General features: G+C 35.3%; 57 protein-coding genes (1 of these 57 running past the window's edge). 28 read left to right on the top strand and 29 right to left on the bottom strand.

The window, feature by feature from the left end:
• The 6 genes from Q0162_RS05990 to Q0162_RS05965 all read left to right on the top strand — a co-directional run.
• Window positions 1-1,030 carry the 3' portion of an SLC13 family permease gene (locus Q0162_RS05990; RefSeq protein ID WP_297890377.1) on the top strand. Its footprint begins 446 nt before the window's first position, so only the last 1,030 of its 1,476 coding nucleotides appear in the window; the start codon falls outside the window, past its left edge; the stop codon is at window positions 1,028-1,030.
• Between the two features lie 3 nt (window positions 1,031-1,033).
• Window positions 1,034-1,714 carry an SDR family oxidoreductase gene (locus tag Q0162_RS05985; protein ID WP_297890375.1) on the top strand — a complete coding sequence of 227 codons (681 nt, stop codon included), beginning with the start codon at window positions 1,034-1,036 and terminating at the stop codon, window positions 1,712-1,714.
• A gap of 40 nt (window positions 1,715-1,754) precedes the next feature.
• On the top strand, window positions 1,755-2,042 hold the full coding sequence (locus tag Q0162_RS05980) for a YciI family protein (protein WP_297890373.1): 288 nt from the start codon (window positions 1,755-1,757) through the stop codon (window positions 2,040-2,042).
• 14 nt (window positions 2,043-2,056) lie between these two features.
• Window positions 2,057-2,638, top strand: a complete 582-nt coding sequence (locus Q0162_RS05975; RefSeq protein WP_297890372.1) for a hypothetical protein — start codon at window positions 2,057-2,059, stop codon at window positions 2,636-2,638.
• A 567-nt stretch (window positions 2,639-3,205) separates the two neighbouring features.
• Window positions 3,206-4,294, top strand: a complete 1,089-nt coding sequence (corA, locus tag Q0162_RS05970; protein ID WP_297890370.1) for a magnesium/cobalt transporter CorA — start codon at window positions 3,206-3,208, stop codon at window positions 4,292-4,294.
• Window positions 4,295-4,325: 31 nt separating this feature from the next.
• Window positions 4,326-5,483: a class I SAM-dependent methyltransferase gene (locus Q0162_RS05965; RefSeq protein WP_297890368.1), complete on the top strand. Its 1,158-nt coding sequence runs from the start codon at window positions 4,326-4,328 to the stop codon at window positions 5,481-5,483.
• Here Q0162_RS05965 and Q0162_RS05960 read toward each other — a convergent pair.
• A complete protein-coding gene (locus Q0162_RS05960) occupies window positions 5,431-6,264 on the bottom strand; it encodes a DUF4421 family protein (protein ID WP_297890367.1) in 834 nt (277 codons plus the stop codon). The genes Q0162_RS05965 and Q0162_RS05960 overlap by 53 nt on opposite strands.
• Before the next feature lie 177 nt (window positions 6,265-6,441).
• Between Q0162_RS05960 and rsmG the strand changes: the two genes are divergently transcribed.
• Complete coding sequence (rsmG, locus tag Q0162_RS05955; RefSeq protein WP_096088967.1) at window positions 6,442-7,059, top strand: 16S rRNA (guanine(527)-N(7))-methyltransferase RsmG; 618 nt, start codon at window positions 6,442-6,444, stop codon at window positions 7,057-7,059.
• Here the strand turns inward: rsmG and Q0162_RS05950 are convergent.
• The 9 genes from Q0162_RS05950 to Q0162_RS05910 all read right to left on the bottom strand — a co-directional run bounded on the left by Q0162_RS05950 (window position 7,056) and on the right by Q0162_RS05910 (window position 15,696).
• The gene (locus Q0162_RS05950; RefSeq protein ID WP_297890364.1) at window positions 7,056-7,763 is read right to left on the bottom strand and encodes an SAM-dependent methyltransferase; all 708 of its coding nucleotides are present in this window, start codon (window positions 7,761-7,763) and stop codon (window positions 7,056-7,058) included. The two genes, rsmG and Q0162_RS05950, sit on opposite strands and share 4 nt — an antisense overlap.
• Window positions 7,764-8,618: a glycosyltransferase family 2 protein gene (locus tag Q0162_RS05945; protein ID WP_297890362.1), complete on the bottom strand. Its 855-nt coding sequence runs from the start codon at window positions 8,616-8,618 to the stop codon at window positions 7,764-7,766.
• A 1-nt stretch (window position 8,619) separates the two neighbouring features.
• Window positions 8,620-9,300 (bottom strand): ABC transporter ATP-binding protein, encoded by a 681-nt coding sequence (locus Q0162_RS05940; RefSeq protein WP_297890360.1) that lies wholly within the window; start codon window positions 9,298-9,300, stop codon window positions 8,620-8,622.
• A gap of 7 nt (window positions 9,301-9,307) precedes the next feature.
• Complete coding sequence (locus tag Q0162_RS05935) at window positions 9,308-9,889, bottom strand: non-canonical purine NTP diphosphatase (RefSeq protein WP_297890358.1); 582 nt, start codon at window positions 9,887-9,889, stop codon at window positions 9,308-9,310.
• Between the two features lie 8 nt (window positions 9,890-9,897).
• The gene (locus tag Q0162_RS05930) at window positions 9,898-11,721 is read right to left on the bottom strand and encodes a DUF349 domain-containing protein (RefSeq protein ID WP_297890356.1); all 1,824 of its coding nucleotides are present in this window, start codon (window positions 11,719-11,721) and stop codon (window positions 9,898-9,900) included.
• Window positions 11,722-11,847: 126 nt separating this feature from the next.
• Complete coding sequence (locus Q0162_RS05925; protein WP_297890349.1) at window positions 11,848-13,002, bottom strand: cysteine desulfurase family protein; 1,155 nt, start codon at window positions 13,000-13,002, stop codon at window positions 11,848-11,850.
• 20 nt (window positions 13,003-13,022) lie between these two features.
• Window positions 13,023-13,289 carry a DUF6722 family protein gene (locus Q0162_RS05920; protein ID WP_297890347.1) on the bottom strand — a complete coding sequence of 89 codons (267 nt, stop codon included), beginning with the start codon at window positions 13,287-13,289 and terminating at the stop codon, window positions 13,023-13,025.
• Window positions 13,290-13,330: 41 nt separating this feature from the next.
• The gene (locus tag Q0162_RS05915) at window positions 13,331-15,187 is read right to left on the bottom strand and encodes an SLC13 family permease (protein ID WP_297890345.1); all 1,857 of its coding nucleotides are present in this window, start codon (window positions 15,185-15,187) and stop codon (window positions 13,331-13,333) included.
• 14 nt (window positions 15,188-15,201) lie between these two features.
• Window positions 15,202-15,696: a phosphoribosyltransferase family protein gene (locus Q0162_RS05910; protein ID WP_297890343.1), complete on the bottom strand. Its 495-nt coding sequence runs from the start codon at window positions 15,694-15,696 to the stop codon at window positions 15,202-15,204.
• A 124-nt stretch (window positions 15,697-15,820) separates the two neighbouring features.
• On the opposite strand from Q0162_RS05910, the gene Q0162_RS05905 reads away from it, so the two are divergent.
• Window positions 15,821-16,507 carry a DNA alkylation repair protein gene (locus Q0162_RS05905; RefSeq protein WP_297890341.1) on the top strand — a complete coding sequence of 229 codons (687 nt, stop codon included), beginning with the start codon at window positions 15,821-15,823 and terminating at the stop codon, window positions 16,505-16,507.
• A gap of 3 nt (window positions 16,508-16,510) precedes the next feature.
• Here Q0162_RS05905 and Q0162_RS05900 read toward each other — a convergent pair whose 3' ends face one another.
• Window positions 16,511-17,044: an RsmD family RNA methyltransferase gene (locus Q0162_RS05900; protein WP_297890339.1), complete on the bottom strand. Its 534-nt coding sequence runs from the start codon at window positions 17,042-17,044 to the stop codon at window positions 16,511-16,513.
• 110 nt (window positions 17,045-17,154) lie between these two features.
• Here Q0162_RS05900 and lgt point away from each other — a divergent pair, with 110 nt between their 5' ends.
• Genes lgt through idi form a run of 3 tightly spaced genes read left to right on the top strand, consistent with a single transcriptional unit; the run spans window position 17,155 to window position 19,161 of the window.
• The gene (gene lgt / locus Q0162_RS05895; protein WP_297890337.1) at window positions 17,155-18,105 is read left to right on the top strand and encodes a prolipoprotein diacylglyceryl transferase; all 951 of its coding nucleotides are present in this window, start codon (window positions 17,155-17,157) and stop codon (window positions 18,103-18,105) included.
• An 18-nt stretch (window positions 18,106-18,123) separates the two neighbouring features.
• Window positions 18,124-18,636 carry a DUF192 domain-containing protein gene (locus tag Q0162_RS05890; protein ID WP_088594283.1) on the top strand — a complete coding sequence of 171 codons (513 nt, stop codon included), beginning with the start codon at window positions 18,124-18,126 and terminating at the stop codon, window positions 18,634-18,636.
• 9 nt (window positions 18,637-18,645) lie between these two features.
• Entirely contained in the window at window positions 18,646-19,161 is a 516-nt protein-coding gene (gene idi / locus Q0162_RS05885; RefSeq protein WP_297890332.1) for an isopentenyl-diphosphate Delta-isomerase, read from the top strand.
• Window positions 19,162-19,177: 16 nt separating this feature from the next.
• Here idi and recN read toward each other — a convergent pair whose 3' ends face one another.
• The 6 genes from recN to Q0162_RS05855 all read right to left on the bottom strand — a co-directional run bounded on the left by recN (window position 19,178) and on the right by Q0162_RS05855 (window position 25,687).
• A complete protein-coding gene (recN, locus tag Q0162_RS05880; protein WP_297890330.1) occupies window positions 19,178-20,836 on the bottom strand; it encodes a DNA repair protein RecN in 1,659 nt (552 codons plus the stop codon).
• Between the two features lie 5 nt (window positions 20,837-20,841).
• The gene (locus Q0162_RS05875) at window positions 20,842-21,723 is read right to left on the bottom strand and encodes a DUF4835 family protein (RefSeq protein ID WP_297890328.1); all 882 of its coding nucleotides are present in this window, start codon (window positions 21,721-21,723) and stop codon (window positions 20,842-20,844) included.
• Between the two features lie 10 nt (window positions 21,724-21,733).
• Complete coding sequence (gene ribB, locus Q0162_RS05870) at window positions 21,734-22,858, bottom strand: 3,4-dihydroxy-2-butanone-4-phosphate synthase (RefSeq protein WP_297890326.1); 1,125 nt, start codon at window positions 22,856-22,858, stop codon at window positions 21,734-21,736.
• Window positions 22,859-22,880: 22 nt separating this feature from the next.
• The gene (locus Q0162_RS05865; RefSeq protein ID WP_297890324.1) at window positions 22,881-23,426 is read right to left on the bottom strand and encodes a hypothetical protein; all 546 of its coding nucleotides are present in this window, start codon (window positions 23,424-23,426) and stop codon (window positions 22,881-22,883) included.
• Window positions 23,426-24,976 carry a helicase HerA-like domain-containing protein gene (locus Q0162_RS05860; protein WP_297890322.1) on the bottom strand — a complete coding sequence of 517 codons (1,551 nt, stop codon included), beginning with the start codon at window positions 24,974-24,976 and terminating at the stop codon, window positions 23,426-23,428. Before Q0162_RS05860 ends, Q0162_RS05865 begins: the two co-directional genes overlap by 1 nt.
• A 69-nt stretch (window positions 24,977-25,045) precedes the next feature.
• Complete coding sequence (locus Q0162_RS05855; RefSeq protein WP_297890320.1) at window positions 25,046-25,687, bottom strand: O-methyltransferase; 642 nt, start codon at window positions 25,685-25,687, stop codon at window positions 25,046-25,048.
• Window positions 25,688-25,764: 77 nt separating this feature from the next.
• Between Q0162_RS05855 and pncA the strand changes: the two genes are divergently transcribed.
• From pncA to speB, 9 genes are all read left to right on the top strand, one after another.
• The gene (gene pncA / locus Q0162_RS05850; RefSeq protein WP_297890318.1) at window positions 25,765-26,301 is read left to right on the top strand and encodes a bifunctional nicotinamidase/pyrazinamidase; all 537 of its coding nucleotides are present in this window, start codon (window positions 25,765-25,767) and stop codon (window positions 26,299-26,301) included.
• Between the two features lie 3 nt (window positions 26,302-26,304).
• Window positions 26,305-26,679, top strand: a complete 375-nt coding sequence (locus Q0162_RS05845) for a hypothetical protein (protein ID WP_297890316.1) — start codon at window positions 26,305-26,307, stop codon at window positions 26,677-26,679.
• Between the two features lie 17 nt (window positions 26,680-26,696).
• Complete coding sequence (locus Q0162_RS05840) at window positions 26,697-28,049, top strand: peptidase M14 (RefSeq protein ID WP_297890314.1); 1,353 nt, start codon at window positions 26,697-26,699, stop codon at window positions 28,047-28,049.
• A gap of 8 nt (window positions 28,050-28,057) precedes the next feature.
• The gene (locus Q0162_RS05835; RefSeq protein ID WP_297890312.1) at window positions 28,058-28,321 is read left to right on the top strand and encodes a hypothetical protein; all 264 of its coding nucleotides are present in this window, start codon (window positions 28,058-28,060) and stop codon (window positions 28,319-28,321) included.
• Between the two features lie 31 nt (window positions 28,322-28,352).
• Entirely contained in the window at window positions 28,353-29,177 is an 825-nt protein-coding gene (locus Q0162_RS05830) for an endonuclease/exonuclease/phosphatase family protein (RefSeq protein ID WP_297890310.1), read from the top strand.
• Window positions 29,178-29,191: 14 nt separating this feature from the next.
• On the top strand, window positions 29,192-30,382 hold the full coding sequence (locus tag Q0162_RS05825; RefSeq protein ID WP_297890308.1) for a pyridoxal phosphate-dependent aminotransferase: 1,191 nt from the start codon (window positions 29,192-29,194) through the stop codon (window positions 30,380-30,382).
• An 85-nt stretch (window positions 30,383-30,467) separates the two neighbouring features.
• Window positions 30,468-31,373, top strand: a complete 906-nt coding sequence (locus Q0162_RS05820) for a YitT family protein (RefSeq protein WP_297890306.1) — start codon at window positions 30,468-30,470, stop codon at window positions 31,371-31,373.
• 55 nt (window positions 31,374-31,428) lie between these two features.
• The gene (locus tag Q0162_RS05815; RefSeq protein WP_040361118.1) at window positions 31,429-31,797 is read left to right on the top strand and encodes a DUF4293 domain-containing protein; all 369 of its coding nucleotides are present in this window, start codon (window positions 31,429-31,431) and stop codon (window positions 31,795-31,797) included.
• A 100-nt stretch (window positions 31,798-31,897) separates the two neighbouring features.
• Window positions 31,898-32,770 (top strand): agmatinase, encoded by an 873-nt coding sequence (gene speB, locus Q0162_RS05810; protein ID WP_297890302.1) that lies wholly within the window; start codon window positions 31,898-31,900, stop codon window positions 32,768-32,770.
• A gap of 12 nt (window positions 32,771-32,782) precedes the next feature.
• Here the strand turns inward: speB and Q0162_RS05805 are convergent, their stop codons facing one another.
• The gene (locus tag Q0162_RS05805) at window positions 32,783-35,134 is read right to left on the bottom strand and encodes an ATP-dependent helicase (RefSeq protein ID WP_297890301.1); all 2,352 of its coding nucleotides are present in this window, start codon (window positions 35,132-35,134) and stop codon (window positions 32,783-32,785) included.
• A gap of 125 nt (window positions 35,135-35,259) precedes the next feature.
• Here Q0162_RS05805 and pepE point away from each other — a divergent pair, with 125 nt between their 5' ends.
• From pepE to mnmE, 3 genes are all read left to right on the top strand, one after another.
• Entirely contained in the window at window positions 35,260-35,958 is a 699-nt protein-coding gene (gene pepE / locus Q0162_RS05800; RefSeq protein ID WP_297890289.1) for a dipeptidase PepE, read from the top strand.
• Window positions 35,955-38,078 carry a Tex family protein gene (locus tag Q0162_RS05795; protein WP_297890287.1) on the top strand — a complete coding sequence of 708 codons (2,124 nt, stop codon included), beginning with the start codon at window positions 35,955-35,957 and terminating at the stop codon, window positions 38,076-38,078. Before pepE ends, Q0162_RS05795 begins: the two co-directional genes overlap by 4 nt.
• A gap of 195 nt (window positions 38,079-38,273) precedes the next feature.
• Complete coding sequence (gene mnmE, locus Q0162_RS05790; protein ID WP_297890285.1) at window positions 38,274-39,689, top strand: tRNA uridine-5-carboxymethylaminomethyl(34) synthesis GTPase MnmE; 1,416 nt, start codon at window positions 38,274-38,276, stop codon at window positions 39,687-39,689.
• 62 nt (window positions 39,690-39,751) lie between these two features.
• Here the strand turns inward: mnmE and Q0162_RS05785 are convergent, their stop codons facing one another.
• Window positions 39,752-40,702, bottom strand: coding sequence for an electron transfer flavoprotein subunit alpha/FixB family protein (locus Q0162_RS05785; protein ID WP_297890283.1), 951 nt, complete (start codon window positions 40,700-40,702; stop codon window positions 39,752-39,754).
• Window positions 40,703-40,708: 6 nt separating this feature from the next.
• On the bottom strand, window positions 40,709-41,455 hold the full coding sequence (locus Q0162_RS05780; RefSeq protein WP_297890281.1) for an electron transfer flavoprotein subunit beta/FixA family protein: 747 nt from the start codon (window positions 41,453-41,455) through the stop codon (window positions 40,709-40,711).
• A 144-nt stretch (window positions 41,456-41,599) separates the two neighbouring features.
• Here Q0162_RS05780 and Q0162_RS05775 point away from each other — a divergent pair, with 144 nt between their 5' ends.
• The 3 genes from Q0162_RS05775 to Q0162_RS05765 all read left to right on the top strand — a co-directional run bounded on the left by Q0162_RS05775 (window position 41,600) and on the right by Q0162_RS05765 (window position 46,187).
• Window positions 41,600-42,262 (top strand): class I SAM-dependent methyltransferase, encoded by a 663-nt coding sequence (locus Q0162_RS05775; RefSeq protein WP_297890279.1) that lies wholly within the window; start codon window positions 41,600-41,602, stop codon window positions 42,260-42,262.
• A gap of 158 nt (window positions 42,263-42,420) precedes the next feature.
• Window positions 42,421-44,652, top strand: a complete 2,232-nt coding sequence (locus Q0162_RS05770; protein ID WP_297890277.1) for a patatin-like phospholipase family protein — start codon at window positions 42,421-42,423, stop codon at window positions 44,650-44,652.
• A gap of 80 nt (window positions 44,653-44,732) precedes the next feature.
• On the top strand, window positions 44,733-46,187 hold the full coding sequence (locus tag Q0162_RS05765; RefSeq protein ID WP_297890275.1) for an aminoacyl-histidine dipeptidase: 1,455 nt from the start codon (window positions 44,733-44,735) through the stop codon (window positions 46,185-46,187).
• 98 nt (window positions 46,188-46,285) lie between these two features.
• Here the strand turns inward: Q0162_RS05765 and Q0162_RS05760 are convergent, their stop codons facing one another.
• Together Q0162_RS05760 and sucD are read right to left on the bottom strand one after the other, a co-directional pair.
• The gene (locus Q0162_RS05760; protein WP_297890273.1) at window positions 46,286-47,437 is read right to left on the bottom strand and encodes a serine hydrolase; all 1,152 of its coding nucleotides are present in this window, start codon (window positions 47,435-47,437) and stop codon (window positions 46,286-46,288) included.
• A 133-nt stretch (window positions 47,438-47,570) separates the two neighbouring features.
• The gene (gene sucD, locus Q0162_RS05755; RefSeq protein WP_297890271.1) at window positions 47,571-48,446 is read right to left on the bottom strand and encodes a succinate--CoA ligase subunit alpha; all 876 of its coding nucleotides are present in this window, start codon (window positions 48,444-48,446) and stop codon (window positions 47,571-47,573) included.
• 226 nt (window positions 48,447-48,672) lie between these two features.
• On the opposite strand from sucD, the gene panD reads away from it, so the two are divergent.
• Both panD and Q0162_RS05745 read left to right on the top strand, forming a co-directional pair.
• A complete protein-coding gene (gene panD, locus Q0162_RS05750) occupies window positions 48,673-49,023 on the top strand; it encodes an aspartate 1-decarboxylase (protein WP_297890269.1) in 351 nt (116 codons plus the stop codon).
• Window positions 49,020-49,976, top strand: coding sequence for a lysylphosphatidylglycerol synthase transmembrane domain-containing protein (locus tag Q0162_RS05745; RefSeq protein ID WP_297890267.1), 957 nt, complete (start codon window positions 49,020-49,022; stop codon window positions 49,974-49,976). Before panD ends, Q0162_RS05745 begins: the two co-directional genes overlap by 4 nt.
• Here the strand turns inward: Q0162_RS05745 and Q0162_RS05740 are convergent.
• From Q0162_RS05740 to gldF, 7 genes are all read right to left on the bottom strand, one after another.
• A complete protein-coding gene (locus Q0162_RS05740) occupies window positions 49,906-50,343 on the bottom strand; it encodes a hypothetical protein (RefSeq protein ID WP_278637956.1) in 438 nt (145 codons plus the stop codon). The genes Q0162_RS05745 and Q0162_RS05740 overlap by 71 nt on opposite strands.
• A gap of 3 nt (window positions 50,344-50,346) precedes the next feature.
• Window positions 50,347-50,907 (bottom strand): hypothetical protein, encoded by a 561-nt coding sequence (locus Q0162_RS05735; protein WP_297890264.1) that lies wholly within the window; start codon window positions 50,905-50,907, stop codon window positions 50,347-50,349.
• 32 nt (window positions 50,908-50,939) lie between these two features.
• Window positions 50,940-52,481, bottom strand: coding sequence for a YifB family Mg chelatase-like AAA ATPase (locus Q0162_RS05730; RefSeq protein ID WP_297890262.1), 1,542 nt, complete (start codon window positions 52,479-52,481; stop codon window positions 50,940-50,942).
• 71 nt (window positions 52,482-52,552) lie between these two features.
• On the bottom strand, window positions 52,553-53,845 hold the full coding sequence (locus Q0162_RS05725) for a glycosyltransferase (RefSeq protein ID WP_297890260.1): 1,293 nt from the start codon (window positions 53,843-53,845) through the stop codon (window positions 52,553-52,555).
• 68 nt (window positions 53,846-53,913) lie between these two features.
• Window positions 53,914-55,107, bottom strand: a complete 1,194-nt coding sequence (gene mnmA / locus Q0162_RS05720) for a tRNA 2-thiouridine(34) synthase MnmA (RefSeq protein WP_297890258.1) — start codon at window positions 55,105-55,107, stop codon at window positions 53,914-53,916.
• Between the two features lies 1 nt (window position 55,108).
• The gene (gene gldG / locus Q0162_RS05715) at window positions 55,109-56,797 is read right to left on the bottom strand and encodes a gliding motility-associated ABC transporter substrate-binding protein GldG (protein ID WP_297890256.1); all 1,689 of its coding nucleotides are present in this window, start codon (window positions 56,795-56,797) and stop codon (window positions 55,109-55,111) included.
• Complete coding sequence (gldF, locus tag Q0162_RS05710) at window positions 56,794-57,513, bottom strand: gliding motility-associated ABC transporter permease subunit GldF (RefSeq protein WP_297890254.1); 720 nt, start codon at window positions 57,511-57,513, stop codon at window positions 56,794-56,796. The genes gldG and gldF overlap by 4 nt, the downstream gene beginning before the upstream one ends.
• Window positions 57,514-57,671 lie beyond the last annotated feature (158 nt).

Here is a 57,671-nt window from a genome sequence, read left to right as displayed (position 1 = left end):
AAACAAAAGCGAGAATGTACTATTGGGGTTCCTACTCATTACTGGTATTTTCTCAATGTTTGTGAGTAATACTGCTACAGCAGCTATGATGCTCACTTTCCTTACTCCTGTTTTTGCAGCGCTACCTGCGAGTGGCAAAGGACGTACCGCACTAACGATGAGTATCCCAATTGCTGCTAACCTAGGAGGTATGGCGACCCCTATTGGTACGCCCCCAAATGCTATTGCTCTACAAGCTCTCAACAACCCAAAAGGACTAAATATGGGTATTGATTTTGGAGAATGGATGGCGTTTATGTTTCCTCTGGTGCTTTTGTTACTTTTCATTTCTTGGCGACTTATATTAAAATTCTTTCCTTTTACTCAAAGAACAATTAACCTACACATTCTTGGAAAAGTACATCACGGTTGGCGTATGTGGGTAGTAAGTGGCACTTTTATCCTTACCATTCTTTTATGGTTGATACCTAGTAATGTAAGTGGCATTGACGCTAATACTGTTGCTTTAGTGCCTATGGGTGTTTTTGCTGCAACAGGAGTGATTACAGCCAAAGATCTACAGTCAATTAACTGGAGCGTTATCTGGATGGTAGCAGGAGGTTTTGCCTTAGGTTTAGGTATTCAGGATTCAGGATTAGCTAAGTTGGCGATTGATACTATACCTTTTGGGTCTTGGTCGCCTATTATAGTATTGATTGCCTCTGGACTTATTTGTTATCTTCTTAGTAACTTTATTTCTAATACTGCTGCTGCAGCCTTACTAATTCCTATTTTGGTAACTATTTGCCAAGGGATGGGGGATAGCTTAGGAGAAATAGGAGGTACTTCAACAGTACTTATAGGGATAGCGTTAGCAGCCTCATCAGCGATGTGTTTGCCTATATCAACTCCACCTAATGCTATAGCTTATTCTACAGGATTGGTAAAACAAAACGATATGTTGAAACTGGGACTTATTGTAGGGATAATAAGTATGGTAGTAGGTTATCTTGTTTTGTTCTTAGTAGGTAAAACACACTTCTTAGAATAATAAATGAAAAACATTATCATTACAGGTACTAGCAGAGGCATAGGCTATGAGCTGGTACAACAGTTGGCTGCGGAAGGGCATAATATTTTAGCTCTTTCGCGGCATACTGCTACTATAGAGTCACTTAATCTACCTAATGTACATTGTATTCCTTTTGATATTACGTTAGCTTCTGATAGGAAAGCAGTAGGTGATTTTGTGAAAGGACAATGGCAAAAGGTAGATATTCTTATTCACAATGCAGGGAGACTCATCAATAAACCTTTTGAAGAGCTTACTGAAGAAGACTTTTTGGAAGTGTATAAGGTGAATGTATTTGGGGCAGCACACCTCACACAACAACTACTGCCTTTTATGGAGAAAGGTGCACACGTGGTGAGTATTAGTAGTATGGGAGGTATACAAGGGAGCTTGAAGTTCGGTGGTTTAGCAGCATATAGCTCCTCCAAAGGTGCTCTTATTACCCTATCGGAGCTTTTAGCCGAAGAGTACAAAGAGCGTGGTATCGTTTTCAATACCTTAGCCTTAGGAGCCGTACAGACTGAGATGCTCACCGAAGCCTTCCCTGATTATAAAGCTAATATCACCCCACAGCAAATGGCGCGCTACATCGCCGATTTTGCTTTGAATGGAGGAGAGGTATTTAATGGAAAGGTATTACAAGTAGCCAATACAACACCTTAAAACACTAACGAGTAAAGAATAAAAACTAATATCTAATAATATGTATATCATTATTTTAACGTATCAAAAAGACCTTTCAGAGGTTGAAAAACACTTAGAAGCCCATCGCGCTTACTTAGATAAGCATTATACTTCAGGGCATTTTGTTGCTTCAGGAGCACAGGTGCCTCGCAAGGGTGGGGTAATTTTGTGTAAGGGGGGCAGTAAGGAAGAAATACTGGACATCATTGCTCAAGATCCTTTTCACGAGCATCGAATAGCTGCCTATCAAATTATTGAATTTACCCCTACCAAATTCTCTGAGGCGTTTGGGAAGGTACTCTCTTAAAACTATAATAACAAATGGATTTACAACAGCTAATTAAAAATTTCCCGTGGCGAAGATTTGGTACCCCCTATGAAACCAATGCCAATATAGTAAAGCAAAGTATAGTAAAAATACTTGATGGAGCAGCCACTGAAAAAGACTATCAAAACCTTATCTATAGTTTTGAATCACAAGCGTGGCTGATAAAGCTCTCTCCTTGGGGAATGAGATTTTATCTCGCTTTGTTAGAAGAGAATAAAGCGGACAAAGCTATACTATTACGTGATATGCTCACACTTTTTGAGGCAGCAAACTATAGCTCTCAGTCTCCACAAACTAAAGATTTTAAAGCTACTAAAGGGAAAGTTGACAAATATGAAGCCTACAAAGAAAAACTATTCAATGATACTTATGATGGCACTATGGATGAAGAGTTTTTAAAACTTGTCAAATCCTTAGACCGACACTATTACCACGTGGCTATTATGGAATTTTTAGAAGCAAATATCCCTTTGCTTCAGCGTTTCACTACTTCCGAAGATAAGACAATAGCCCAGAGAGCCACCTCACTGATAGAAGCAATTAAGCATCCTAAAATATATCCTATTAATCAGTAACCTCTTCTAAATCTAAACTTTGGCAAAGTCTATTAATTATACATTAAAAAATTAAAAATGAAACCATTTTTTATAAGTATTCTTCTGTTTTTACTACTTGGTAGCTGTGAAAATAGGGTAGAGGAGAAGCAATATTTTGCAAGTGAAGAACCACATAGAGCATTTATTATATTCAAAAGACACTAATTTTTAAAACGAAATTAAGATTAGTAATTACCTCGCTAAGATAAAAGAATAGAAAATTTTAATCATTTTTTTTCTTAGCACATTATCAAAAAAGAATACAAATTTTAGTATTTTAAAAGTAAAAAAAATACTGATTATAAGTAATTTATAATAAAAATATAAATCTTTTATTTAATATATTGTTCTATAGAATATCAATTTACTGTGTACACAAATGTATAAATACACTTATAATCAGTATGTTAAAAAAGGATTTTAACAAATATAACAAGATTTCGTTACAATTATTAGCAGTTTCGAATTGATTGAGAAGTATATATTTAAACTTCAAAATATTTCAATAAAACATTCATAACCAATATATTAACAAAAAATGTATATATGAGCAAAAATATCCCCCCTATTACTAAGAAGAAACGCAAGGCTAATCGCTCTAAAAAGGTAGGTTTACCTGCAGGTAGTTTGGTGTATTTTGGTAACAAAGAAAAGCCTCTTAATATAGAAGTCATTAGTTATAATGATTCCTCTTATTCAATGAAGAAAGTAGTATCAGCAGAAGAGGCTTTGAACTTTATAACAGACAGCTGCATAACTTGGCTCAATGTAAATGGATTGAATAATATTGAGGAAGTAAAGAAATTAGGAAATTATGTACAGTTAAACAACTTACTTTTAGAAGATATCTTAGATACCGAACATCGCCCCAAAGTGGAAATACTTGATGAGCATATTTTGGTAATCATCAAAATGCTTTATTATGGTAAAGACGAACAACTCATTTCAGAGCACTTAGCCTTGGTATTAGGTAAAAACTATCTTATCACTTTTCAAGAAAGTGAAGGAGAAGACGTATTTGAACCCGTACGTAAACGACTCCAAAATACTGATAGTAGTCTGCGTAAACGCCCAGCTGATTATTTGTTATTTGGACTCTTAGATGCTATTGTAGACAATTATTTTGTGATTCTGGATAAAGTGAGTGATAAGATTGAAACTATTGAGGATGAAATCATCACACACCCGCGTGAAGATATGATTTCCGAAATTCAGTTACTGAAAAAGAGCGCTATCTTTTTACAAAAATCGATAATGCCTTCACGTGAGGTAGTAAACAAGATTGAAAAAAACCCTCATCATCTTATTGACACCGATACTAAACACTACTTCCGTGACCTTCACGACCACACAATACAAATTGTAGAGACTCTAAGTACTTATCGCGATATCCTCTGGGGACTTACAGATACCTATATGGGGGCAATGAGTAACAAGATGAACAATATTATGCGCTTACTCACTCTTATTTCTACTATTTTTATTCCACTCACTTTTATTGTAGGGGTATATGGTATGAATTTCAAATATATGCCAGAATTAGAGTTATGGTGGGCATATCCATTAGTATGGTTGGTGATGATAGGTATTTCAGTAGCAATGATTTTCTACTTCAAACGAAAAAAATGGCTTTGATTTTCATAAAAATACACTATCTTTGCACGCTATGAATTTGTTAGAAAAGAACGTACAACACTTTATCAAGGAATATAAAGGGGCAACTACCGATTTGCTCCTGAAAAAACCTATGTTTGATGGTTTAACTAACAAAGAGTTAGCTCAACAAATTGAAGGCAGACGTACAGCAACTAAAAAGTTACCTTTCTTGCTTGTTAAAGAGAACGTTTTGTTTCCGCCAACACTCAATTTAGAACAAACCTCCTCTGAGGCAACCGCTCAGTATAAGGCACAAAACTTACAAGGAGAACGTTTTTTAGATCTTACTTGTGGGTTCGGTATTGATGCTTTCTTTCTTTCTGAAAAGTTTAAAGAAGTTACTTTAGTAGAGCAAAATGAGGAGCTTCTCAGCAAAGTAGAACATAATTGGCAGGTATTAGAGCATAAGGCAACCTTTATAAATGGAACCGCAGAAGATTTTTTAAAAGCTACAACAGTACATTATAACCTTATTTATCTTGATCCTGCCCGTAGAGATACTCTCAAACAAAAGAAATTTCTTTTAGAAGACCTTTCTCCTAATATCTTAGAGTTACAGTCTGTACTATTGCAAAAGGCAGATAAAGTGCTTACCAAATTATCACCTATGATAGATATTAGTTATTTATTGCATACACTTCCAAAAATAACACATATTCATTTGATTGCCTTGCGCAATGAAGTAAAGGAGGTGTTAGTAGTACAAGAAGCTAAAACAGAAATAGAAACACAAGTACAAATACATTGTGTAAATTTGGAGACTGAAGATCCTACTTTACAATTTACAGAAGCAGCATTACATACTCCTCAAGTGGTGTATAGCAAACCTAAAAAGTACTTATATATTCCTAATAATGTTTTGCTGAAATCAGGAGCTTTTAATTATATAACGCAGCATTTTGAGGTAGAGAAGTTGGACGTAAATACTCATCTATACACCTCAGAGCAGCTAAAAAAGCCCTTTGCTGGACGTATTTTACAGGTAACTCCTATCAATCCTAAAGACTTGAAGAAAGGTAGTAAATATTGTATTCTCTCTAAAAACTATCCGTTATCAGTAGCAGAAATTAAAAAGAAATACCATATCGTGGAAGGTGGTAATGAATATCTTATCTTTACCCGTTCCGTTGAGGGGTTGGTCGTACTTTTAGGGAAGGTAATCGAGTGAGGAAGTTTTTTCTTTTGAGGTAAAAATGCTTAGTAAACGATAGTTGTACACTGGGAGTAATCAAGCGAATAGGTTTATTATCTGTAGGATAAACAGACTTGTTATTAAAGATTCCCGATAGCGATACTGTCCAATCATCTTTCAGATATACAAACGAAAAGCGCGTTACAGAAGTAGGATAAACCTTAATATTCAGCTGTTGCAGTATGTCCATTTGGTTACCAAAATTCAGTCCACCAATAAACGCCCCTGTAAGTAACCAATGTTTGCCAGCTACCCACGAATAGCCATAACCCACGTGAAAACCTATTTGAAAATTCTCAAAAGCCTCGCTACTCACATTCTCTGTTTTAGCATCAGGTTCTATGCGATGCCAATAGAAACCACTGCCAAAAAGTAAACTACCCGCTGATTTCACTTGGCGCTCGCTTTGCTCAAAGGCAGCTCGTGCTGAAAACTTGTCAGCTCGCCATACATAAGTACTTTCTACGCCTATTTGCTGAGTAGAAAGAGTAGGGAAGAGGGTGTAATTTCCTTTGCCTCTATCGATATAAAATCCTGTATAATCCTGATAATAAGCATCTATAAGTATACGTTTACCATATTTATGTGCTTGTATATCTATACTGCGAGTTTTTAGGTTAGTTTTATTTTTTAGTCGGAATAAGTTCTGTGCATAAAGTATGTTAAGCCCTAATATCTTGCGCAAACCTATTCCAATTCCTAAACTAAATGGGTAGTTAGGCGAATAAGCCTTTTTTCCTTGTGTAAGTATGAGCATTTTGGTAGGTGTATATGCTCTAAGCCATATTTCTTGCGAATAAGGTTGAATATAAGTGTATCTCGCTCTTGAGCATAACTCAAAAGGCAACTACCCCATAAAAAAATCAATAATAAAGCTCGTAAATTCATTGTTAAATATAAAAACGGGTACAAAAGTAATATATTTTTAGCAACTATGGAAATCATACTCAAATACTTTCCCTCACTTAGTGAGCAACAACAACAACAATTCACACAGCTCAAACCATTGTATGAAAAGTGGAATGCTCAAATAAACGTCATCTCACGCAAAGATATAGACGATTTCTACGAGCGACACGTGTTGCATAGTTTGGCTATTGCTAAGCGCATTCAGTTCGTTGATGGCACAGTACTATTAGATGTCGGTACTGGTGGAGGCTTTCCTGGTATACCTTTAGCTATAATGTTTCCTAACTGCCAGTTTACATTAGTCGATTCTATTGGAAAAAAAATAAAAGTAGTACAAGAAGTAGTAAAAGCTTTAAAGCTCACCAATGTAACGGCTATGCAAATAAGAGCCGAAGAACTAAAAGATACTTACGACTTTGTAGTAAGTCGTGCTGTTACTCAAATGAAGGACTTTGTGCCTTGGGTAAAAGGAAAGTTCAAGAAGACTTCTAAAAACGTTCTCCCTAATGGTATTCTTTATTTAAAAGGTGGCGAACTTACTGAGGAGTTAGCACCTTTTCCTAAGGCAGTACTGACTGATATCAGTAGTTATTACGATGAACCTTTCTTCGAGACTAAGAAAATAGTGTATTTACCTTTCTAAGCCCCTATTATAAAGATTGTAGGTCGTTTTTGTATATCAATTTTTACCTTTCTCCAAAGATGTATTGGGAGTGTTTTTATTTCTTCAGTAGAAAGTGTAATATCACAAGCTATACATAAAAGAGTATCAGCTTGTAAGTTATCCATAAGGTCACTAAACATTTGTTGGTTACGATAAGGAGTTTCTATAAATAGTTGAGACTGTCCTTCACTTGCTTTGCGTTCTAGGGCTTTCAGTATTTTCTTACGTTCTTGTTTATCAATAGGTAAATAACCATTGAAAGCAAAATTTTGCCCATTGAGCCCGCTTGCCATCATTGCTAATAAAAGTGAAGAAGGACCTACTAAGGGGATAACTTTTAATCCTTTTTGATGAGCTATACGCACTATATCAGCACCAGGATCAGCAATACCAGGACAACCAGCTTCCGAGATAATACCTATAGAATTTCCTTCCATACAAGGATCGAGAAAGTTACTAAAATCACTATTACGCTGGTGTTTATCAATTACAGCTATTTGTAAATCAGCTTGTTTTTTATCTGGTATCATCAATTTGATAAACTTTCTTGCTGATTTTTCATTTTCTACTATAAAATAAGTAAGTGAACGCAGTATATTGCTCACTTGTGCTGGTAATACATCAAGAGCGCTATCTCCCAACAAATTGGGGATTAAGTATATATTTCCTTTTGTTTGTTCCATTTATCTGTTATAAAATTTGCTAAAAATTCCTTTCCAACGATATTGCCTTACCCATTTACCTTCTTCTGCAGAGAGTAAGTAAGGTTGTTTTTCTTGTTTTGCTTTGTAAAAACCTTTGCAATAATCTAAGAAGAGTTTGCCACTACGTTTCTTTACAGCTAATTTTATTGCAGCAAGTAATGTAAGAAGTACACCATATCGCATACGATAAAATACGCTTCCTTGTAAATAACGGGCATTGCTTTTATAACCTGCTCCTGTAGGACGAAGATGTTTTACGTGAAGAGTTTCATCAGTTTGTACTATCCATCCGTGATAGCGTGCTAATAACTCATCAGCTGTATCCCACCCCATTGCCATTTTTAATCCTCCTATGGCTTCAAAACACGCTTTCCGATATGATTTTACAGCACCTCTCAAATGGTCTTTATTTGTGAGATTTTCAAGTACCCACAAGCCATTTTTCTCAATATAACAAAAGCCCCCAAACATTCCTAATTGAGGATTTTTGCTATATTGTAGATTTAGTATTTCAAGATAATTATCAGGAAAAATAAGGTCTGCATCAAATTTACAAATCACTTCTATATCTTCTTTTAGATAAGAAAGTCCATAGTTGAAAGTTTGTACAACTTTAGCTCCAGGTAAGTGTTCTCCTTTTTCACCACGTTGTATCAATTGTACTATAGGATACTTAGAAGCAATGTGATTTACTACCTCAACAGTGCTATCAGTAGAACCATCATCTACTACTATAATTTGAGAAGGAAGATAAGTTTGATTGAGCAGAGAATGTAGAGTAGTACCAATGCTTTCTGCCTCATTATAAGCAGGGATAACAATTCCGATATTCATTTTACTTAGCACTATCGGTTTCTATAAGTCCGTCTTTTAATCGGATAATACGCTTGGCATACTGTGCTATATCTTCCTCGTGAGTAACCAAGATAACGGTATTTCCTTTTTGGTAAATTTCGTCAAAAAGGTTCATTATTTCATAAGAAGTTTTAGAGTCGAGATTTCCTGTAGGTTCATCTGCTAAAATAATAGAAGGGTGATTTACCAAAGCACGTGCGACAGCCACTCTTTGGCGTTGTCCTCCTGATAACTCATTAGGTTTGTGAAGCATACGATTATCTAAGCCTACTAATTTCAATACCTCTTTAGCACGCTCGTGTCGTTTTTCTTTCTTAACACCAGCGTATACCATTGGGAGAGCCACATTATCTAAAGCTGTAGTACGTGGCATCAAATTAAAAGTTTGAAATACGAAACCTATTTCTTTATTACGTATATCAGCTAACTCTGAATCACTCATCTTGCTCACATCTTTTCCGTTTAAGATATATTCACCAGAAGTGGGAGTATCTAAGCAGCCTAAGATATTCATTAAGGTAGATTTGCCTGATCCTGATGGTCCCATTAGAGCAACATACTCTCCTTTTTCTATGGAAAGATTGATACCTTTTAGTACGTGTAGTATTTCAGAACCTAATCTAAAATCGCGTTTGATATTTTTAACTTCTAGTAAACTCATCTTTTCCTTACTGAATTTTTTGATTTAAGAAATCTAACAACTTTTCAAAAGCTTTTCCACGGTGACTGATACGATTTTTTTCGTCTTGAGTGAGTTCAGCAAAAGTTTTATCAGAGTTTTCAGGAATAAATATAGGGTCATACCCAAAACCATTAGTTCCTATGGGAGTTGTACCTATATTTCCTTTTGCAATACCTTCAAAAGTATATACAACACCTTCTAAGCACAAGGCTATAACAGTTTTAAATTGAGCTTCTCGGTGAGAGATTCCCTCCATATTTCTCAAAAGCAATTGCATATTATCTGCATCGCTTTTGTGTTCACCTGCATAACGTGCTGAATATACCCCTGGAGCATTATTTAATGCTTGAACTTCTAAACCTGTATCATCAGCAAAAACATTACAATGATAGTGTTTTTGGATGTATTGTACTTTTAGTAAGGCATTGCCCTCAATGGTAGTAGCTGTTTCGGGAATATCTTCATCACAGCCAATATCATCCAAACTCAACAATTGAATGTTTGGAGGTAAAAGAGCTTGTATTTCTTTTAATTTATGCTGATTATGGGTAGCAAATACTAATTTCACATTTAAAACTATTCCTTTTCTTCTTCTGTATTTTCCTCAGCTGTTTCAACTAATTGTGCTTTTTGCAAATGTTTTAGCTCTCGAAGTTTATTTTCCCAAGTTTTAAGGGCCTCTTTTTGATTATTGATGTTTTTAATCACATCACGCACTAATGGATTCTTCTCATCAACATTACCAAAGAAAGTTAAGTTATTTTCTAATCGCAATACTTCCGACTTGAGTTCCTCAATACGACGTTTTACAAAAATTACCTCATTATTGAGAGAATTCTCATTATCATCATTGATAAGTTGTTCTAATTTATTGTTGTATTTAATAATCTCAATTTCTTGTTTATCAAAATTGAGTTTTTTGTACAATGCATCAATTATTTTGTGGAATTTGATGTCAATAGTTCTCTTAGAATGATGAGTAGCTCCTAAAGCATTCCATTCATTCACAAAATTCTGTAAGGTTTCTATTTCCTTATCTCTATCAGTGCTTAATTGGTATTCTTTTAGTTTGTCTAAGAAGGTTTTCTTTTGTTCAAGAGCATTATTTTCCTTATTCTTAGAATGTTGGATTGCTTCTGCAAAATGAGCAAAATAAGTATCACAAGCCTTTTTGAACTCTTTCCAAATTTTTTCGGTGTTTCTAAGAGGTACACTTCCTATTTCTTTCCACTCTTTCTGAATATTTTTCATCAATTCAGTAGTAGTTTCCCAGTCGGTGCTATTTTGGTTTGCTTTAGCTATTTCTACTAAGGCTAGTTTTTTGGTCAAATTTTCTTGTTGTTCTTTTTTAAGAATTTTGTAGAACTGGTTTTTCTTTTTGTTGAAGCTTCGCAAAGCTACATTGAAGTTTTTCCACACTTCATCAGCTTGTTGCAAAGGAACTTTTCCTACGTTTAAGAAGTTTTGTCTCAATTCTTCTACTTGTTTAGAAAGCTGCTTCCAAGCATTATGTGTAGTAGGTTCTTTTTCTCCTATTTTTTTAATACGATCGATAATGCTTTGTTTTTTCACAGCATTTTCCTCATATATTTTATCTAAATTTTTGAGGTAATATTGACGTTTGTCGTGTATTTTTTTTGTCAGTTCGCTAAAACGTTGCCATATACTCTCACGGTATTCTTTATCTACAGGACCTATTTCTTCCTTCCAAATACGATGTAACACTTGCAATTCACGTGAGGCAAGTAGCGCATCTACATCATCTTGAGCGAGAGCTTCGGCTCGTTGAATGATTTTTAATTTTTCTTCCAAATTGCGTTTGAAGTCAATATCACGTAAATCTTTACTTAGGTGGATATAGTCATAGAAATTTTCTACGTGGTGGTGGTAGGTATTCCACAAGTCTTCATAATCGGCATTAGAAACAGCACCTGCTTTGCGCCAGCGTTCTTGCAATTGCTGGAATTGTTTAAAAGTTGTGCCTATGTGTTCCTCTGTATTGATAAGGTTCTTTAGCTCTTCTATAATTTCTCGACGCTTAGCAAGATTTTCCTTATGAGTTTTTTCCATTTCCTTGTAGTACTGATTACGCTTTTCACGATAGTTATTGAAAGCTGTGTAGAACTCCTTATAGATAGGAATTTCATAAGAAAAGTTATGAGGTTCACCTCCATCGGCAATGAACTCTTCTCTTTTCTCTTCTACCAGCGCATCGTACTTTTTATCAAATTCATAGCGGATAGCATCCACTTGTTTTTTGATAGCTTGAGTTTTCTCGGTAAGGAGCAGTTCTTTCAACTCTTTAGTCAATTCACTAAGAGACATTGCTTCATAATTTACAAATGAAGCTTCTTCTAAACGATTGTCCTCTATGGCTAATGTGTTTTTTTCCTCTGACATATCTAAGATTTAAATACAAATATTGTTTAAAAACGCTACTAAATTACAACAATATTTTGAAATACCTACTTTTTTTTGAAAATATTTTCAGCTTTATTCTCTATAATAAACATAAGTAGTTTATTATCAGTATTTATTAAGGGAGATTTCTTTAAGACTTTCTATGAGAAAATCTACTTCTTCTATTGTATTAAAAGCTGAAAATGAGAAGCGCAACGAAGGATATTGTAGTGCTTCTTTTGGCATAAAAGCCGATAATACATGTGAAACTTGTACGCTACCGCTTTGGCAAGCACTTCCTTTTGAGCAGGCAATACCTTTTAGATCTAACTGAAAAAGCAAAGTGTTATCTTGCTGTTGTAATGCAGGAAAGCCTACGTTCACTATAGCATAACTACCTTCCTCTAAACTCTCTGATGTTCCATTGAATACTATCTCAGGAAAATGATGTTTGAGTTGATGTATAAAATATTGTTTCAAGTTTTTGAGTTTTTCAGTATTCTTGTTTAAATTTTTATAGCACAAGTTAAAAGCTACTTCCATACCCGCTATGTTATGTACAGCTTCTGTACCTGCACGCAAACCTTTTTCTTGTTCTCCTCCAGTAATGATGCTATGTAAAACTATACCTTTTCTAATAAAAGCAAATCCTACTCCTTTAGGTCCGTGAAACTTATGAGCTGAAGCTGTGATAAAATCTACAGGAATCTCTTGTAAGTTAATAGAATAATGTCCTACAGATTGTACTGTGTCAGAGTGAAAATACGCTCCTTTTTCTTTGCAAAGTGTAGCTACTTCCTTCAAAGGCAAAATGTTTCCTATCTCATTATTTAGATGCATCAAACTTACTAATACCTTTTTTTCAGTATATTGCTCAAGTAAGTTCTTTAAATGTTGAAGATCTATATCTCCTCTTTCCGTGAGATTCACATAAACTATTTGTATAGGATATTCCTTAGCTAATACTTCCAATGTATGTAGTACAGCGTGATGTTCTATAAGTGAAGAAATAACTACTTGTACGCCTAAATCACGTACGCAACTGTGGAGAATAAAATTATCAGCTTCAGTACCCCCTGAAGTAAAAATAATTTCAGAGGGTAAAGCATTTAGTTCTTTTGCTATTTGCTTGCGACTGTATTCAATAAGTGATTTTGCACCACGCCCCAAGGCGTGAGTAGATGATGGATTACCATAAGTATGATTCAATACTTCTGTTATTTTTTCTACAACCTCAGGATAAAGGGGAGTAGTAGCCGCATTATCAAAATAGACTTTCATAGTTTTTGAAGGAGAAATTGTTATGCTTTGTTGGCAGCAGTGTTATTATTCCTATTGTTATTATTTTTGCGATAATTTTTATTGCGGTTATTGTTATTTTTATTTCCTAATACTTTTTTCTGTTTAGAGAGGGAAAGTCCTACTATAAGAGCTAATATAGCTACTATAAAAGCACACCAGCAAGCTTCATTACACATAAAAGAAGAGTTAAATAATGGAGCTATTAACAAGCCTGCAAATACGTATTTAGAAACGTCTAACAAAAAATCTGAAATTCTTTTTTTCATTCTTTATTTTTAATAATTTTCGGCAAAGATACAACTTTTTATCAAAATGGAAATAATAACGGTAAAACAAACACCATTACAATCCCCATAATAATTTGTAATGGTAAGCCTACTTTTACATAATCGGAAAATGTATAACGTCCTGCTGACATTACTAAAGCATTGGGAGGAGTAGAAAATGGTGAAGCAAAACACATACTCGCTCCTACAGCTACTGCGAACATAAATGCTTGAGGTTGTAAACCTAACGATAAAGCTGTTTTCATAGCAATAGGTGCTAAAAGTACCGCTGTAGCTGTATTACTAATAAACATTGTCATTAATGAAGTGGTGAAATATACCCCTGCTAATAGTATATATGGACTTTTATCGCCTAAACTTCCTACTAATGCATTAGAAACTAAAGCAGATACTCCTGTTTTTTCTAAGGCTAATGCCATTGGCAACATACCTGCAATAAGCACAATACTCTCCCAATTAATCGTTTTGTAAGCTGCTTCTATATTGCGTAAAGCACCTGAAATAACCATTAGAAGAGAGGCTATGAGTACAGCTGTTACAGGAGCTATAGGAATAAAATCGAACATCATCGCTACTACCATTGCTACCATTATCAAGGCTGCTATAGGAGCTTTATGAGTGAGGGTTACTTTCGATGCTTCGGCAAGAGGTTGACCTAATACTACTAACTGACTTCTTTCGGCATCTAACTTGGCTATATGATCCCAAGTTCCTTGTACTAATAATATATCACCTGCGTGCATCTTTTCGTCTTTCAAGTTCTGTAAAATATAGGTATCCTTACGTTGAATACCTAAGATATTAAGCCCATAGTGCTCACGCAGTTTGCTATCACTAATACGAGTATTTACTAATTTAGAAGCGGGCATTATCAACACTTCAGCTATTCCTATATCGTGAAAGTGTAATTCATTAGGCAAACGTTGTTCAGGATGGTGTGTATCAAGGAAGTTCAAGTGATTTTCAACATTCATTTGTTTAATTGACTCAAAATCACCTCGTAAATAAAGAATATCTCCTTCATAAATTACAGTGTCTGCATTTACAATCTCCTGATTACCTGTTTTAAAAAAAGGATTATTAGAAGCAGGTTTGCGCCTAATTTCTAATACTGAAATATGATAATGTTGTGAAAGATTAATTTCTTTAAGTGTCTTACCTTTGAATAAAGTATTTTCGTTTACCAATACGCGATATAAGTTCTTAGATAATTGATATTCCCCTACTAAATCACTCAGCGATTTTCCTCCTTTGCCTTTGTCACTTCCTCCTTCTCCTTTTTTAGTTAAAAAGATTTTAGTAATAGGTATCAATACTAACATCCCTACTAATAAACATACTAATCCTACAGGGGTGAATGAGAAAAAGGTGAGTTTGTCATAGCCATTTTTCACTAACTCTCCATCGATTACTAAGTTAGGAGGTGTACCGATGAGTGTCATCATACCGCCCATACTACTTGCAAAAGCCATAGGCATCAGCAACCTACTACTATTGATATTACCACTCATTGCCATACTCACAATAATAGGCATCATCAAGGCTACTGTACCTGTATTGCTTACAAAAGCTCCAATAAAAGCTGTAACAAGCATCACCAGAACAAGGAGCTTCACCTCACTATCACCTGCTAAACGCAAGATTTTACTACTCATCATCTTTGCTAATCCCGTTTGGAAGATAGCACCTCCTACTACAAAAAGTCCTATCATCATCACCACTACCTTATCCGAAAAACCTGACAAGGCTTGTTCGGGTGTAAGAATACCGAAAAGTACTAAAAGCACTAAGGCGCACATAGCTACCAAATCGGAACGGACTTTACCGCTCATAAAAAACAAGGCTGATATAAAGAGAATGATGAGTGTTGTGTACATAACAAATTAAATAATTAATTCGACAAATCTACACTATAATTACTTGGTTCAAAAGTTACTGAAATGTGTTCTTGTAAGGAAGTAGATAATGAAATGCCTTTAAAATCAGCTTTTATAGGATAATCTTTATGATTGCGATTCACTAACACTGCTGTTGTAAGTCGTTTTAGAGGTACTTCTAAGAAGTGTTTCACTCCATAGATAAGTGTACGCCCTGAATTGAGCACATCATCTACCACTATCACTGCTTTATCAGTATATTGTTCAGCAGAAATAGAAATCGTAGTACCTATCAATGGATTTTTTTTATCCATTATAATTTGGCATAAAACTACTTTTAAAGGTGAAATACCTGCCAATGCTACTGCAAGTTTCTCTGCAAATACATATCCATTGCCATTGATACCTGCTAACACGATTTCCTCTTCATTAAGATGTGTTTCATAAATTTGATAAGCAATGCGTCTTATTTTGTGTTCAATATCGGCGTGATTTAATATTTGTGTCATATACATATAATTTATTAAACGCGACAAAGTTACAAACTATTTCCATAAAAAGCAAGATTTTTTATCTGAACTTCTATCATTTATCATTTATTTTGTACATTTGCCTCACCAATTATTTATCATTATGTTTATAACAGAACGTCTTCTAGCTTTAGCTGATATTCCTTACCGCGATTTTACTGCTAAACTTATCCCTACCATTGATAAAGAATGTATCATTGGAGTACGAACCCCAGCAATGCGCTCTTTAGCTAAAGAATTACTGAAACAACAACCTAAGGAGGCTATGGCTTTCTTGGAAAAATTGCCTCATTATTACTACGAAGAAAATAATCTGCACGCCTTTATCATAGCTCAATTGAAAGATTTTGAAAAGGTAATACAATACACTACACAATTTTTACCATATATCGACAATTGGGCTACTTGCGATACTTTTGCCCCTAAAATTTTCTTGAAATACCCTGAAGAAGTGTTGAGTTATGTTCAAAAATGGCTCAAAAGTAGCGAAACTTATACAGTGCGTTATGCTATTGGGGTATTACTCTCTAATTACTTAGATGAGCATTTTAAAACAACTCATTTAGATTGGGTAGCTGCCATACGTTCAGAAGAATATTACATCAATATGATGATAGCGTGGTATTTCGCTACAGCTTTAGCTAAACAATACAAGGCTACAATCCCTTATATAGAAGCTAAAACACTTACGCCTTTTGTACAAAACAAAACCATACAAAAGGCGAGAGAAAGTTTGCGTATTTCAGCTGAAACAAAAGAATACTTACTTCAATTTAAATTGACAAATTAAAAATTATTCAAACATACTAAACACACAACCTCCATATTTTTTAGAGGTTACAAAGTGAGGTAAATTTGAGAGGTCAGTACGAGAAGAATGTTCTATAATGAGAGTGCCATTTTCATTGAGAAAATCTCTTTCAAAAACGAGCTCAGCAATCTCAGTAAATTTTTCTATAGGAAGTTCATAAGGAGGGTCAGCAAAAATTACATCAAAACGCTGTACAGTACGTTTGAGGTATTCATACACATCAGCTTTGAGCACTGTGATAGGATAGTCAAGCTCACGTGCTGTTTTGCTAATAAACTGCACGCAACCACTATGACTATCCACTGCAATAAGTGAAGGACACCCCCTGCTAGCAAATTCATAACTGATATTTCCTGTACCTGCAAAAAGATCAAGTACCGAAAGTTCATCAAAATAGTAATAGTTGTTAAGAATATTGAACAAAGCCTCCTTAGCAAAATCGGTTGTAGGTCGAACAGGGAGTTTGGCTGGTGCTATTAATTGTTTACCTTTATTTTTTCCTGAAATGATGCGCATTTTTCATTAATTATATCTGGCGACAAAAGTACTAAAAAATACGAATACATACAAATTGCTTGTGCATTCAATAAAAAGTTGTACTTTTACGCCCTCAAAACTATCACTATATGATTGCTTTAAATTTTATATGGAATTCTAATGAGATTCTCACTACTATAAACTTACCTATTGTAGGCTCATTTTCTCTTCGTTATTACAGCTTAATGTTTATCGTCGCTTTTAGTTTGGGGTGGTATCTCACTAAAAAAATATATCTCAATGAAGGTAAAACTGTACAACAGCTTGATACTTTATTTGTCTATACAGCAGTTGCTACCTTAGTAGGTGCACGTTTAGGTGATTGTTTCTTCTACAATTGGGATTATTTCAAAGACCATTTGCTAGAGATCTTTTTACCTATCAAAGAAAAGGCAGGAGGAGGCTGGGAACTTACTGGATTTTCAGGTTTAGCAAGTCACGGGGCTGCCGTAGGGATTATTATTGCTATGATACTATATGTACGTAAATATAAAGATATCAGTCTATCATGGATATTAGACCGTGTAGTAATTCCTATTACTATTGGAGGAATGTTTGTACGCTTTGGGAATTTTTTCAATTCTGAAATCAATGGTAAAGAAGTAAGTGACACTTTTCCTTTAGGGGTGAAATTTGTACAAGGAGGAGCTATCTTTCCACGCCAAGCAATGGAAATCACTCAACAATCTGACCCACAATCGGCTTACCAACTCATTGCTCACGACCCACGTTTCTCCGAAATATTAGCCTCCATTCCTTACCAACACCCTGCACAATTATACGAAGCCTTTGGTTATTTCTGTCTGTTTTGGGTATTGTGGTACGTGTATTGGAAAACTGACAAGAAGAATAAACCTTACTTTATTTTCGGTCTTTTCTTAATAGCTTTGTGGAGCATTCGTTTTGCGGTAGAATTTGTAAAAGAAAGTCAAGGAGGATTTGAAAGTTCTTTAGGTTTATTTTCTACAGGTCAATGGCTGAGCATTCCATTTATCATAGTAGGATTTTATTTATTATTTAGAAAAACACAAAAAGTATAATTATATTCAAAAACAAAAATGCAATTTTTTAGAAAACACTTTGTAACAGTAGCTTTGGCATTAGTAGCCTTAGCTGCAATCGCTCTCATTTTACCTCGTTTTTTTGGCAGTAATAAAACTGAACAAATCGTAGAGATTACCCCTGATGACATTCAGTTTACTAAAGACGGAGAGCTTTCTATTTTTAAAAACGATTCCCTTATCCAAACCATTGATGTAGAGTTTGCAAAAAATGAAATGGAACGTTCCTTAGGATTGATGTATCGTTCTTCAATGGATGAACATCAAGGAATGTGGTTTATATTCTCTGAAGAAGCACCACGCTCCTTTTATATGAGAAATACTGAAATTTCTTTGGATATCATCTATTTAGACAAAGATAAGAAGGTAGTAAGTATTGCTAAAAACGCTCGCCCATACGATGAAACCTCTTTACCTTCAGAAAAACCTGCGATGTATGTACTTGAAATTAATGGAGGTTTAGCTGATAAATGGGGAATTGATAAAGGTGATAGGGTAGAAGTAAAATAAACCTTTGCGATGGAAGAAAAAGTAATATTAGTAGACGAACAAGACAACCCTATAGGCTTGATGGAAAAGCTTGAAGTACATCAAAAAGCGCTATTACATAGGGCTTTCTCTGTATTTATACTTAACGATAAAGGGGAGATTATGCTGCAACAAAGAGCTGCTAATAAGTACCATTCACCTAATTTGTGGACAAACACTTGTTGCAGTCATCCACGTGAAGGAGAGACTACTATTGAAGCTGGTAAACGCCGATTACAAGAAGAAATGGGATTTGTTACAGAGCTTAGTGAAGTGTTAAGTTTTATTTATAAAGTCCCTTTTGACAATGGGCTTACTGAACACGAACTCGACCATATCCTTATAGGTTATTACAATGATTCACCTATTATTAACCCTGATGAAGTATCTAGTTGGCGTTGGGAATCTCCCAAAAACATCAAAGCTGATATTACAAAACATCCTCATCAATATACTGAATGGTTTAAAATTATTTTTGATAAATTCTACAATCAGATTAGTCAATAAAAAAGGGATGATTAAATCATCCCTTTTTTAATAGTTCTATTGCGTGGTTTCGTGCTGAAACTCCACTATTTTTACCTTCTAACATTTCTGATAGTTCAGTAATACGTTCTTCTTCAGTGAGTAATTTCAAATGTGTGGTAGTCTTACCATTCTTATCTTCTTTAAATACTTTAAAATGATAATTCCCTTTAGCAGCTATTTGCGGTAAGTGAGTAATTGCAAATACTTGTCGGTTTTTACTCATTGTTTTCATTATATCACCCATTTTCTGAGAAATTTCTCCAGACACTCCTGTATCTATTTCGTCAAACATTATAGTAGGCAAGGCAGTATGCTCTGCCATTATAGCTTTTACTGCTAACATTATACGTGAGAGTTCTCCTCCTGAAGCTACTTTTTTCAAAGTACCAAAATCTCCACCTTTATTAGCTGAAAAAAGGAATGATAACTCATCATTGCCATTAGTAAAGAAACTATCAGTAGTTTTGAGCTCTATAGCAAATTTACCATTTGGCATACCTAATTCGTGCATAAAGTGTGTGAGTTTCTTATCTAAAGCAGGAATTACCTTTTCACGTGCTTTGTGAATCTCGGTAGCTTTTTCTAGAGTAGCAACCCTTTGGGCTTCTACTGCTTTTTGTTGCTGATTGAGATCTATATCTACACTTTCAGTTTTAGATACTGCTTCTTCTAATTCCTTCTGAATTTTAATGAGTTCAGCAATTGTTGTTACTTTGTGTTTCTTTTGGAGTGCGTATATTTTGTTGAGTTGAGCCGATATTTCTTCTAAACTCTCAGGATCAGTTTCTATATTTTCGTCTATATAGGCTATTTCACTGTTCAAATCTTCGAGTTCTAAAAATGCAGATTCTATACGTTCATAGAGCTCTCTGTATTGCTGCTTGTATTCTGTAAGATTAGAAAATGCACGCTTGAGTTCACGTAAGTTATTGAGTATCCCTACTTCCTCATCATTGAGCAACTGTATACTTTCTGTTACACTTTCTTTTATATCTTCTATATTTGAAGCTTCTTGATAACTCTCTTCTAATTCCTCTAGAATGCCTTCTTCTAATGTGACTGATTTAAATTCTTTTAGTTGGTGCAAATTATAATCATATTCCTTAGTTGCATTTTTTTGAAATTCGATAAGTTCTTGTAATTTTTTCTGTTCCTTCTTTAATAATTGATGAAGCTGTGAATATGCTATAAGAAGTGATTGATCATCAGCCATAGCATCAATAATTTCAAACTGAAAAGAAGTATCACTCAAGGCTAAAGTTTGATGTTGAGAGTGAATATCTACTAAAAGTTGTCCTAAACGAGAAAGTACTTCTAAAGTAGCAGGGACATCATTTATGAAAGCTCTTGATTTACCTGAAGGGAGTATCTCTCTACGGATAATTGTCTGTGAATCGTAATCAAGATCTAATTCGTTAAACAACGATTGAAAACTATATTTTTGTAGTGAAAATTCTGCTTCTATTACACATTTTTCTTCTTTATTACGAAGGGAAGCCATATCGGCACGTTTTCCTAAAATAAGAGAGAGAGCATCAAGCATAATTGATTTTCCCGAACCTGTTTCACCAGTAATTATAATAAAACCTTCAGGAAAATCTACTTTCAAGTCATCTATAAGAGCATAGTTTTTTATAGAAAGTGATGTGAGCATAGTCGTTATTTAATTTCTCCCCATTTAGTGTTTTGAGTTGGGGCTAATTTTTGTAAGGTTTCTTTTAGTTTTTTAGTATCTACCATTGCCCCTCCTGCAAAAATAGCTGTAATCTCATCAGTTTTTGCATTGAAAAAGAGCGTCATTGCATAAGAATTAAGGCGAAGACTTGGTATTCTATCTAATAACAAGATAGCATTCTGGATTGTTTCTTTAGCTTGTTTTTCATTAGAACTCATTTGGTCTAAACCTAAGCGGTGATATTGATATAGAGTTTTGTGGTAATCATCATAATTCTCAGAAATGAGTTCGTTTATAAGTGAAAAACGATTATTTCTACCATTATCTATCCATCCTTCGTAGCCACTATTTTGTCCTAAATTAGCAATCTGTTTGGCTTTGATAAAATAAGGATACCCTCCTTTTTCTGAAAAAGTATCAGCATCAAAGCCTAATAACAAATAAGCATAGTAAGCAACTACTGAAGTAAGATTAGACTCAAAAGTACTTTCATTAAATGAAAGTGGTGCAAATTCTTGATATTCAAAAGATACTTCTTTATCTTGCAAGTTAAAAATAGGTGATTGATAAGCACTATTATACACAGGTCGTGACGATTGTACCAAAAGAGTAGCCTCATAACGTGTATTTTCAAACTTAGTAATCACCAATGTAAAACTACAACGCAATCGCTCGTTTTCACGCACCTTTATATCTGTCCATCGCGTTTGATTGATAAACTCTTGCAATGACTTTTCTAAAGTTTTGAATACTGAACGATTGCTCAAATTCACTTGCTGTGTATTTACTGTTACTATAGCATTAAGCTCTTGTGAATGAGCAAAAACACAACTGAATAATCCAAAAAAGAATAGTATTTTTTTCATCAATTTGTTTTTAATAAGGAATTTCTTCCGTGATTTCAAGTCCGTAGCCTGACATACCTACATAATTTGAAGCATTTTTAGAATTGCTAAGCAATCGCAATTTGCGAATACCTAAATCATTGAGTATTTGAGCTCCCATACCTATATCTTTAGTGTCTTTATCTATTTGAGGTAGAGGATTTCCTTTTTGATTTTCTTTCATTTGAGCAATATGTTGTAATAGGTTCTGAGAATACCCTTCTTTATTGATTACAATTACAGCACCTTTGCCTTCCTCGTTTATTTTTTTAAAGATACGTTCTAATGGATTATCTTTATCACCAGCTAAGACTTCTAAAATGTCATTGCTAATAAACGAAGCGTGTACACGAGTGAGAACAGCTTCATCGTTTTTCCAAGTACCTTTTGTAAATGCCAAATGGATTTGTTTGTTAGTAGTTTGCTCATAAGCACGTAAGCGAAATTCTCCATAAGGAGTTTGTAATAAGAAGTCTTCTTTTTTTACCACTAAAGTATCCTTACGCATACGATAGGCAATGAGGTCTTCTATAGATATGATTTTAAGGTCAAAATTTTTAGCTACTTCTACCAATTGAGGCAAGCGAGCCATCGTACCATCTTCATTTAGTATTTCTACTAAAATACCTGCAGGATAAAGTCCTGCTATACGTGTGAGGTCTATAGCAGCTTCAGTGTGTCCTGAACGGCGTAACACACCTCCTTGTTTAGCACGGAGTGGAAATATATGTCCAGGGCGTCCTAAATCAAATGGTTTAGTTTCAGGATTTACTAGTGCTTGGATAGTTTTAGCCCTATCGAAAGCCGAAATACCTGTAGTACAGCCATTTCCTTTTAAATCTACTGATACAGTGAACTGAGTTTCGTGTAGTACAGTATTGTTCTGCACCATCATCGGTAGGTCTAATTCTGCACATCTTTTTTCAGTAAGTGGTGCACATACTAATCCGCGACCGTGAGTAATCATAAAGTTAATCATTTCTGGAGTTACTTTCTCAGCGGCTGCTATAAAGTCTCCTTCATTTTCACGGTTTTCATCATCTACTACAATGATTACTTTTCCTTTTTTTATATCCTCTACAGCTTCTTCTATGCTGTTTAGTTTAAAATTATTCATTTTTTTTATATAATATATAACTTTAAAAGTTGATAGTGATATGTTTAATTTTAGCGCCCTCTTCTATATCATCCTTAGAGATATTATCAGTAAGACTGAAAGCAGTTTTGATTGCAGTTTTATCGAATGTAAAATAGAAATTTTGACCTTTAGGAGTAACAAGCACACTACTGATAGAGGGTTGTATTTCTAAATCAGAATATTTATCCTTCACATCTTTAAAAGTACTCTCTAACGATATACCTTTTTCGGTAATATACAAAGGAGAGAGTACTAATACACTCTCTATCACTTCTACGCCTTTTTCATTGGTAGTAGGAGTGATTTCAAGAAGTTCTTTTCCTTCTTTACTAAAGATTGTAATGCGCTCAGAACTCGCATAACGCAACTCTCCTTCCACATTAGAATTTACAATTGAATCTTTAGCAAAAATAGAATCTAATTTTTGTATAGGTGTATTTTTTTGAAGTACCCCTATGCTGTTATTGGTAATCAGAAAATTATTTTTGTTGTTGTTACAAGCGATAAGCCCGACCAAGGCTATAGTGGTGATGATAAACTTTTTCATTATTTCTTAATAATTTTATTCAATATTCCTAATACACCTCGTATAAAAGTAGCACTAGTTACCATTTTTATTAATGGATTTTGTCCTGAGCGTTTTGCTGGAGCTTTAGCATTGTTGTTAGATGATGTTTTTTCTACTTTTTCTGCCCTATCAGCCTCTTCTTTCGCTGCTTTTTGCTTTTGTTCTTCCTCATTAACTTCTTCAATTTTTTTATTGAGTAACTCATAAGCACTTTCACGATCGATAACTTCGTTGTATTTACGTACTAATTCAGAGTTATTTACAAGGTTTTCTATTTCGGTATCGGTAAGTATATCCATTCTACTCATAGGAGCACGCATCATTGTGGCTACCAAAGGTGTAGGGATTCCTTTTTCGTTTAATGCCGTCACTAAAGCCTCTCCCGTACCAAGTGTTGTAAGAGTTTCTGTAGTGTCGTAAAATTCTGATGAAGGATAATTTTCAGCGATTAGCTTAATAGCTTTACGATCTTTAGCTGTGAATGCACGAAGTGAGTGTTGCACTTTCATACCTAACTGTGAGAGCACTGCATCAGGTATATCTGTTGGATTTTGAGTACAAAATATCAATCCTACGCCCTTAGAACGTATGAGTTTTACAATATTTTCTAATTGGTTTAGGAGAGTTTTTGAGGCTTCGTTGAAGATAAGATGTGCTTCATCTATAAAGATAACCAATTTTGGTTTCTCCATATCACCTACTTCTGGGAAAGTAGTGTATATTTCAGCCAACAGACTCAACATAAAGGTAGAGAACATCTTAGGACGATCTTGTATATCAGTAAGTCTAATGATATTCACATAGCCTTCACCTTGGCTATTTGTACGCAACAAATCTTGGGGCTCAAAACTACGTTCTCCAAAGAAGAGCTCTGCACCTTGATGTTCTAACTCTACTAATTTACGTAGGATTGCACTAGTAGAGGTTTTAGAGATAGAACCATATTCTTTTTCAAAACTCGTTTTACCCTCTTCAGTAGCATATTGAAGAATTTTTTTAAGATCTTTAAGATCTAGAAGAGGTAATGCGTGATCATCACAATATTTAAAAACAACCGCAAGAACGCCCTCTTGTATATCACTTAGATCCAAAATGCGCGAGAGCAATACAGCTCCAAATTCTGAAATGGTAGCACGCATACGCACTCCTTTCTGGTTTGAAATGGTGAGTAATTCAGTAGGAAATGCTTGTGGTTGAAAGTCTAATCCTATTTTACCTAATCGTTCTAAAATAAAAGGTTTTACTTCACCCGATGCTGCAATTCCACTGAGATCACCTTTCAGGTCCATTAAAAGTACTGGAACGCCTTTTTTAGAAAGATTTTCAGCAATTACTTGTAATGTTTTAGTTTTTCCTGTACCTGTAGCTCCTGCAATAAGCCCGTGGCGGTTTAAAGTTTTTAAAGGTAGTTTTACTAAAGCATTTTCAATAGGTTGCCCTTCATATACTGCTCCACCTAAAGTGATAGCATCGCCTTTAAAAGTATAGCTGTTGGTAATGGTTTCTTTGAAAGATTCTATATTAGTCATTTCGTTTAGTTATCTAAAGTGTTTCAAGCGACAAAGATACATACTTTTATCGAAATATACAAATTTCTCTTATTTTACTCTTGATACTGTAATGCCGTCACGAATAGGCAATAACACTGTCTCTACCCGTGAATCATCTTTTAACTTCTGATTATATATCATTAGTGCTTGAGTATGCTTATCGTTGTGTTTTACTTCTTCTACGACCTTACCACTCCACAACACATTATCCGAAAGAATGATGCCTCCTCGGTTCATTTTTTCGATAACCAAATCAAAATAAAGACTGTAGTTTTGCTTATCAGCATCAATAAAAACAAGGTCGAAAGTAGTGTTGAGAGTAGGAATAATATCGGCAGCTTTACCGAGATGTTGTACTATTTGACTTCCATAGCCACTACGATCAAAAAATTCACGTTGCAAGTCGATAAGTTCTTCTTTGATATCAATAGTATGTAATACCCCATTAGCTGGTAATCCTTCTGCCAAGCAAAGAGTGGCATAGCCTGTATAAGTACCTATTTCCAAAATAACATTAGGCTGTACTAACTTAGATAACAAACTGAGAAAACGCCCTTGTAAATGCCCACTAATCATTCGCGGTTGAAGTACAGTAAGGTGTGTACGTTTACTGAGCTCTTGCAATAAAATAGGCTCATTATCAGTATGTTCATTGGCATAATTTTCTAAATCTTCTGATAAAAAGTGCATTAGCGAAATATTTTTTAGGGCAAAGATAGTAATAATATTAGAAAATATTGTAATTTTGGGCGCAAATTCACAACAATATGAAAGCACTTATTATCATTGATGTACAAAATGACTTTATGCCTACAGGATCTTTACCTGTGAAAGAAGGAGATCAAATTATACCTTTTATCAATGCAGAAATGCAGAAAGGTTATGACCTTGTGGTTGCTACTCAGGATTGGCACCCTACTACCCATAAAAGTTTTGCAAGTCAGCATAAGGGTAAAAAGCCTTTTGATGTAATTCAGTTAAATGGTATAGAACAAATATTGTGGCCAGATCATTGTGTGCAAGGGACTTTTGGTGCTCAACTACATAAAGACCTCGACATAAGACCTATTTCAGCCATTTTTAGAAAAGGAATGAACCCCGAAATAGATAGTTACAGTGCTTTTTTCGACAATAACAAACTTAATAATACAGGGTTGCACGGCTTTTTGCAGGACAAAGGTATTACAGAACTCGTATTTTGTGGTTTAGCAGGTGATTTTTGTGTGGCTTATAGTGCCAATGATGCTAAAGCCTTGGGCTACAAAGTAAGTTTGTTTGACAAAGGAATAAGATCTATTAATTAAGAAATGGCTCAAATAATTTCATATCAGAGAGAAGGTGCAACTGTATATGTACAAAAAGGTGCTGAATGTGACCCTTCTTTGCTAGATAAACCAAGAATATGGATAGACTTTAATACCCCTTGGGAGGATTTATATTTTTTATCACAAGCTGATATAAAAACAGATTCTAATGGCAATGAAATAAGTTTGAAAGAAGGAATGCAAGTTTCTGTTTTTGATTTTGACTCTGATAAAAATAATAATCCAGATAATCTATTAGCTGATGGTATTGTAGTTTTGAATGAAACAGGAACATATACCAATACAAAATGGCTTATAAAAATACTTCCTAATGAAAAATATGGGAAATACTATTGGGTATCAGATACTGAAAAGTAAAAAATGAATTGTATAAAATGAAATATATCACCTACATACTATCAGCCTTACTCCTCGCAAGTTGCGAAACTCCTTTTTTTTCATCACCTGAGAAATATGAAACTCCTTTTGAAAATAAAGATGGTTTAAAAAGCTCTTCGTATGAGGAAGTGATTGATTATTACAAACAACTTTCGCAAGACTTTGCTTCTATATCTTTCAAAACAATGGGACAAACTGACAATGGTGTACCCTTACATTTGGTGATATACAGCCCTGATGCTGAATTTAACTTCAATAAATACCGCAAAGAACGAACTATTATCTTCATCAACAATGCAGTTCACGGCAATGAACCTGACGGTGTGGACGCTACGATGTTGCTTTTCCGTAATTTAGCCCAGAATGAAATCAAACTTTCTGGGAATGTGATGGTAGTAACCATTCCTGCCTATAATATAGTAGGAATGCAAGAAAATAGGAAAGAGAGTGCTGCCCATTATAATTTAGACAACGATTTTGTAAAAGCTGATGTAGAAAATACTTTATCTTTCGCTAAAATCTTTCAAGAAGTACAACCCGATATTTTTATAGACAACCAAGTAAGCCGAAAAGAAGAATATCAATATACACTTAGCTACTCGTTTTCTGATAAACAAAAATTAGGATCTTTCCTAAGTGGTTATATTGACAATGTGTTAGAACCACACCTTGCAGATCCCCTCTTGAACCGAAGTGATATTTTCAAAAAAGATACGTTCCACAAACCTTTTCGACGTTTAATTGTTGATGAAACTATCGGTAGAGCAAACAATTCTATTGGCTATGCTTCACTTTGGAATTGTATAGGTGTTCGCTTGAATACTCACATATTTCAATCATATAAACAACGCGTAGAAGCTAACTATGAAACTATGAAAACTATTATAGAAGTTGCCGACGCTGATAATCAGTACATTAAACAACTAAAAATAAAACAAGCTCAGACTGATGCTAAAGAAGTATCGCCTGAATACTACATAATCCCCAAAGCGTGGCAACAAGTAATTGCACGACTCAACGCTCACAATATAGAAATGAAAGAGCTCACAAAAGATACTTTGATGAATGTAAATTATTATCAAATAGAAGACTTTAAGACTATAACACATCCATTTGAAGGGCATTATTTACATTTTGACACCCAAGTGAGTAATCATAAAGAAAAAATGCAGTTTTACAAAGGTGATTATGTGATACCTACTTCACAATTTGCCAAACGATATTTGTTAGAAACCTTGGAACCTACTGCTGCTGATTCTTTCTTCAACTGGAACTTTTTTGATAGTATTTTTGGAGAAGGAGTACAAGAAGAAAATAAAATTATTTATCCAATTTACCGAAAAGAGTAATGTGTATTATGAAGAACATAATTAATTATTTTATCTTCTTATGTTGTATCTTACTGATTTCTTCTTGCAAACAAAAATCTAAAGAAGAAACCTCAGAAAAGGAACTGTCTACCTCTATTTCTGATACCATTTCTCAAAAAGAACAACTTTCCTGTGAAGAATGGCTTACAAAAGTGATGCGCTCTTCAAATTTTATTCCTTTAGCTGAAGTATCTATTGCCGATTGCTATCTCTATATAGATGAAGCGGAGTTAGATAATGCTCCAGATTAATAAAATACAACCTTTAAAATATCTGACTTATATGAAACAATTATTATTTATTTTATGTATTTTACCCGCTCTTACTGTAGCACAAAACTTAAGCGTAATGACTTATAACATTCGCTATGACAACAACTACGATGGTATAAACTCTTGGACAGAAGGCAATAGAAAAGAAAAGGTATTTACCATTATCAATGATGCAAATCCTGATATCTTTGGGGTACAAGAAGCCTTAGCTCATCAGCTTAAATTCTTGGAAGAGCGTTTTCCTACCTATCAGCGTGAAGGTGTGGGACGTGATGATGGTAAAGAAGCTGGTGAACATTCAGCTATCTTCTTCAAAAAAAATCGTTTTGTCTTACTTGATAAAGGTAACTTTTGGCTCTCTCAAACACCTGATGTCCCTTCCTTAGGTTGGGATGCTACTTGCTGTAATCGCATCTGTTCTTGGGTGAAACTCAAAGACAAGAAAACAACCTTTTGGGTATTCAATCTTCATTTTGACCACGAAGGCAAAGTAGCTCAAATACAAAGTGCTGACTTGGTTTTACAAAAAATCAAAGAAATTGCCAAAAATGGAAAAGTTATTTTAATGGGTGACTTCAATCTCCCTACAGAACATCCTGCTGTACAAAAGATAGCAACACAGCTGTATGATACTCAGTTATCTCCCACTAACAAAACTCCTAATATGGGTACTTTCAATGCCTTTAAAACCGATGAGCCACTGAAAGGACATATAGATTTCATTTTTACAGAAAAATCTATTAAAGTCAAACAATACAAAATTATAGAAACCCGCATTGATGCTCTCTATCCCTCTGACCACTTACCTGTATGGGTACAATTACAACTAAAATAAAATAACAAAACGATATGAAACAGTATTTATCCGACCGTATCAACGCTATGGAAGTTTCAGCTACCTTAGGAATGGCAGCTAAAACACGAGAACTCAAAGCTGAAGGCAAGGATATCATCGGTCTTAGCTTAGGTGAACCTGATTTTGATATTCCTGATTTTATAAAAGAGGCTGCTATTGAGGCTATACAGCAAAATTACAGCAAATACACACCTATTGACGGGTATTTAGAGCTGAGAGAGGCAATTTGTGAGAAGTTCAAACGAGACAACAACCTCAGTTACAAACCTTCACAAATTGTAGTTTCTACGGGAGCTAAACAATGCTTGGCAAATGTAGCCTTGGCGATGCTCAACCCTGGAGATGAGGTGATATTTCCTGCACCTTATTGGGTGAGTTATAAAGAAATAGCTAAAATGGCAGGAGGTGTTCCAATAAAGGTTCACACAACCATTGAGAATAACTTCAAAATAACTCCTGCTCAGTTAGAAGCTGCTATTACTCCTAAAACTAAAATGGTATGGTTCAATACCCCTTGTAACCCCAGTGGTTCTATCTACAGCAAAGACGAATTAGAAGCCCTTGCTGTAGTACTTAGGAAACATCCTCATATTTTCATCCTTTCTGACGAAATTTATGAATACATCAACTTCACCAATGAGAGAATAACTAGTGTTGCTGAAATTAATGGTCTTTATGAACGTACTATTACGGTAAATGGAATGTCTAAAGCGTTTGCAATGACAGGCTGGCGTATAGGTTATATGGGAGCCCCCGAATGGATTGCCAAAGCTTGTGCTAAAGTACAAGGACAAGTAACGAGTGGTACTAATGCCATAGCGCAACGAGCTTCTATTGCGGCTTTAAAAGCTCCTAAGAGTAAAATACAATATATGGTAGATGAGTTCAAACGTCGGAGAGACTTAGTATTAGAACTTTTAAATGAGATTGAAGGCTTTAAACTCAACATACCTGAAGGAGCTTTCTATGTTTTCCCAGATATATCATCTTTCTTTGGTAAAACCTTAAGAGGACGCATTATAAACAATGCTTCTGATTTTTCTTTATATCTATTAGAAGAGGCAATGGTAGCTACTGTTACAGGAGAAGCTTTTGGAGATGCTAATTGCATTCGTTTCTCGTATGCAGCTTCTGAGAAAGATTTGCGAGAAGCTATCCGTCGTATCAAAGAAAGTTTGCAATAATTTTGTTTGGCAATTCAATGAAAAGTATTACTTTTGCGCCGTTTCTTAAAAATAAGAACATTTATTCTTTTAAATTCTTACATCAATGGCTATATCAGAGAGTAGAACTATTAAATACTTAAAATCTTTTTATCTAAGAGATTACCTTACTATATTTGTAGGGTTAGTATCTTACGCTGTGGGTATTACAGGCTTTATAATGCCTAATGGGATAGTAACAGGAGGTTTAGCAGGTATCTGCCTTATCTTAAATTACAAATTAGGATTAGATTTTGCTATTACCTATTGGACAATTAACATCTCCCTATTATTAATAGGTTTTAAGGCAGTGAGCAAACAGTTCACTTACCGAACTTTCATCTCCATATCTATTTTATCAGGATTGATTTGGGCAGGGAAAGAGTATTTAATGCCTTACTTTTTGGAACACCCCCCTTTGAGTGGTGATTTTCTTTCTGTAATTATGGGTGGTTTACTCTGTGGTACAGGTTTAGGTTTAGTATATTCGGCTAACGGAAGTACTGGCGGTACTGATATTATAGGATTTATACTCACTAAATATTGGAATATGAGTATTGCACGCATTCTCTTGGTAGTGGATGTGTGTATTGTATTATCCTCTTTCTTCATTTTAGAGCGCCACGACAATTCAATTGAAAAAACTGTTTATGGACTTATCCTTCTTCCATTGATGTGGCAAATGGTTGAAATTGTTATCAATGGGGCAAGACAATCAGTGCAGTTATTTATATTTTCAAAACACTACGATGAAATTGCAAACCATATCAATAGTGAACTCAAGCGTGGTTGTACTATTATTGATGGTATTGGTTGGTACTCTAAATCTTCACAGAAAATAGTGATTGTAATTGCTCGTAGAACAGAAGCTACTTCTATTTTCCGCTTAGTACGTACTATAGACCCTTCAGCGTTTGTAACCAAAACAAATGTTATGGGAGTTTATGGTAATGGCTTTGATAAATTGAAATAATTTTTCCTATTTTCAAGAAAAGTAGTATATTTGCCCACTGAAAAAACAATAACAAATGATTCAGAGAATACAAACAGTTTATATGCTGATAGTTGCAATAGTAGCAGGTCTTCCCGTTCTTTTTGGGTTAGATTGGATCAGAACGATAGTCTTTGCTCTTTCAGCTGTATTAGCTATCTATAGCATATTTAAATATAAGAAAAGAAGTGTTCAGCAGTGGCTCAACTGGCTGAATATACTTATAAATTTTACTTTACTAGGAATATTTGTATATCGAATGCTAAACTCACCTGGAGAAAGCTTTATTTCTGAGAAAGGTGTTGGGGTTTTCGCACCCGTGCTTTCTATCGTTTTTTTGTTTATGGCCAACAAGGCTATCAGACGGGACGAGAAGCTCGTAAAATCTGCAGACCGATTGCGATAGACCTATAATCTTAGTAGTGTTGTGCGTTAAAAAAATCCTAAGTATATAAACTTAGGATTTTTTTATTACCTTTGCACTTTATTCGCTAAATATATAAACAATGAAAAGAACGTATGCTGGAATTCCAGAGGAAAATGCTACACTGGAAAATGCCAAAGTAATGTTAGTAACAGTACCTTATGATGGTACATCTACTTGGGGCAAAGGAGCTGACAAAGGTCCTGAATTATTTTTAGATGCCTCAGAAAATATGGAGTTATACGATATTGAAACTGATACTGAACCTTACCTCAATGGAGTGTACTTAGCAGGTGAAGTAACTGAAAATAGTTCGCCTGAAGCAATGACACAAGCCGTTTATGAAAAGACCCAAGAACTATTGAAGCACGAAGATAAGCTCTTTACTCTTTTTGGTGGGGAACACTCTGTGTCTATTGGTTCAATACGAGCTGTAGGTGAGAAATATGAAAAGCTCACAGTTTTGCAACTTGATGCCCATACTGATTTGCGTCCTGAATATCATGGTTCTACTTCTAATCACGCTTGTGCTGTGTTTGAAGCGAACCAAAAGCACAAATTGGTACAAGTAGGTATCCGCTCAATGGATGCAGAAGAAAAACAATATTTGCCTAAAGGTCGTGTGTTCTTTGCTCACGAAATTGCTAAAAATAACAATTGGATAGATGATGTATTAGACAAAGTATCTGGTAATCTATATATCACTATTGACTTAGATGCTTTTGATCCAGCAATAGCACCTTCAACAGGAACTCCTGAACCAGGTGGTTTACAATGGTATCCTACGCTCAAACTCTTGCGTAAAGTGTTTAAAAAATGTAATGTAGTAGCATTTGATATTGTAGAACTAATGGATAGTCCGCAAGCAAAACCAACAGCTTTTTTAGCTGCAAAACTCTATTACAAAATGTTAGCTTATTATTTTAAATATAACAAGAAAAAAGGTGTCTCATAACGACACCTTTTTTTATTCATTTATTATAGTGAGTTTCGCAAAACGCAATAGTATATTTTTCAGTCCTCCTGACTCAAAATTAACTTGTGCTTTTTTATCATTGCCTACTCCTTCAAGAGCTTTGATGATTCCCTTTCCGAAACGTTCGTGATAAACAGTTGTTCCTACTTCTAATTCGTTGTAGATACTTCTATTAGGTGAAGCATTTTGTATACTATTCACTGGTTTAAGCTTGCGTAATCGCTGTTGTTCATCACCCGTAGGGGCATTTTTAGAAGGAGGAGTACCACTGATAGGCTTTTGTAAACGCAATTTACTCTTATCTACTTCACCAAAAATATCTCTATCTATCAAAGGTTTATAACGATAGTTAGGATTAGACAAAGTATGTGTAAGGTAATGTAAGTAACGTTCATCTATTTCCTCTATAAACCTACTTGGTTCAGTATCTGATAAATTTCCAAAACGATAGCGTCTTTCAGCATAGGTGAGATAAGCTTGTTTTTCAGCACGTGTTAGCGCCACATAAAACAAGCGACGTTCTTCTTCTAATTCATCACGTGATTGTATACTTTTTGCCAAAGGAAAAAGATCTTCTTCCATCCCCACTATATATACATACGGAAACTCCAAGCCTTTAGCTAAGTGAATCGTCATTAAGGCTACTCGATCGTCATCTCCTATCTCTTTATCGCTATCCGTAGCTAAAGATACATCTTCTAAATATTCAGCTAAACTACCTGTACTATCGGCTACATCTTCTTGTCCAATCACAAAGTCTTTCATACCATTAAGCATCTCCTCTATGTTTTCCATTTTAGCGATACCCTCAGGAGTTCCATCTTTTTTAAATTCTTGCAATAAACCTGTTTTTTTAGCTACTTGTTCTGCTACCTCAAATACATTCGCTCGCTGATTGAGTGCTTGCAAGTTGAGTATCATTACCACAAAATCTGTGAGTTTTTGCTTGGTTGTACTATTAATATGTAATTCAGGTAACTTATTCACATTGTACATTATCTCAAAGATAGACTTCTTATAGTGATTAGCTGCCAATGTAAGTTTCTCCATTGTAGTTTCTCCAATACCACGAGCTGGAAAATTGATAATGCGTACCAATGCTTCTTCATCATTAGGATTGATAATCAAACGCAAATAAGCAAGCATATCTTTAATTTCTTTGCGTTGGTAGAATGAAAGTCCTCCATAAATGCGATAAGGTATATCACGTTTTCTAAGAGCATCTTCTATAGCACGCGATTGTGAATTGGTTCGATAAAGTACAGCAAATTTCCCATTAGCTAACTGGTGTTGCATCTTATTTTCAAAGATAGAACTCGCTACAAAACGTCCTTCATCGGCATCAGTAGGACTGCGATGTACTTTGATAAGCTCTCCCATCTCATTTTCAGTGAATACTACCTTATCTAACCGTACTTTGTTGTGTTCAATTACACTGTTAGCTGCTTCCACTATATTTTTAGTAGAGCGGTAGTTCTGTTCCAATTTATATTCTTTAGCTTCAGGATAATCACTTTTAAAATTCAGTATATTATTGATATTTGCCCCACGGAAAGCATAAATACTTTGAGCATCATCACCTACCACACAAATATTGTGAAAACGGTCAGCGAGAGCTTTTACAATAAGATACTGAGAGTGGTTTGTATCTTGATACTCATCTACAAGTATGTACTGAAAGCGATTTTGGTATTTAGCTAATACTTCAGGGTATACATTCAGCAATTCATTTGTCTTCAGCAGTAAATCATCAAAGTCCATTGCTCCTGCTTTAAAACATCTTTCTACATACTCCTGATAGATTTCTCCAAAACGCGGTTGCTTCCTAATAGCATCGTTTTCTACAAGTTCAGGATTATTGAAATAAGCTCGTACTGTAATAAGATTATTTTTTAAAGAAGAAATGCGTTGTTGTATTTGTTTGTATTTGTATACATCTTTATCCAACTCTTTTTCTTTAATAATTCCATTAATAAGTCGTTGAGAGTCTTGTGTATCATAGATAGTAAAGTTCTGAGGATAGCCTAATTTATCAGCTTCAAAACGCAATATTTTAGCAAATACAGAGTGAAAAGTACCCATCCATAGATTCTTAGCCTCGCTATTGCCCACAATATCCTCAATACGTTTTTTCATTTCGTTAGCCGCTTTATTAGTAAAGGTAAGTGCAAGTATATGAAAAGCATCTACTCCTTGTCGCATTAGGTTAGCAATACGATAAGTAAGTACACGAGTTTTGCCTGAACCTGCTCCTGCAATTACAATAATAGGACCTTCTTTCTGAAGTACTGCTGCACGTTGTGGTGCATTAAGCCTATTGAGTTCCTTTTCAAATGTATCCATAAATAGTGTGTTTTTAAGGGCGCAAAGGTAGCGATAATTTAGCAATTAGACAATTTCGGAACTGATAGTAATTTTGCTTCTCTCATAATTATTTAGTACTTTTGCAGCCTAACATTCAACAATCGATGAAAAAACTTTTATTAGCTAGTACCTCAACTGTATATGGTGGTACTTATCTCTCTTATTTGCGTGATGAACTCAGCAATTTTTTCCAAGAAACTAATGAAATTCTTTTTGTACCTTATGCACGCCCCAGTGGAATTTCTCACGATGAGTATACTCAAATAGCCGCTAATTTTTTTCAACAATTAGACAAAAGGGTAGTAGGTTTACACACTTTTGTCAATCCTAAACAAGCTATAGAACAGGCAGAAGCTATTTTTACAGGAGGTGGTAATACCTTTGTATTAGTAAATGCTCTATATCAATTAGATATTATAAACTCTTTACGCAAAGTAGTATTAGGAGGTACACCCTATATGGGCACGAGTGCAGGAAGTAATATAGCAGGACAAACAATGCAAACTACTAATGATATGCCTATTGTCTATCCTCCTTCTTTCCGTACTTTAGAGCTTATTCCTTTCAATATCAACCCTCATTATCTTGATCCCGACCCTCATAGCAAACACAAAGGCGAAACTCGCGAAACACGTATTAAAGAATTTCACGTGTTCAACAATATACCAGTAATAGGGTTGCGTGAAGGCTCTTGGCTGCGTGTAATGGGAGATGAAATAAATTTAAAAGGAGAATTTACTGCCCGTTGGTTTAAAAAAGATAAAGAACCAATAGAAATTAGCAATTTTGATAAATCACTATGACAAATATTCAATATATAAAAGCCCAAACACAACTACCTGAAAAAGTTATTGAAAACACACTTTCACTATTAACCGAAGGCTGTACTATTCCCTTCATTGCACGCTATCGAAAAGATAGTACCCAGAATTTAGATGAAGTAGCCATTGAGCATATAGCCAAATCCCAAGCTGATTACGACAATATCTGTAAGCGCAAAGAAACGATTCTCTCTTCTATTGAAGAACAAGGAAAACTTACAGACGATTTGCGTAAACGTATTGAGAACTCTTTTGAGCTCAATGAATTAGAAGACCTATACCTACCTTACAAAAAACGACGTAAAACTAAAGCTGATGTAGCCAAAGAAAACGGCTTAGAACCTCTTGCAAAACAGATAATGAGTCAGCGTGTAACCGACTTGGAACTATTAGCAGGGCGTTATCTTTCCGATAAAGTACCTACTGAAGAAGAAGCTTTACAAGGGGCTTCGGATATTATAGCTGAATGGATTAACGAGAATACGTTTATACGTCGCACTCTTCGCCGAATATTTCAGCGCAAAGCAATTATCAGTAGCGAAGTAGCCAAAGGTAAAAACGAAGAGGAAGAAGCTCAGAAATACGCTCAGTATTTCGATTGGGAAGAAGCCCTTAACAAAGTACCCTCTCACCGTGTATTAGCAATGTTGCGTGCCGAAAAAGAAGGATTTGTAAAACTAAAAGTACAAGTAGATAGTGAAGAAACCTTACCTTTTATGGAAGAAAACATCATAAAGAGTAGGGGAGAAGTAGCCGATTTCTTGAAGAAAACGGTAAAAGACAGCTACAAACGCTTATTAGAGCCTTCTATTTCCAACGAAACACTACAAGAGGCAAAAGATAAAGCCGATGCGAAAGCTATCAGTGTGTTTGCCGAGAACCTCTCACAGTTATTATTAGCATCTCCTTTGGGTGAAAAGCGCATTTTGGCTATTGACCCAGGATATCGTACAGGTTGTAAGGTAGTGTGCTTAGATGAAAAAGGTGACCTTTTGCATCACGATGTTATCTACCCTCACGCTCCCCAGAATGAAATGACTATGGCTATCAAAAAGCTCAACTCAATGGTTTCTCAATACAACATCCAAGCCATTAGTATAGGCAATGGTACTGCTTCTCGTGAAACGGAGTCGTTTGTAAGAAGTATTAATTTCCCTAAAAAGGTAGAAGTATTTGTGGTGAGTGAAGCAGGAGCATCGGTCTATTCAGCTTCTAAAATAGCTCGCGATGAGTTCCCTAATTACGATGTAACTGTACGTGGGGCAGTATCCATAGGAAGGCGTCTTGCCGACCCATTAGCTGAATTAGTGAAGATAGATCCTAAGAGCATAGGAGTAGGTCAATACCAACACGATGTAAACCAGTCGTTATTGAAAGAAGAGCTCGATACAACCGTAGTGCGTTGCGTGAACAAAGTAGGGGTAAACCTCAACACAGCAAGCAAATCACTACTCAGTTATGTATCAGGAATAGGGGAGAAGATGGCTGAAAACATAGTAGCTTACCGCTCGGCTAATGGTGCTTTTAGTAAGCGAGAAGACTTAAAAAAGGTACCTCGTTTGGGTGATAAAGTATACCAGCAGGCAGTAGCTTTCTTACGTGTACACAACAGTGAGAACCCGCTCGACAATTCAGCAGTACACCCCGAAGCCTATCCTATCATCAAACAAATGGCGAAGGACACGGGTATCTCAGTTGCACAACTTATAGGTAACAAGCAAGCTATTGCCACTATTGATATTCAAAAGTACAAAACAGATAAGGTGGGTGAACTTTATTTGAAGGACGTATTAAAGGAATTAGAAAAACCAGGGCTCGACCCTCGTACTACTGCTAAAGCCTTTGCCTTCGACCCTAATGTAAAAACCTTTGATGATGTACGTATAGGAATGATATTACCTGGTATAGTAAACAATATTACTGCCTTTGGTTGCTTTGTAGATATAGGTGTGAAAGAAAGTGGATTAGTACACATCTCTCAACTGAAAGAAGGTTATGTCTCTGATGTAAATGAAGTAGTTAAACTCCACCAACAAGTGCAAGTAAAAGTTATAGAGAAAGACGAAGTGCGCAAACGCATTTCTCTAAGTATGGTATTGTAAAAAATTACTCTTACTGCTTTATCAAAAAGAATATACTTTTTTACTTTCTCTAAATAGATTCCATAGTTAAGAGAGTAAAAAAATCCTAATATTGTTAGGTTTTAATTTTCTTTTCCTATCATTAGAAAATTAAATTAAAGATTCATAACCAATAATACCGATCGTTATTCATCGAAAAAACAAATATCACTTACTATGAATAAGAAAAATACAATATATACCAGCGATACTATTGTTGCTTTAGCAACTGCTTCAGGAATGGGTGCCATTGCTGTTATCCGATTATCAGGCACAAATGCTATAGAAATTGCAGACCAAATATTCAAGAGCTACAGCAAAAAGTCTTTAGTTGACGCTCCCTCTCACATAGTACATTTGGGAACTTTAGAAGCTAAAAATCAAGTAATTGATGAATGTTTAGCTACTATTTTCAAAGGTACAAAATCATATACCGGAGAACCCGTAGTAGAGTTTTCTTGTCACGGAAGTAATTACATTGTAGAAGAAGTTATTAAATTGTGTTTAGCCAATGGCGCTCGTTTAGCTGAAGCTGGAGAATTTACCAAACGCGCTTTCTTAAATGGGAAGTTAGCCCTCAACCAAGCAGAAGCGGTAGCCGACCTAATTGCCTCTGACAGTAAAGCCTCTCATCAAGTAGCTTTGCAACAAATGCGTGGAGGCTTTACTTCTGAAATAGAAGCATTACGACAAGAATTACTCAATTTTGCCTCACTAATAGAGCTTGAGTTAGATTTTTCGGAAGAAGATGTAGAATTTGCTGATAGAAGTCAGTTTAAAAACCTTTTAAAAACTATTAAAACTACGTTATCATCACTTATCCAATCGTTTTCAGTAGGAAATGTTTTGAAAAATGGTATTCCTGTGGCGATTGTAGGAAAACCCAATGCTGGCAAATCAACCTTGCTCAATGCTTTACTAAATGAAGAGCGTGCTATTGTATCGGATATTGCAGGCACGACTCGTGATACCATTGAAGAAACCTTGCATATAGGAGGTATTGCTTTTCGTTTTATTGATACGGCAGGCATTCGTGACACACAAGACCAAATAGAAGCAATAGGGGTACAAAAAGCCAAAGAAAAAATAGAAAAAGCCTCAGTGATATTATTTCTATTTGATGACAAAGATAATACAGTGAGTGAAATTACTACTTTTGTAAAGGAAAACTACCGAGAGGGTACTAAATATGTTTTACTACACAACAAAACAGACTTATCACTAGAAAAAACAACTGCTTTTGATGATGAGATTCTTCAATCTCTCAAAGGCTATTCTGATACTTTATTAAGAATTTCAGCTAAAGAAGGGCAAAACATCACTGGGTTAAAAAACTTTCTCGCTGATTATGCTCAAACGCTTAGTCATATTGGCAAAGCAACTGTAGTAACGAATATCCGCCATTACGAAGCTCTTTCCAACGCCTTACAAGCTATTGAAAAAGTAGAAGAAGGAATGCAAATGCATTTATCAGGTGATTTATTAGCTATTGATATACGCGAAACACTTTATCATTTAGGCAGTATCACTGGAGAAGTAAGTAATGAGGAGGTTTTAGGAAACATATTTTCCCGCTTCTGTATCGGGAAATAAAAAATAAAAACTTTGCCAAAGGACAGAATCCTTGGCAAAGTTTATAATGTTTGGATTATTTGTTATTGTCTTGCTTTAAGTTTTTCAATGAGTTTAGGAACTACCTCAAAAGCATCGCCTACAACACCATAATCGGCAGCTTTGAAAAAAGGTGCTTCAGGATCAGAATTGATAACTAATTTCACTTTAGAGGCATTTACGCCTGCCAAGTGCTGTATAGCTCCTGAAATACCTATAGCTATATAGAGATTAGGCGCTACAGGTTTACCCGTTTGTCCTACGTGTTCAGAATGAGGTCGCCATCCCATATCAGCAACAGGTTTAGAACAAGCAGTTGCTGCACCTAATACTTCAGCAAGTCCTTCCACTATCTGCCAATTCTCGGCAGCTTTCAACCCTCTTCCTCCTGAAACCACTATAGTAGCATCGTCTAACGATACTTTACCCGAGGTTTTCTCTGTAGTGATTACTTGTATCCCCCAATCACTATCAGGAAGTGTAGGAGCAAAAGGTTCTACTGTAAGTTCAACATTTTTTTCTTCTGTTTTAAAAGCATTAGGAGCTAATCCTAATATTTTTATAGGGGTATTGATTTGACTAAGACTAATCGCTTTGTTTGAGAACACATTACTTTTTACAATAAAATCTTCAGTAGGTAAAGAAATGACATTAGATACATACCCCGCTTGCAAGCTATTAGCTAATAAAGGAGCTACTTCTTTGGCTTGTGAAGAAGCGCTAAATACCACTATCGTACTACTTTCTTTTGCTACTGCTTGTTGCAATAGATGATTGAGTGTATTGGCAGAAATATGTTGTAGTTGGTCATTGGTAATGCTAAGCACTTTATTTACCCCATAAGCAGCTAATACTTCAGGTTGAGGTACATTTATAGTTACAGCTACTACTTTTGTTTGTTGTTTATCGGCAATTGCACGAGCATAGGTAGCTACTTCAAAAGCGCTTTTTTTCACTTTTCCGTTTTCGGAATCTATATATATGAGTACTGACATTTTTAATTAAATTACTTTTGCTTCGTTGTGTAATAAATCAATAAGGGTATCTAAATCATCGGCAGATACTATTTTCACAGGTTGTTTTGCAGGAAGTTTCTCAAATCCTACAGTTGTTACCCTCACATCGGTAGCCTCAGCAGGTAATACCGTGATTGCTTTAGTGCGTGCTGCCATTAAGTTACGCATATTCGGGATGCGGAGATCTTTCTCTTGAGTAAGACCTTTTTGCCCTGCAATTACTAAAGGAAGTGTAGCAGTTAGTTTTTCTCTGCCGCCATCTATTTCTCGTTGGGCAGTTACTTTGATGCCTTCAATTTCCAAACCTATACATTTATTTATAAAAGGAAGGTTTAAAAGCGAAGCTAAATAACCTCCTACCATTCCTCCATTGTAGTCGATAGATTCCTTACCTGCGATGATAAGGTCATAATTACCTTCTTTAGCAACTCTTGCAAGCTGAGTAGCTACAAAAAAAGCATCAGTAGGGGCGGCATCTATACGAATGATATCGTCGGCTCCTATAGCTGAAGCTTTTCTTAGTACTGGTTCTGTTTCTTGTGTTCCCACATTCACAAGGGTAACATTTGCCCCTAATTGTTCTTTAAGCATAATAGCTTTAGTGAGGCAAAACTCATCATTAGGATTGATAATAAACTGTACCCCTGAAGGGTTAAACTGTTTGTTATCTTCCGTAAAGTTTATTTTAGAAGTAGTGTCGGGAACACTACTGATACATACTAATATCTTCATAATCTTATAGTTAATAGGATTAAATTGAACTTAATGTTTTAATTTTAAAGGCGTAAAAGTACTATGTTTTTACTAACTACACAAATTATTATACAAAAAATCGTAATTTTGCCGTTCTAATTAATTGAAATACTATAAGAAATAATGACTCCTCCCATTACTGATATGCGTCTATTAGGACAACTATTTCGTCATCCCGAAGGAGACTACGCCAAAGAAGTAGGCAATTTTATTTTTGCTTCCAATAGTGCTATGATAAATTGTACTATTGATTGTTTAGCACTGCAACCTCATCAAAAAGTTTTAGAGATAGGTTTTGGTAATGGCAAACATCTCCCGTATTTATTTAACAAGGAAAGTTCCCTACAATATATAGGGGTAGAAACCTCTGCTGCAATGATAACTGAAGCAACTGAGTACAACAACGTTTTAGTTAGTCAAAAAAAAGTACATTTTTTAGAAGTAGCTGCTGATAAGCTCCCTAATTTCGATCATTCTTTTGATGTATGTTTTTCAGTAAATACTCTTTATTTTTTAGAAAACCCATTATATTATTACAAAAAGACTCACGCTTTACTCAATTCACAAGGTAAAGTAGCGATTGGTTTTATAGATAAAAGTACAGGAGAGAAGGCGCCTTTTGCGCGTGAAGGTTTTCAGTTTTATACCGCTGAAGAAGTAGCTGAAATACTTAAATCAGCTGGTTTTGAACACATAACAAAATTACCTTTTGAAGAAACTCTTGTTTCAGCAAAAGGCAAAAATATCCAACGAAAATATTGGGTAATAATAGGTTATAGATGTTAGTTTAGTAAATTAATATATGCTACTAAGAATTAAGAAAAGTACATTTTACAAGTATTTGTGGAAGTTAGTTCTATTATAATTTTACTATAGTTCTATAAATTTGCAAATTCACTAATTATTTTTTACTTTTGTGCCAAGTTTATAAAAGAAAATAATGTATGAGATTTTTACTAAGTATTATACTCTTTATAATTGCTCCTTATATAGTAGTTTATAGTCAAGAAAACACTGTTAATAAAGATATAAAGGTAGGGTTAGTACTCAGTGGTGGTGGAGCTAAAGGATTAGCACATATAGGAGTACTAAAAGTTTTAGAGGAAACAGGAATACGTATCGATTACATTGGTGGGACAAGTATGGGGGCAATGGTAGGTGCTATGTATGCTGCAGGATACTCGGCTAATGAATTGGACTCTATCTTCCGACAATTAGACTTTGATAAACTTTTGCAAGACAAAACTTCACGTCGTGCAAAATCATTGCACGAACGTTATATATACGATCGTTATACTGTAGCATTACCTTTTGATAACTTCAAAGTAGGGTTACCTCGTGCAGTATCGAAAGGTCAAAATATCTACAATGAATTTGTGAAATTACTCTATCCTGTGAATGAAATTTTTGATTTTTCTAAGTTACCTATTCCTTTTCTATGCGTGGCTACTGATATAGAAACAGGGAAAGGAGTAGTACTTGAAGACGGCTTCTTACCTCAAGCCATACAAGCTAGTGGCTCATTCCCTTCGCTATTTGATTTGGTAGAAATAGATGGTAAATGGCTTACTGATGGAGGTATAGCTGATAATTACCCCGTAGACGAAGTGAAAAAAAAAGGAATGGATATTATTATAGGGGTAGATGTACAGAGTCCTTTAGCAAAACGAGAAGAAATCAACTCAGTTTTAAGTATCTTTTCGCAAATTACAACTTTCCCGATGGTAGATAATATGCCACAGAAAATAAAAGAAACAGATGTATACATCAAACCTAATATAGAAGGATTCAATGTGATTTCGTTTGATAAAGGTGAGACAATCATTAACAATGGGAAAATAGCTGCTGAACATTTTTTGCCTCGTTTGCGTGAAATAGCTGCTCAACAAAAACATACTACCCAACGGAGAGAACCTATAGAGAAAATAGATTCTTTTTATCTAAAAGAAATACATTTTCATAACAACGAACACTTTACTCGTAGCTACTTGCGAGGAAAACTCCACTTAAAACACTTGGATCGAAAAATTTCGTTTGAAGAACTGAATGATGGATTGTCTAACCTAATGGCAACAAATAATTTCCATTCTATTAATTATCAAATTAGGCATACTTTTGAAGGGGAACATATTGATTTTTTCTTGAAAGAAAATCCGCAACGTACTTTTTTGAAGTTTGGCATTCATTATGATAATCTGTTGAAAACAGGCTTCTTGATGAACTATACTCAAAACTATTTTTTACAGGATAGTGACTTCCTTTCACTTGACCTTATCGTAGGCGATAATATACGCTATCAGTTTGATTATTTTGTAGATAAAGGATTCTATATCAGTTATGGATTGCGTTCTAAATTTGTGCAGTTCGACCGTAATCTGAATACAAGACGTTTATCTAATTATAGAATAGAACAATCTGAACTCAATCGAATGGACGTAGAGGCTTACGATTGGGTAAATCAATTGTATTTACAAACGCTCTTAGGCAATGGTTTTGTGTTTGGATTAGGTGCAGAACACCGCAAAGTACAGTTTGATGCTGAACAAATATATTCAGTAAGCGCTATTGCTTCATATTCTGAAAAAAAACACTTTGGCAGTTTATATTCTTATTTAAAATACGATAGTTTTGACAATAGTTTTTTTCCGAGTAAAGGTGTGTTTTTTAATACACAATTTAACCTTTATGCACTTGCAGCTCCTAATGATGCAAATTTTAATAAGTTCACCACAGGCAAAACAGAAATATCATTCGCTATTCCCATACTACCAAGATTGAATACACGAATAGGGTTTGAAGGAGGTGTTACGATAGGAAATTCTAAAACTTATTCATTAGACTTCTTTTTAGGAGGATATAATAAAAATGTATTCTCTAACTACTCACCTTTCTATGGCTATGATTTTTTGAGTATTGGTGCTAAAAACTACTTAAAAACAGAATGGGTGATAGATTTTCAACCTTTTAAAAAACATCACTTGTTACTATTGGCTAATGTAGCTAAAGCAGATAATAATCTTTTTGAAAGTTTTCAATGGGAAAAATACCCTGATTATTCGGGCTATGGTATAGGGTATAGTATTGAAAGTTTTTTGGGACCTATAGAACTAAAATGCACTTACTCACCCGAAATACGGCAAGCAATATGGCTGTTTAATATAGGGTATTGGTTCTAAAGTGAAAAAATGAAAAGTGAAAGATATTAGCGACAAAATACTAAAAACAATATTACGATAACTAATAATTAATAAATATAATGAAGATAACAGAGTTAGAACCAAAACAGTTATGGGCGAACTTTGCGAGCTTGAATGCCGTGCCTCGTCCATCAAAAAAAGAAGAGAAAGTCATTGCTTTTATGGTGGCTTTCGGCAAAAGTTTAGGGCTTGATACCTACCAAGACAAAACGGGCAATGTAATCATTAAAAAGCCCGCTACGGCAGGAATGGAAAATCGCAAAACAGTAGTGTTACAATCGCACCTCGATATGGTACACCAAAAGAACAACGATACAGTGTTTGATTTTAGTACGGAAGGTATCAAAATGTTAGTAGATGGCGACTGGGTACGTGCTGATGGTACAACTTTGGGAGCCGATAATGGTATTGGGGTAGCAAGCATTATGACAATACTCCAAAGTAAGGATATCCCTCACCCTGCTCTCGAAACACTCTTTACTATTGACGAAGAAACAGGAATGACGGGTGCTAAAGGGCTCAAAGGAGGAATACTCTCTGGTGCCTATTTGCTTAACTTAGACACCGAAGAGGACGACGAAATAGATATAGGGTGTGCTGGTGGTGTAGATGTATCGGCGTTTAGAGAGTACGACGTGGTAGATACGCCTGATAATTCAGTAGGCTATATACTTACCATAAAAGGATTGCACGGTGGACATAGTGGTACAGATATCCATAAGGGTTATGCTAATGCCAACAAACTGATGAACCGTATATTATTCACTTGTACTGAGAAATTTGGTTTGCACATTGCAAGTGTAGATGGAGGCGGTTTGCGCAATGCTATTCCGAGAGAAAGCGTAGCGGTGGTAACTATTAATAAAAACGACGAAGTCGCTTTTAAAAAAGAAGTAGCTACACTTACCCAAGCACTCCAACATGAGTATTCAGTAACTGAACCGACTCTTAGAGTATTACTTGAACCTACTGCGATACCTGAGAAAGTAATGGAAGAAGAAGAACAAGAAGATGTATTACGCGCTCTTTACGCAGCTTTTAATGGGGTGTACAAAATGAGTCAGACGATTGCTGACCTTGTAGAAACCAGTAATAATGTAGCAAGGGTACAAATTAAAGACGGCGAAATAAACGTGTATTGCCTCACTCGTTCAGCTTCAGAAACTTCTAAATATGATTTGGCTGATACGATTCGTACTGCTTTTGAGCTGGCTGGATTTGAAGTAGAATACACTGGTAGTTACCCAGGTTGGGAGCCCAAAGTAGATGCTGAAATCTTGAAGATTGTAAAAGCACAATACAAAACACTCTTCGGTGAAACACCTAATGTAGTAGCTTGCCACGCAGGCTTAGAATGTGGCATTTTAGGAACCCATTACCCCGAAATGGAAATGGTGAGCTTTGGTCCTACTATCAAAGGGGCACACTCGCCTGCTGAAAAGGTAAATATAGCTTCTGTACAGAAGTTTTGGAAGTTCTTGTTAGCAATACTTCAGAATATTCCTACAAAATAGAAATATAGTTACCAAAAAATAAATCTTATTTGCAGAGGCGTTTCGTAAATGCCTCTGCAATTTTTTGAAGTATGGAAAGAATATATAAAACTGAATATTTATTGATAAATAGACGGAATATGTTCAGCTCCTTCTAAAATAAAGTCGGTGAGGCGTTGCAAATAGATACTAATTTGTGGGTCGGTTACGTTGAAAAGCATTACTATCACTACTTCTTCATTAGGATATACTGATAACCAACCAAATCCTCCTACGCCCATACCCGTATGACCAAAATAATCACGTCCGTTCCAATCGCGTTGTACTTGCCAGCCAATACCATAACTTATTTCAGTATCGTCTATAGTACATTGTTTTTTAAGCATTTCGTTTTGGATAGGTTGAGAAAGAAAGCTGTGGCGTTCTATAGTTGTACCCATTTTAGCTATATCATCAGAAGTAGAAAGAAATCCTCCACCAGCAAGCTTGAAATAATTGTTCACATCGGTAGCTTTGTTTAGGCCTTTTTTACTACGTGTGTAGGGAATAGCTTCATCTTGAATGATTTTACCTCTATCAGGGAAAGTGCGCCACATATTTAGAGGTTTAAAAACTTCTTCTTTTGCTACATCTTCAAACTTTTTGTTGAGACATTTTTCGATAGCTAAAGAAATAAGGTTGATGCCATAACTACTATACAAGAACTTTGTACCAGGGGCTGATTGTAATATATCATCTTTAAATAAATCGACTCCTTGTTCTATAGTGTAATTCTTGTTGAGAGTATACTCATTTGACTTGTAGGATCGTATACCTGCTAAATGTCCTGCTAATTGTTTTACAGTAAAATCAAAAGGTTTTTCAGGAAAATCGGGTATGTATTCATAAAGTGACATATTCCAATCAAATTTTCCCTGTTCTTGCAAACGAGCCAAAATAACCCCAGTAATAGCTTTAGACATACTTGCTACCCTAAAAATTGTAGTTTTAGGGTCAATTGGTGTCTTTTTAGAAAGGTCAGCATAGCCATATCCAGCTTGCCATATTGTTTTTCCTTGTTTGGTAACTGTAATAGAAGCTCCAGGGATTAATTCTTCTTGGATGAGATACTGCAATATTTTTTCAGCTTCTTTTTGAGCTTCTTCAAAAGAAGTTACTTCAGAAGGATTTTTACGGAATACATCAGTATCAAGTAGTTTTTTTTGACCGAAAAGGTTGTTGATGAAAGATATAATTGTAGAAATCAAAACAATAGATATTAGTTTTTTCATTGTAATGTAATGTTTTACTTTTCGGGGTGCAAAAGTACAAATATTGAATCAGTTAATCAAAAATCGAACAAAAAAACTGTCTAAAAAAGTATAAGAAACTTTTTTAGACAGTAATCAAACAGTTTGAGTATTTCTATTTTTTGAGTATTTCAGCTACTTTTTCACCTATTTTAGCAGGTGAATCGACTACGTGGATACCACATTCTTTCAAGATACGTTTTTTAGCTTCGGCGGTATCATCGGCACCACCTACAATAGCTCCAGCGTGCCCCATAGTACGCCCTTTAGGAGCTGTTTCACCTGCAATGAAGCTCACTACAGGTTTTTTGTTACCATTAGCTTTAATCCAACGGGCTGCTTCGGGTTCTAATTGCCCTCCTATTTCGCCAATCATTACAATACAATGAGTTTCAGGGTCGTTCATTAGTAGTTCTACAGCTTCTTTAGTAGTAGTTCCAATGATAGGATCGCCCCCTATACCGATAGCTGTAGTAATACCTAAACCTTGACGAACAATTTGATCGGCAGCCTCATAAGTGAGTGTTCCCGATTTAGAAACAATTCCTACATTGCCTTTTTTAAAGATAAAACCAGGCATAATACCTACTTTAGCTTCCTCAGGAGTAATAACTCCAGGACAATTAGGTCCTATCAAACGGCAATCACGGTTTTTGATATAAGCAGCTACTTTTACCATATCGGCAACTGGAATGCCTTCAGTAATAGTGATAATCACTTTGATACCAGCATCAGCAGCTTCCATAATAGCATCGGCAGCAAAGGCAGGAGGTACGAAAATGATAGAAACATCAGCACCGGTAGCTTTTACGGCATCGGCAACTGTATTGAATACGGGCTTGCCTAAGTGCGTTTGTCCGCCTTTATTAGGGGTTATACCACCTACAATGTTAGTGCCATAAGCAATCATTTGTTCAGCGTGAAAAGTACCCTCACTACCAGTAAAGCCTTGTACAATAATTTTAGAATTTTTGTTGACTAATACACTCATTGCATTTGTTTTTTTAGTTTTAACAGAAGCAAAGGTAAATGTTTTTTTTGATATATACAATTGTTATGCAATAAAATAAAAAGAATAATATAAAGAAGTTTTGTATATTACTCATAATCAGTTTGTTTAGAATTTTAAAATTAATAAATTAACAAAATAATAATTTGACAAATTGGCTAATTAACAAATTATTCCTACTTTTGCCGCGTTTTTTAATACAATAAAAATGCAAATAGAAGTACTGAAATCTAAAATTCACCGTGTGAAAGTTACAGGGGCAGATTTAGATTATATAGGTAGCATTACCATAGATGAAGCTTTGGTAGAGGCTGCAGGAATGATAGAAGGTGAAAAAGTATCAATAGTAAATGTGAATAATGGGGAACGTTTTGATACTTATATCATCAAAGGGAAACGAAATTCAGGAGCTATTGTACTAAATGGACCCGCGGCACGTAGGGTACAGAAAGGAGATATAGTAATTATTATCTCGTATGCTTTAATGGATTTTGAAGAAGCAAAAGCCTTTAAGCCCTCTATAATCTTCCCTAATGAACAAACAAATCTTTTGGAATGAAAAAATGGTTAAAGATTACCCTTCCACTACTTGTGGGAGGGTTTTTATGTTGGTATGCTTATCAGCAATTTACTGAAGAACAATTTACTGAGATAAAAAAAACATTTCTTGTTGCTGATTATTTTTATATAATTTTAGCTGTGTTTTTAGGATTCTTAGCAGATATATCGCGAGCAGTTCGTTGGGAATTGATGTTTAGACCAATGGGGTATAAAACTTCTTTATTACATCGAATAATGGCAGTGTTTATGGGGTATTTAGTAAATGTAACCATACCGCGTTCAGGTGAAGTATCACGGGCTTTATTAGTAAGCAATTATGATGGAGTACCTTTTGAAAAATCATTTGGAACAATTATCTCTGAACGTGTGATTGATTTACTCTTGTTATTTTTGTTTACCGCTACAGCTTTTATATTGCAATTTGAGGTGATAAGCAACTTTATACTTTCTAAAATTCCGTTTGAAAAACTCTTGTGGATTTTGCTAATAGGAGGGCTATCGTTTGTGATTTTCTTATACCTTATATATACTTCAGAACGCAAGTTTTTTATAAAAGTGAAGACGTTTTTAAACGGTATAAAAGAAGGCGTATTTTCAGTGTTGAAAATACGCCATCGTTGGATTTTTTTGGCGCATACATTATTTATATGGGCAATGTACTTTTTGATGTTTTATATTCCTTTCTTCGCCTTACCAGAGACTACTAATATAAGTTTACCAAACGTACTTACAGCTTTTGTCATAGGTAGTTTTGCTATGACTTTTACTAATGCAGGATTTGGAGCTTACCCATTTTTTATAGCAGAAGTATTATTTCTCTTTGGAGTTCCAACTCCTATAGGTACAGCTTTTGGATGGCTTGTTTGGACTTCACAATTTGCTATAACACTTCTTCTTGGGGGGGGAGCGTTTGCTTTGCTTCCTTGGCTAAAAGAAAATAACCACAAGTAATGAGCCACGCTATCCAAAATAGATAAAATCCAAAATGAAAACTGAATTTCATCATCTTATGAGAAGTAGTGGTGAAATCTACATAGGAGAGATAGAACCCTACAGCCCCTATAACAGCAAGTAAAACTGCTAAAGCACGAGCAAATCCTGAACTTACTCTTGAGCGGAAAGTTTGCAGAAATAACAGTAAGATAAATTGTACTATAAATAGCAAAACAGCTGTTTTCCACCACGTTTTAAACACTGCATACTGGCTGTAGAAAGTACTTACCCCTATCTTACCTATAAACGACATTTTAGAGATAAGGATAGCTGAAATGAGGCTCATTACAGCTTGTATGAGAGTAAGAATACTAAAATTTTTCATAGTTTATTTTTTTATGATTTTCCACCCTGATTTCTCGTTGTATTTTAGTTTAAACTTTTGAGTAATAAAGTTGCTATTGGGATAGGGGTCTTTTCCAAAACTATAGAAAGGAGTTTTATCCTTATCTAAAACTACTACACAAGTAGCCATTTTTTCAGTACTTTTCTCGAGAGTTATTTTTTTATTATTTAGTTTGTAGATAATGGTCTTTACTTGAGCACTATTTTTGTTTTGTTTTACTAAATAAGGGAGAGCCTCTTCAGTTAGGGTAGGGGAGATCACATATACACTATCCTTAGAAAACCACTTTTTACGTGTTTTTTCATTGTTGATAGCTATCAATCCCTCATCAGATAATCGCTGAATGCTCTCAATGAGTTCTTTATCCTTATTGGTTACTAATTTTTGTTTATTAGTATTGAATTTGCCGGTTTCATAGAGAGGATTTTCCTCTAAATATTCGGTGATGAGTGTAGTAGCTTCATCAGTATTGATTTTGTTGCTTGTATTACAAGCTACCAAAGTAATAAAAATGGTAGCTATCGCTATAAGATTTTTTTTCATTGTTATAGTGTATTAATGTTAATTATCCATTGTTAACTGTTACCAAACCATCCTTCACGATCTAAACTTCGATACTGAATGGCTTCACCTATGTGGTGAGGTTGTACATTTTCAGTACCTTCTAAGTCGGCAATAGTACGAGCTACCTTCAAAATACGATCATAAGCGCGTGCGGAGAGGTTGAGTTTCATCATTGCATTTTTTAAAAGTTTTAAAGATTCCTCACTTACTTTACAGAATTTTTGTATTTGTTTAGTATTCATTTGGGCGTTGTAATGAATGTGTTCATATTCTTTAAAACGCTCTGTTTGAATGTTGCGCGCGGCAATTACTCGCTTGCGTATTTCGGTGCTACTTTCCCCTTTGCGATCATCAGAAAGTTTTTCAAAAGGAACAGGGTTGACTTCTATATGAATATCTATTCTATCTAATAGGGGACCTGAAATCTTACTCATATAACGTTGCATTTCGGTAGGAGTAGAGTTTACAGGTGCTTCAGGATCATTGAAATAGCCACTAGGGCTGGGGTTCATACTCGCTACTAACATAAATGAAGAAGGGTATGTGATAGAGAATTTAGCACGCGAAATAGTAACCTCTCTATCCTCTAAAGGCTGACGCATCACTTCTAATACAGCGCGTTTAAATTCAGGCAATTCATCAAGGAAAAGTACACCATTATGCGCTAAGGATATTTCACCAGGTTGAGGGTATGTACCACCTCCTACAAGGGCTACATCCGAAATTGTGTGATGTGGACTACGGAAAGGGCGATGACTCATTAAACCTGTATCTTTGATACGACCTACAACACTATGTATTTTAGTAGTTTCGAGAGCTTCGTGAAGTGTCATAGGAGGGAGGATACTAGGTAATCTTTTGGCTAACATTGTTTTACCAGAACCAGGAGGACCTATGAGAATGATGTTATGACCTCCTGCCGCAGCTATTTCCATACAGCGTTTTACAGTTTCTTGTCCTTTTACATCAGCAAAATCAAATTCAGGGAATTCTAAATTTTTATAAAATTCTTTACGAGTATCCACTATTGTACGAACAAGCTCTCTTTCACCATTGAAAAAATCAATTACTTCTTTGATATTTTCAACACCATAAACCTCTAAATTATCTACAATAGCAGCTTCTTTGGCGTTTTGTGCAGGCAAAATAAAACCTTTAAAACCTTCTTTACGTGCTTGAATAGCAATAGGGAGTGCTCCTTTGATAGGTTGTAGTCCTCCATCTAAAGAGAGTTCTCCCATAATAATATATTTTTCTATCTCGTCACTTTGTATTTGTTCGTTGGCAGCCAATATGCCTATTGCAAGACTAAGATCATAGGCTGAACCTTCTTTACGCATATCGGCAGGAGCCATATTGATAGTGATTTTCTTTCCTGGGATTTTATACCCTGTATTTTGTAAGGCAGCAGCAATGCGAAAGTTACTTTCTTTAATAGCAATATCGGGTAGTCCAACAAGGTGATAGCCAATTCCTTTAACAATATTTACTTCTATAGTAATGGTAGTAGCTTCTACTCCAAACACTGCACTTCCGTATACTTTTACTAACATATTCTTCGGTTGATTTATTTTTTGACAAAGGTAGTATATTTTTTTGAAAAGGCAAGTTTATAGTGGAATTTTTAGAACGGTAATTTGTTTTCAATAATCTTAGCTAATCGCTCTGTAAGTGCTTTACGACTATATTTTTCTATATTCATAGGTGTCGTTTGTAGTTTGCCATTCTTATATTGATAGTAATGAGTTAATAACTGTCTTTTTAAGAGTGTTTCATCCGTATATCCCACAAAAGTACCTGTTTTTGTTTCAGTGAGAATAGGTGTAACATCCCAGTTATGAGGTCCTATGGCGAGAATAGGTCGCCCCGAAATCATATATTCAAACAGTTTACCCGGAATAATACCTTGTGTTTCTTCGGAATCTATTTCGATGAGCAACAATACTTGCGATTGCTTTTGTAAACTAATAGCTTCTTGATGGCTAATATAACCTTTATTAATATAATAAGGTGTAAGTCCGTTATGGCGAATATCTTCTTCGATTTCTTCACTTATTTTGCCTGCAAAACAAAGTGTGAAATCTTCGGCAAAATGAGGTTCTTCGCGTACTAATTCAGCTAATATTTTCCATAGCATTTTGGGGTTTCTATCTGATAATAAGGAACCTATGTGCGAAATAAGGAATTTATTGGATAGGGGAGGGGTGATTGTTTTTTCCTCATCGTAACCATTGGTAATCACCTCAATAGGAGTATTGGTAAGCTTCTGAAAGTCTTTTTGCGTCTTGAAACTTGTTGTAATCACCAAGTCTGATTGTTGTAACACTTCTTTTTCCCAATAATGCTGACGTTTATCTGCCCATTTAGTAAGGCGTAAATCTTTGTAATAACCAATAGTTGTCCAGGGGTCTCGGAAATCGCTAATCCATTTGAGGTGAGGAATTTGTTTCTTTAATTCATAACCTATAAGGTGTACGCTGTGGGGAGGCGAAGTGGTGATAATAGTTTCTATCTGGTTTTCTTTTATAAACTTATTCAGATACTTTACAGAAGGTTTTACCCAGAATTTACGAGCATCGGGAATGAAGCAATTACCACGTATCCAAAGTAATACTTTATCTAAAATAGAAACTTTTTTACGCGGAATGATACCAGAACTAATCTTTTGGGTTTTCTTTTTAGAGAATAACGAAGCCCAAGCATAAGGTTCCCATATAGAATGTTTAATAATTTGTATATCAGTAGGCAAATCGTTTCCTATTTCATTGTCAATGATAGGATAAGTTGGGTTTTCAGGAATATATACAATAGGTTCTATATTAAAATCTCGTAAATATTTTACGAATTTTAACCAACGTTGTACACCAGGTCCGCCAGCAGGTGCCCAATAATAAGTGATGATAAGTACCTTTCTCATATCTTTTCCTTTCCGCGCTTATTTTACATAATATACATTATAGTTTATTTAACAAGAGTGTTTTTTTACTATGAAATCACACCGCTACCCACCAATTCGTCTCCGCTGTACCAAGCAGCAAATTGTCCCTCAGTAATAGCACTTTGAGGTTCTGAAAAATGAATATATAAACCATTTTTCACTTTGTATAAAACTGCTTTCTGCAATGGCTGACGATAGCGGATGCGCACCATAAACTCTTTTGATTCATATACTTTTAATGCCAAATCTTCACGAATCCAATGTTCATCAGGGGTTGCGATAAACAAAGCGCTACGGAATAATCCACGATGTGTGTGTCCTTGTCCTGTATAGATGATATTCTTCTCAATATCAGTTTCTATGATGAACAAAGGTTCTTTGGTTCCTCCTATATTTAAGCCTTTGCGTTGCCCTTTGGTAAAATAATGAGCTCCTTGATGAGTACCTACTTTTTTACCGTCTTCGGGTTGATATACAAAACGTTGTGATAAATATTTTAATTCATCTTCATAAGTTTCAAAAAGGTGTAGCATATCAAATTCTGCATATCCTTTCCAATCATTGGGGATTTCAATAATATCGCCTTGTTTGGGTTGTAGTTTTTGTTGTAAAAACTCAGGTAAACGCACTTTTCCTACAAAGCAAAGTCCCTGAGAATCTTTTTTATCAGCGGTTATCAAATCTTGAGCTTTGGCAATGGCTCTTACTTCTGATTTCTGTAATTCCCCGATAGGGAAAAGTGCTTTACTAAGTTGCTCTTGTGAAAGCTGACATAGGAAATATGATTGATCTTTATTTTCATCTTTCCCCGATAGCAATCGGTAGATTTTTTTACCGTTTATTTCTATTTCTTCTTTGCGACAATAGTGTCCTGTTGCTACGTAATCGGCACCTAAACTAAGGGCAAGTTTCATAAAAACATCAAACTTGATTTCACGATTACATAACACATCGGGATTGGGGGTTCTACCGTGCTCGTATTCATTGAACATATAATCAACAATACGGGCTTTGTAGGGCTCACTCATATCCACTGTTTGGAATGGAATGCCGAGCTTTTCGGCTACTAAAAGCGCATCATTACTATCTTCTAACCAAGGACATTCGTCGGAAATAGTAACTGAATCATCGTGCCAATTCTTCATAAAAAGGCCTATTACCTCATAGCCTTGTTCTTTTAACAAATAGGCAGCTACGCTACTATCTACTCCCCCACTAAGTCCTACTACTACTCTTTTCATTTTATCCTTTCTTTATGTTCTTCTTCCTATAAAAATATAACACTGATAGCATTACCAATATCAAAAGCAATAATGGATACACAAATACTTTTATTTGCCAACTGCTGACACTTTCAGCTACTTTTTGTTTGTCTAAGAAAGCTAATTGAACTTTCTTATTGCGTAAACTCAAAAACTCAGTATCGTCTAAAAGATAGTTTAAAGCATTCTGCAAGAAGGATTTATTGTCATAATATTTGCTTGTCCATTTATCAAAACCGAGTTCTAAGGGGATATTATTTTTGCTATCTATATCGTTTTTGATAATATCGCCATCGGCGACTACCAACATTTTGGTAGGCTTGCTTCTATCAGATTTTTCTTTGAGGTTTATGGGGCGAATGCGATCTTTATAAACTGAGTTAAACTCTCCTTCCAAAAGCACTGCTAAGGGAATATTTCCGTGTTTATAGGCTTCTTTATTCTGGTTATTGGGGTCGAAGCGCAAGTTGATTTCGCGTGGGGTGCCATCTGCTTTTGAGAAAGGTGAACTAGCGAGAAGCACTGTTTTCTTCACTCCATTTTTCAGCGTATCGATGCTATTGGCAAACTGAAACCTCACTGCATCTAAATGATTGTTGATAAGGTGATTATTACCTGAAATCACCAACGGATTATATACCCAAGGAATAGGCATATAACGAGTTTGAGAGCCATCACCTGTGGCTACTATGATTTCAGAAAAGTACAAATCGTTTACCAAGGTGTAATTGATACGGAAACCATATTGGAAAAACATATCGGTAAGATTTAGATTGACGGGCATTGCCATTGTCATTCCGCCTGTTTTGTACATATCTTCTAAGGAAACCGCTACATTATCTATCAGCCATAGAGCACGACCGCCATTCATTATATATTGGTCTACGACCTGCTTTTGGGCATCGGTGAAAGGCTCAGTAGGCTTAGGCACGAGTAGTAAATCGAATTTTTCGAGGTCGTGTAGAGTCTTCTCGGGGTTGGTAGCCACTGAATCGAGGGTGAAAGGTGCTATAAAGTAGTATTCGCGCGCTGTTTTGAGGAAGTCGGCCATATAGATATCTTCCAGCGCACCGTTACTTCTAAGTATTGCGATTTTCTTCTTTTTATCTAAGGCGAACTTATATAGCGCATCGGTAAAATTGTATTCTAACTTCTGCACAGAGTTCTGTACCTGCTCTTGGTCGGTAGCGCCAAGTTTGTTTACAAAGAGACGCACACGCTCACTCTTCTTGCCATCGCTAATGACTGCCCAAGGGAAAATATACTCAATAGAAGATTTTCCTGCTTCATTTTGGGTGATTTGCAGGGGCTGATAGCCATTATTTATCAGTTCTTGAATCACACTTTCGGGGTGCTCCTCCCCTTCTAATGGGTTTACAAAATTGACGATAATGTTGTTATTGGTAGCTGCATACTCGTCTAATAACTGAATTGTTTCAGTCTGTAATTTCTTAAATTCGGTAGGGATATTGCCTTTGAGCAATACATCAATCACGATAGGATTCTGTATTTTAGCAAGTGTTTTCTTGCTCACCTCAGAGAGCGTATAACGTTTGTCTTGGGTGAGGTCTATCCGCGTGTGCCATTGTTTGGCGATATAATTGACTGCAAGGAGGCATACTAAGGCTATAACTACCTTGCTAATAGAGTTTTGAAAGAGTTTTTTCATCGTTTGTAGGCTTTGAGTGATAAGGTAGTGAGATATATGAAAAATGAGATAACAGAGAGGAAATACACGATATTTCGGGTGTCGAGCACTCCCCTACTGATGGCATCAAAATGTGTTTGGAAACCAAAGCCACTAAAATCATCAGAGGTAATAAGAGCGATAAATTGGTCGAGGCCAAAGAAGAAAAAGAAGCATAAAAAAGCTGCTAACACAAAAGAAATAATTTGGTTACTACTTACTGAAGAAGCCCATAATCCCACAGCAGCAAAGGTAGCTATAAGCAAAAAGAGTGCAATATAAGAACCTATAGTACCTGCAATATCTAAATTGCCTATGGGGTTTCCTAATACCCATACAATATATATATATATAACTGATGGTAATAGAATAACAAAGAGCAAAAATAGAATTCCTAAATACTTCCCTACTACTATTTGTGATAAACTAATAGGTTTTGTAAATAAAAGAGTAAGCATACCACCTTTTTTCTCCTCAGAAATACTCCTCATTGTGAGAGCAGGCACTAAAAAGACAAATATCCATGAAGAAAGGCGAAAAAAAGGTAGCAAGTCAGCAAAACCTGCGTTAAAAATATTATAATCAGTCTTAAAGACCCATAGAAACAAGCCGTTGAGTACAACAAAGAGCCCTATAATGGTAAGACCAATAGGAGAGGTAAAAAAGTAGCGGATTTCTTTTTTAAATAGTGCAAACATTTTTATATAGTGTTTTTCAGAGGGCAAAAATACAAAAATAATACCACTATCATCTCTTAAAATTTTGTTAAATATTTTTTTTATATACATAATCTTATAAATATTTATTAATTAACGTGAGTTCGACGTAAGAAAAGTTATTTTTTATTTGCAAAAAA

It is taken from the genome of uncultured Capnocytophaga sp., from assembly GCF_937936315.1.
In the GTDB taxonomy this organism is placed as follows: Bacteria; Bacteroidota; Bacteroidia; order Flavobacteriales; family Flavobacteriaceae; genus Capnocytophaga.
This window is presented reverse-complemented; position numbering and strand designations above follow the sequence as displayed.

Excerpts from the sequence above, each read along its gene's own strand:
- Q0162_RS05985 (WP_297890375.1), top strand. The coding sequence starts at position 1,034 with ATGAAAAACATTATCATTACAGGTACTAGCAGAGGCATAGGCTATGAG.
- Q0162_RS05980 (WP_297890373.1), top strand. The coding sequence starts at position 1,755 with ATGTATATCATTATTTTAACGTATCAAAAAGACCTTTCAGAGGTTGAA.
- Q0162_RS05975 (WP_297890372.1), top strand. The coding sequence starts at position 2,057 with ATGGATTTACAACAGCTAATTAAAAATTTCCCGTGGCGAAGATTTGGT.
- corA (WP_297890370.1), top strand. The coding sequence starts at position 3,206 with ATGAGCAAAAATATCCCCCCTATTACTAAGAAGAAACGCAAGGCTAAT.
- Q0162_RS05965 (WP_297890368.1), top strand. The coding sequence starts at position 4,326 with ATGAATTTGTTAGAAAAGAACGTACAACACTTTATCAAGGAATATAAA.
- Q0162_RS05960 (WP_297890367.1), bottom strand. The coding sequence starts at position 6,264 with ATGCTCATACTTACACAAGGAAAAAAGGCTTATTCGCCTAACTACCCA.
- rsmG (WP_096088967.1), top strand. The coding sequence starts at position 6,442 with ATGGAAATCATACTCAAATACTTTCCCTCACTTAGTGAGCAACAACAA.
- Q0162_RS05950 (WP_297890364.1), bottom strand. The coding sequence starts at position 7,763 with ATGGAACAAACAAAAGGAAATATATACTTAATCCCCAATTTGTTGGGA.
- Q0162_RS05945 (WP_297890362.1), bottom strand. The coding sequence starts at position 8,618 with ATGAATATCGGAATTGTTATCCCTGCTTATAATGAGGCAGAAAGCATT.
- Q0162_RS05940 (WP_297890360.1), bottom strand. The coding sequence starts at position 9,300 with ATGAGTTTACTAGAAGTTAAAAATATCAAACGCGATTTTAGATTAGGT.
- Q0162_RS05930 (WP_297890356.1), bottom strand. The coding sequence starts at position 11,721 with ATGTCAGAGGAAAAAAACACATTAGCCATAGAGGACAATCGTTTAGAA.
- Q0162_RS05925 (WP_297890349.1), bottom strand. The coding sequence starts at position 13,002 with ATGAAAGTCTATTTTGATAATGCGGCTACTACTCCCCTTTATCCTGAG.
- Q0162_RS05920 (WP_297890347.1), bottom strand. The coding sequence starts at position 13,289 with ATGAAAAAAAGAATTTCAGATTTTTTGTTAGACGTTTCTAAATACGTA.
- Q0162_RS05915 (WP_297890345.1), bottom strand. The coding sequence starts at position 15,187 with ATGTACACAACACTCATCATTCTCTTTATATCAGCCTTGTTTTTTATG.
- Q0162_RS05910 (WP_297890343.1), bottom strand. The coding sequence starts at position 15,696 with ATGACACAAATATTAAATCACGCCGATATTGAACACAAAATAAGACGC.
- Q0162_RS05905 (WP_297890341.1), top strand. The coding sequence starts at position 15,821 with ATGTTTATAACAGAACGTCTTCTAGCTTTAGCTGATATTCCTTACCGC.
- Q0162_RS05900 (WP_297890339.1), bottom strand. The coding sequence starts at position 17,044 with ATGCGCATCATTTCAGGAAAAAATAAAGGTAAACAATTAATAGCACCA.
- lgt (WP_297890337.1), top strand. The coding sequence starts at position 17,155 with ATGATTGCTTTAAATTTTATATGGAATTCTAATGAGATTCTCACTACT.
- Q0162_RS05890 (WP_088594283.1), top strand. The coding sequence starts at position 18,124 with ATGCAATTTTTTAGAAAACACTTTGTAACAGTAGCTTTGGCATTAGTA.
- idi (WP_297890332.1), top strand. The coding sequence starts at position 18,646 with ATGGAAGAAAAAGTAATATTAGTAGACGAACAAGACAACCCTATAGGC.
- recN (WP_297890330.1), bottom strand. The coding sequence starts at position 20,836 with ATGCTCACATCACTTTCTATAAAAAACTATGCTCTTATAGATGACTTG.
- Q0162_RS05875 (WP_297890328.1), bottom strand. The coding sequence starts at position 21,723 with ATGAAAAAAATACTATTCTTTTTTGGATTATTCAGTTGTGTTTTTGCT.
- ribB (WP_297890326.1), bottom strand. The coding sequence starts at position 22,858 with ATGAATAATTTTAAACTAAACAGCATAGAAGAAGCTGTAGAGGATATA.
- Q0162_RS05865 (WP_297890324.1), bottom strand. The coding sequence starts at position 23,426 with ATGAAAAAGTTTATCATCACCACTATAGCCTTGGTCGGGCTTATCGCT.
- Q0162_RS05860 (WP_297890322.1), bottom strand. The coding sequence starts at position 24,976 with ATGACTAATATAGAATCTTTCAAAGAAACCATTACCAACAGCTATACT.
- Q0162_RS05855 (WP_297890320.1), bottom strand. The coding sequence starts at position 25,687 with ATGCACTTTTTATCAGAAGATTTAGAAAATTATGCCAATGAACATACT.
- pncA (WP_297890318.1), top strand. The coding sequence starts at position 25,765 with ATGAAAGCACTTATTATCATTGATGTACAAAATGACTTTATGCCTACA.
- Q0162_RS05845 (WP_297890316.1), top strand. The coding sequence starts at position 26,305 with ATGGCTCAAATAATTTCATATCAGAGAGAAGGTGCAACTGTATATGTA.
- Q0162_RS05840 (WP_297890314.1), top strand. The coding sequence starts at position 26,697 with ATGAAATATATCACCTACATACTATCAGCCTTACTCCTCGCAAGTTGC.
- Q0162_RS05835 (WP_297890312.1), top strand. The coding sequence starts at position 28,058 with ATGAAGAACATAATTAATTATTTTATCTTCTTATGTTGTATCTTACTG.
- Q0162_RS05830 (WP_297890310.1), top strand. The coding sequence starts at position 28,353 with ATGAAACAATTATTATTTATTTTATGTATTTTACCCGCTCTTACTGTA.
- Q0162_RS05825 (WP_297890308.1), top strand. The coding sequence starts at position 29,192 with ATGAAACAGTATTTATCCGACCGTATCAACGCTATGGAAGTTTCAGCT.
- Q0162_RS05820 (WP_297890306.1), top strand. The coding sequence starts at position 30,468 with ATGGCTATATCAGAGAGTAGAACTATTAAATACTTAAAATCTTTTTAT.
- Q0162_RS05815 (WP_040361118.1), top strand. The coding sequence starts at position 31,429 with ATGATTCAGAGAATACAAACAGTTTATATGCTGATAGTTGCAATAGTA.
- speB (WP_297890302.1), top strand. The coding sequence starts at position 31,898 with ATGAAAAGAACGTATGCTGGAATTCCAGAGGAAAATGCTACACTGGAA.
- Q0162_RS05805 (WP_297890301.1), bottom strand. The coding sequence starts at position 35,134 with ATGGATACATTTGAAAAGGAACTCAATAGGCTTAATGCACCACAACGT.
- pepE (WP_297890289.1), top strand. The coding sequence starts at position 35,260 with ATGAAAAAACTTTTATTAGCTAGTACCTCAACTGTATATGGTGGTACT.
- Q0162_RS05795 (WP_297890287.1), top strand. The coding sequence starts at position 35,955 with ATGACAAATATTCAATATATAAAAGCCCAAACACAACTACCTGAAAAA.
- mnmE (WP_297890285.1), top strand. The coding sequence starts at position 38,274 with ATGAATAAGAAAAATACAATATATACCAGCGATACTATTGTTGCTTTA.
- Q0162_RS05785 (WP_297890283.1), bottom strand. The coding sequence starts at position 40,702 with ATGTCAGTACTCATATATATAGATTCCGAAAACGGAAAAGTGAAAAAA.
- Q0162_RS05780 (WP_297890281.1), bottom strand. The coding sequence starts at position 41,455 with ATGAAGATATTAGTATGTATCAGTAGTGTTCCCGACACTACTTCTAAA.
- Q0162_RS05775 (WP_297890279.1), top strand. The coding sequence starts at position 41,600 with ATGACTCCTCCCATTACTGATATGCGTCTATTAGGACAACTATTTCGT.
- Q0162_RS05770 (WP_297890277.1), top strand. The coding sequence starts at position 42,421 with ATGAGATTTTTACTAAGTATTATACTCTTTATAATTGCTCCTTATATA.
- Q0162_RS05765 (WP_297890275.1), top strand. The coding sequence starts at position 44,733 with ATGAAGATAACAGAGTTAGAACCAAAACAGTTATGGGCGAACTTTGCG.
- Q0162_RS05760 (WP_297890273.1), bottom strand. The coding sequence starts at position 47,437 with ATGAAAAAACTAATATCTATTGTTTTGATTTCTACAATTATATCTTTC.
- sucD (WP_297890271.1), bottom strand. The coding sequence starts at position 48,446 with ATGAGTGTATTAGTCAACAAAAATTCTAAAATTATTGTACAAGGCTTT.
- panD (WP_297890269.1), top strand. The coding sequence starts at position 48,673 with ATGCAAATAGAAGTACTGAAATCTAAAATTCACCGTGTGAAAGTTACA.
- Q0162_RS05745 (WP_297890267.1), top strand. The coding sequence starts at position 49,020 with ATGAAAAAATGGTTAAAGATTACCCTTCCACTACTTGTGGGAGGGTTT.
- Q0162_RS05740 (WP_278637956.1), bottom strand. The coding sequence starts at position 50,343 with ATGAAAAATTTTAGTATTCTTACTCTCATACAAGCTGTAATGAGCCTC.
- Q0162_RS05735 (WP_297890264.1), bottom strand. The coding sequence starts at position 50,907 with ATGAAAAAAAATCTTATAGCGATAGCTACCATTTTTATTACTTTGGTA.
- Q0162_RS05730 (WP_297890262.1), bottom strand. The coding sequence starts at position 52,481 with ATGTTAGTAAAAGTATACGGAAGTGCAGTGTTTGGAGTAGAAGCTACT.
- Q0162_RS05725 (WP_297890260.1), bottom strand. The coding sequence starts at position 53,845 with ATGAGAAAGGTACTTATCATCACTTATTATTGGGCACCTGCTGGCGGA.
- mnmA (WP_297890258.1), bottom strand. The coding sequence starts at position 55,107 with ATGAAAAGAGTAGTAGTAGGACTTAGTGGGGGAGTAGATAGTAGCGTA.
- gldG (WP_297890256.1), bottom strand. The coding sequence starts at position 56,797 with ATGAAAAAACTCTTTCAAAACTCTATTAGCAAGGTAGTTATAGCCTTA.
- gldF (WP_297890254.1), bottom strand. The coding sequence starts at position 57,513 with ATGTTTGCACTATTTAAAAAAGAAATCCGCTACTTTTTTACCTCTCCT.